This is a genomic window from Anaerostipes sp. CAG:276, assembly GCF_000432215.1.
GTDB lineage: Bacteria > Bacillota > Clostridia > Lachnospirales > Lachnospiraceae > Anaerostipes > Anaerostipes caccae.
Genome location: NZ_FR889177.1, coordinates 3,691 through 61,361, shown reverse-complemented (window position 1 = coordinate 61,361; position 57,671 = coordinate 3,691). Strand labels below are relative to the sequence as shown.

Genomic DNA, 57,671 nt, shown 5'->3' with positions numbered 1-57,671 from the left:
GAAACAGAGCCGGCGGTATCTGGGAAAGATCCGGGTTCTGCTGGACCGTGCGGTCGTCAGCCGGCGATAGAAATGAGGATGGAAAATGAAAAAACAATTAGTAATCGCAGAGAAACCTTCGGTGGCAAGGGATATCGCCAGAGTTTTGGGATGCAGGCAGAAGGGATCTTCCTTTATGGAGGGGGATCAGTACATCGTGACCTGGGCACTGGGTCATCTGGTGACTCTGGCAGATCCGGAACAGTATGGGAATCAGTATAAGCAGTGGAGCATGGATACCCTTCCGATGATGCCAAAACAGTGGAAACTCGTGGTGATCGGGAAGACGTCCAGACAGTTTCAGTCTGTCAAAAAGCTGATCTTCAGGGAGGATGTGTCAGATATTATCATCGCGACAGATGCGGGGCGCGAGGGCGAACTGGTGGCCCGGTGGATTCTCTTAAAAGCAGGGAATAAAAAGCCGGTAAAACGGCTGTGGATTTCATCGGTCACGGACAAAGCTATCCGGGAGGGATTTTCGAGGCTGAAACCGGGAAAAGAATATGAAAACCTTTATCACGCGGCTGTGGCAAGGGCAGAGGCGGACTGGATGGTAGGAATCAATGCAACGAGGGCACTGACCTGCAAGTATAACGCCCAATTATCCTGCGGCAGGGTACAGACTCCTACGCTTGCCATGATCGCGGAAAGAGAAGAGGAGATCCGCAGTTTCCGGCCGAAGAACTTTTACGGACTGAAAGCTGTCAGCCATGGCCTGACATTTACGTGGAAAGAACATAAGTCAGGGAGCAGTCAGAGTTTTGACAGGGAAAGAATAGAAAAAATAAGGAAAGCGGCGGACGGAGCACCTCTACTTGTTCAGAGGGTATCAAAAAAGCCGAAGAAAACCTATGCGCCTGCCCTCTACAATCTGACAGACCTTCAGACTGACGCAAACAAACGATTCGGATTTTCTGCCAAGCAGACGCTGAATCTGATGCAGAGTCTCTATGAGCACCACAAGGTCCTGACTTATCCGAGGACGGATTCCAGATATCTGACTGCCGACATGGCAGATACCATAAAAGAGCGTCTGAAAGCCGTGAGTGTGGGCCCATACAAGCAGTGGACCGCAAAGCTTATGACAAAACCGGTCAAGGCCTCGGCTTCGTTTATCGATGACGGCAGGGTATCGGACCATCATGCTATCATTCCGACAGAACAGCCGGTATTTCTGAGTGATATGAGTTTTGAGGAGCGGAAGATATTTGATCTGGTAGTGAAACGTTTTCTCGCTGTTTTGTCACCGGCCTGTGAATATGAGCAGACGTCTGTTTCCGGAAAAATCCAGGGAGAGACATTTGAGGCAAGAGGAACGGTCATGGTCAAAGCCGGATGGAAAGATCTTTATCGGGAAGAGGACGACAAAGATGATTCCCTGCCTCAGGAAAAACTAAAAATCTTCAAAGAGGGTATGAATGTGAAGGTGAACTCTTTAAAGATCACGGAAGGGAAGACCAGTCCGCCTGCCCGGTATACGGAAGGAACCCTGATTTCCAAAATGGAGCGGCAGGGCCTGGGCACGGTGGCCACCAGAGCGGATATTATTGAAAAGCTGTTTTCCAGTTTCCTTCTTGAAAAGAATGGGAATGAAGTTACGGTTACTGCAAAGGCAAAGCAGCTCTTAAAGCTGGTTCCGGAGGACTTAAGAAAAGCAGAACTGACAGCCCAGTGGGAGCGCAGACTCACGGCGATTGCCGAGGGCAGGGAAGACGACAGAAAGTTCATGGGAGAAATCAGCGGTTATACGAGACAGATCATTGATGAGATCAAACATGCCGACGGAACATTCCGCCATGAAAATCTTACCCGGCAGAAGTGTCCGGAATGCGGAAAATTTATGCTGAAAGTAAAAGGGAAACACGGTACATTTCTCGTGTGTCAGGACCGGGAATGCGGATACAGAAAAACACTTTCAAGGACAACCAACGCCAGATGCCCTGTCTGCCATAAAAAGATGGAGATGGTCGGAGACGGAGATGCCCAGAAGTTTGTCTGTGTGTGCGGGCACAAAGAAAAACTCAGTGCCTTCAAAGAGCGGAAGAAAAAAGAGGGCGCCGGAGTCAGCAAAAAGGAAGTGAACCGGTATCTGAAAAAGCAGCAGAAAGAAGCACAGGAGCCGATCAATAACGCCTTTGCGGATGCATTAGCGAAGCTGAAACTTTAAAAACACAGCAAGGGGAGTGGTATGAAACAGAAGAGAAAAAGATGGAGCCGGTGGCTGAAACTGCTTTTGATCCTTATATTTGCAGGGATTCTGACTGCAGGAGGGATCAACTGGTTTATGATTCACCAGTCTAAAAAAGATATAGAAACAGCCCGTCAGCTGGCCTTGGAACAAAAAGGGAAAAAAGCAGATGCAGTTGTCGTGCTTGGGGCAAAAGTGAGAAAAGACGGCAGCATGTGCCTGATGCTGAAAGAACGTGTTGATTTAGGGATCCAGGCTTACAAACAGGGACTTGCGGACCGGATCATTATGAGCGGTGACCATGGGGCAGAAGGATATGATGAGGTCAGTACCATGAAAGCATATGCCATAAAACAGGGAATCCCGTCCGAACATATCTTTAAGGATCATGCAGGATTTTCTACCTATGAGACAATGTATCGGGCAAGAGACGTTTTTAAGGCGAAAAGTATTGTTGTGGTCACACAAAAGTATCATCTGTATCGTGCCGTCTATGATGCAAAAGCGCTGGGACTTGAGGTGAAAGGAATTTCCTGCGATAAGGCTGTCTATAAAGGAGACAAAGCAAGAAAATTCCGGGAAGCCATTGCAAGGATCAAGGATTTTGGATATACCGCAGTAAAACCGAAACCTAAGTATTTAGGAAAAGCAGTTCCGGTCAGCGGAAATGGAAATACAACGGATTAGAAAACTGCCGGGCAGCTGAAAATATACAGCTGCCCGGCAGTTTTCTAATCATCATTATTTACTTTGTACTGGCAATTAATCAGCAAGTCCCTGGTCTTTTAATGCCCTTACTTTCATTGACAGGCCGAACAGACGGATGAATCCTTCTGCGTCGTGGTGGTCATAAAGGTCACCTGTTGTAAAGCTAGCCAGTGATTCGCTGTAAAGAGTATGAGGAGAGGAAGTACCCGCTTTGATGATATTTCCTTTGTAAAGCTTGAATTTTACTTCTCCGGTCACGTCTTTATCGACGGTCTCGATGAAAGACTGTAAGCCTTCTCTCAGAGGACAGAACCATTTTCCTTCATAGACAAGATCGGCAAATTTACCAGCAACGATTTTCTTGAACGCCATAGTATCACGGTCCAGTACAAGTTCTTCTAACTGCTGATGAGCTTCCATCAAAATTGTTCCGCCTGGAGTCTCATAGACACCGCGGGATTTCATGCCGACTACACGGTTTTCAACGATATCGATGATACCGATGCCGTGTTTTCCGCCTAATTCATTTAATTTACGGATGATATCGGAAGCCTTCATCTTTTCTCCGTTAACGGATACCGGAGCGCCGGATTCAAATCCGATCGTTACATATTCTCCTTCTTCCGGAGCCTGTTCCGGAGAATTTCCCAATACAAGCAAGTGATTGTAGTCGGGCTCTACCGCCGGGTCTTCTAATTCCAGGCCTTCATGGCTGATGTGCCATAAGTTCCGGTCACGGCTGTAACTGTTTTCTGCAGAGAACGGAAGGTCAATACCGTGGTCTTTGCAGTACTGGATCTCATCTTCACGGGAATCCATCTTCCATGTGTCCAGCTCACGCCATGGGGCGATGATCTTGATGTCCGGAGCCAGTGCCATGATGGATAACTCAAAACGGATCTGGTCGTTTCCTTTACCGGTAGCGCCGTGGCAGATCGCAACAGCACCTTCTTTTCTCGCAACTTCCACGAGTTTTTTAGCGATAACCGGACGGGCGAAGGATGTACCTAATAAATATTTGTTTTCGTAAACCGCATCGGCTTTGACCGTTGGGATCACATAGTCGTCAACGAATTCGTCAACAACATCTTCTATATATAACCTTGTGGCTCCGGAAAGCTTTGCCCGCTCTTCCAGACCGTCTAATTCATTTCCCTGTCCGACATCCACGCAGCAGCAGATGACTTCATAATCATAGTTTTCTTTTAACCATGGAATAATCGCGGTGGTGTCCAGCCCGCCGGAGTATGCCAAAACAACTTTTTCTTTCATTCTTGTTCCTCCTCATATAGTTCATACCATCAGATTTTTATCTGTGTTCTATCCAATAATATACGGGATAACAGGAGAAGATGCAAGGACTTTTTCATATAATAATGCATAAAATTTCAAAATAAATGAATATACACAGCAATAAATGAATAAATATTCATAATCCTTTTACGGTGAAAAGATTTAAAAACTCTGATTTATCGGTAAAAAAGGTGTTGCATATTACATTACAGAGATGTATAATTATAAACAATTCGTAAACGCAGGAAAAGAGGAGAATTTTATGATAAAAGCAGGAATTATAGGATCTACGGGTTATGCCGGACAGGAACTGGTCCGTCTGCTGATGCAGCACAAGGATGCAGAGATTGTTTGGTACGGCTCCAGAAGCTACATAGATCAAAAGTATTATGAGGTCTTCCATAATATGTTCGAGATCGTGGATGCCGACTGTATGGATGACAATATGGATGAACTGGCAGAGAAAGCGGATGTGATTTTTACGGCGACCCCGCAGGGATTGTGCAGTTCCCTCGTCTCAGAAGAAGTTTTGTCTAAGACAAAGATCATTGATTTAAGTGCAGACTTCAGAATCAAGGACGCCGACCGATATGAAGAGTGGTATGGGATCAGGCACCCCAGCAGGGAATTTATAAAAGAAGCAGTCTACGGCCTGTGTGAGATCAACAGGGAAGATGTAAAGAAAGCCAGACTGATCGCCAACCCGGGCTGTTATCCGACTTGTTCTATTTTATCCATTTATCCGCTGGCAAAAGAGGGACTGATCGATATGAATACCGTCATCATCGATGCCAAGTCCGGAACCTCCGGGGCGGGAAGGGGCGCAAAGGTCAACAACCTGTACTGTGAAGTCAATGAAAACATCAAAGCCTATGGAGTGGCATCCCACAGGCACACGCCGGAGATCGAGGATCAGCTCGGCTATGCGTGCGGACAGCCGGTGGTACTGAATTTCACTCCGCACCTGGTTCCGATGAACCGGGGAATCCTGGTGACAGCCTACGCTTCCTTAAAAGAAGAAGTTACATATGAACAGGTAAAAGATATTTACGATTCCTATTATAAAGAAGAAACATTTGTCAGAGTGCTTCCCGAGGGCGTATGTCCGGAGACCAGATGGGTAGAGGGCAGCAATTATGTAGATGTGAATTTTAAGATTGATCCGAGAACGAACCGGGTGATCATGATGGGTGCTATGGATAATCTGGTGAAAGGAGCGGCTGGTCAGGCGGTCCAGAATATGAACCTGATGTTCGGACTCGATGAGACAGAGGGGCTTAATCTGGTTCCAATGTTCCCGTAGGAGATGGAAAAGGAGATATATTTATGAAGATATTAGACGGAGGGGTGACATCCCCGAAAGGTTTTTTGGCAGCAGGACTTCGTGCAGGAATTAAGCCCGGAAAAACCAACAAAGACATGGCTATGATTTTAAGTGAAGAGCCCGCGGCTGTGGCAGGGACATTTACGAGAAATGTTGTGAAGGCAGCTCCGGTGCTCTGGGGACAAAAACTGGTGAAGGACCAGGAGACGGTCCGGGCAGTGGTTATCAATACGGGGATCGCAAATGCCTGTACCGGTGAAAAAGGTTATGACAATACGGTCAGGACAGCGGAAATGGCAGCGTCAGAGCTCGGTGTTTTAAAAGAAGAAGTTTTAGTGAGCTCTACCGGAGTGATCGGTCAGCAGCTTCCGATGGAAGCCATCGAAAAGGGAATCAGGCTTTTGGTTCCTGAGTTAAGGCATGACCGGCAGAGCAGCCGGGATGCGGCGGAGGCGATCCTCACCACCGATACGAAGACAAAAGAGGCAGCAGTTTCCGTGGAACTCTCAGGCACGGAGGTGACCGTTGGGGGCATCTGCAAGGGCTCCGGCATGATCCATCCCAACATGGGAACCATGCTCGGTTTTATCACCACAGACACCGCCATCGAAAAGACATTGCTGTTAGAACTCCAGAGAGAACTGATTGAGGATACTTTCAACATGATTTCTGTGGACGGAGATACGTCCACCAATGACACCGTATTTGTGCTGGCAAACGGAATGGCCGGAAACACAAGGATCACAGAGAAAAATGAGGACTATGAGACTTTTAAAAAGGCCCTGCTCTATGTAAACCGGGAGCTTGCCAAAAAGATTGCCGGAGACGGTGAGGGCTGTACAAAGTTATTTGAAGTTCAGGTACACCATGCACCGGATAAGGCTTGTGCCAAAACCCTGAGCAAGGCAGTAGTCACATCCAGCCTCACAAAGGCGGCCATTTACGGAAAAGACGCAAACTGGGGAAGAATCCTCTGTGCCATGGGATATTCGGGAGCGGCGTTTGACCCGCTGAAAGTGGATATCTCATTTGAGAGCAAAAAAGGAAGTCTTGCCATCGTAAAGGATGGGGTTGCCACAGATTATTCGGAAGATGCGGCTACGGAAATTTTATCCGAAGATGCAGTGACAGCGGTGATCGACATCCGCAGCGGAGAAGAGGCGGCCACGGCGTGGGGCTGTGACCTGACCCATGAATATGTATCTATCAACGCAGATTACAGGAGTTAAGGAGAGAAATTATGGACGAAAAGATGTTGGAAGAAGAATCATTAAAAGCAAAGGTGTTGATCGAAGCTCTGCCTTATATCCGTTATTTCAGCGGAAAATATGTGGTTGTCAAATATGGCGGAAGCGCCATGCTGGACGCAGATCTGCAGAAAAATGTGATCCGGGACGTGGCCCTTTTAAAATTGATCGGTATGAAGCCGATCATCGTACACGGCGGCGGCAAAGAGATCAGCAAGTGGGTGAAGCTTTCCGGAAAGGAACCTGAATTTTACAATGGACTCCGTGTCACAGACAAAGATACGATGGAGATCGCTGAGATGGTGCTGTTTAAGGTGAACCAGGAACTGGTTGCCATGATGGCCCAGCAGGGCATTAAGGCCGTCGGACTTTCCGGAAAAGACGCGGAGATGATGAAGGTTGAAAAAAAGGAAGTTCTGGGGAAAGATCTCGGCTATGTGGGAAATGTAACAGAAGTCAATACAGACCTTTTAGAGGCGCTCATTGAGGACGATTTTGTTCCGGTGATCTCTCCCATCGGACTTGGGGAGGATTACGAGGGCTATAACATCAATGCGGATGACACGGCCTGTGCCATTGCTTCTGCTTTGAACGCAGAGAAGCTGGTTTTCCTTACGGATATTGAGGGGGTTTTCATTGACCCTGAAGATAAGAGCACACTGATCTCTGAAATGGATTTGACCCAGGCCCATGAATTCGTAGACAAAGGAGTCGTTGGCGGGGGCATGCTTCCGAAGCTTAAAAACTGTATTGAGGCCATCGAAAACGGTGTTGCAAGAGTGCATATTCTGGACGGACGCCTGGATCACTGTCTGCTGCTTGAGTTCTTTACACAAAAAGGTATCGGAACGGCGATCTTAAAAGATCCGATTTTTTAGGAGGAGAACATGAATCATTTTATAGAAGACGGAGAAGCATACATATTAAAGACTTACAACCGTTTTCCCGTGGTTTTAGACCGCGGGGACGGCGTAAACTTATATGATACCGACGGGAAAGAATATCTGGATTTTGGGGCAGGGATCGCTGTTTTCGCATTGGGGTACGGAAACAGGGAATACAATGATGCTTTGAAAGTCCAGATCGACAAACTGATCCATACGTCGAACCTGTATTACAATGTGCCCTCGATTGAGGCTGCAAAAAAAATCGTGGAAGCCGCGAAGATGAAAAGAGTATTCTTTACCAACAGCGGTACAGAGGCCATCGAGGGAGCGCTGAAAGTCGCAAGGAAATACAAATATCAGGAGGACCCGGACAAGGAATATGAATTCATTGCAATGAAGCAGTCCTTCCACGGCAGAAGCCAGGGGGCCCTGTCTGTGACAGGCAATGAAAAGTATCAGGAAGGCTTTGTGCCGAAGGAATTCCGTGCGGTGTTTGCCGAATTCAATGATCTTTCCGATGTGGCTTCCAAGGTGACGGATAAGACCTGCGGCATCATCTGCGAGGTGGTACAGGGAGAAGGAGGCATTTATCCTGCCGACCCTGAATTTTTAAAGGGTTTAAGGGAACTCTGTGATGAGCATGACCTTCTGCTGATCTTTGACGAGATCCAGTGCGGCATGGGACGGTGCGGTTCTATGTTTGCCCATGATCTCTATGGAGTAAAACCGGACATACTGACCCTTGCCAAGGCCCTTGGATGCGGTATTCCTGTGGGTGCATTTGTCGCAGGTGAAAAAGCAGACGGGGTTTTAGTGCCCGGAGACCACGGAACGACTTATGGGGGGAATCCTCTGGCGGGAGCAGCGGTTAATGCTGTCTTTGACCAGTTTGAAAAGCTTGATCTGGTCGCACATGTCCGGGAAGTGGGCGGCTATCTGTGGGACAAACTCGAAGAACTGAAAAATGAGTTCAGTTTTATCACTGCCCACAGAGGCATCGGACTGATGCAGGGACTGGAGTTTTCGGAAGAGAAACAGGCCGGGCAGATTGTATCGAAGGCTCTGTCCAACGGACTGATTCTTATCTCTGCCGGAAACAATGTTTTGAGGTTTGTACCGCCCCTTGTCATTGAAAAGGAACATGTGGATATGATGACTGAAAAGCTCAGAGCCTCTTTTTAAATGTATAATCAAAAACTTCCAGGGATAAACTATGGGTAACAAATCTTTGGAGGTTTTTTTATGATTGGATTTATAATAGCATTAGTATCAGGTGCCCTGATGAGTATTCAGGGTGTATTTAACACCGAAGTTTCAAAGCAGACCGGATTGTGGACAGCCAGTTCTTTCGTGCAGTTTACCGGACTGCTGACCTGCCTTGCCGTCTGGATCTTTGCGGAAAGGGATCAGAGTTTTTTAAGTCTCATGAAAGTGTCGCCGAAATATGTGCTCCTGGGAGGAGTCATGGGTGCGGGCATTACCTTTACGGTGATCAAGAGCATCGGTTTACTCGGACCGGCAAAATCTGCCATGCTGATTGTGGCTGCACAGCTGATTGTCTCATACCTGATCGAGGTTTTCGGACTGTTTGGGGTCGAAAAAACAGGGTTTCAGTGGATGAAGCTTGCGGGCGTCGTATTGTTTGTTGCAGGCATCTTAATTTTTAAATGGAAATCATAGGGCTCTCCTGAAAGATGTCCTTGTAAAAATGAGGCAGATTAGTTACAATAGCAATAGAGATTTTACGCATGGTTAGATGGCGCTTTGTACAGTTAAGGAGGTCCTTAGATTGTATAGAGCAAAAAAGTTATGTATGACCGGTATTCTGCTTCTGACATTCTGCATCGCGGGATGTGCACAGAAGTCCGGAATGGAGATAAATGATGGGTCCGAGCCCCAAAGAACCGAAAAAGCTTCTGAGAAGGAGAAGATCTGCGTCTATGTCTGCGGCAGCGTGAAGAAACCTGGAGTTTATGAACTTCCGGAGGACGCAAGGATTGTCTCCGCCATCGCTTTGGCAGGAGGATTTACGAAGGATGCCTCAGCCGCAGGTGTCAATCAGGCAGAACGGATCAAAGACGGGCAGCAGATTTACGTGCCTTCGAAAAAGGAAGCCGGGAAGAAGGAAGATACATCTTCACCGACTGGAGGTTCCGGGACTCAGGACAAAAGGGTGAACTTAAACAGTGCATCCAGAGAAGAGCTGATGACCCTTACAGGGATCGGAGAGGCCAAAGCTTCCGACATTATTTCTTACAGAGAAGAAAACGGAGGCTTTGAAAAGCCGGAGGATATCATGAAGATCCGGGGAATCAAACAGGGCATCTACCGTAAAATCAAAGACATGATAACAGTTTAGTTTGAGGTGAAAATATGAAAAAGGTACTGGTTGTTGATGACGAAAAATTGATAGTAAAAGGAATCAAGTTCAGCCTTGAGCAGGATGAGATGGAGGTAGACTGTGCCTATGACGGAGAGGAAGCCCTGGGACTTGCAAAGGAAAATCAATACGATATCATCCTTCTGGATGTGATGCTTCCTAAGCTTACGGGATATGAAGTGTGTCAGGCCATCAGGGAGTTTTCGACCGTACCGATTATCATGCTGACAGCAAAGGGCGACGACATGGATAAGATCCTCGGACTTGAGTACGGCGCGGATGATTACGTAACCAAGCCGTTTAATATTCTGGAAGTGAAGGCGCGGATCAAGGCCATTTTAAGGAGAAGTGTCAGCCACGCTGCTCCGGCAGAGACACCGAAGGTGATCGAGAGCCGCGGATTAAAGATTGATTGTGACAGCCGCAGAGTCCATATCAACGGCAAAGAGGTTAACTTGACGGCGAAAGAGTTTGACTTGCTGGAACTGCTCGTGTTCCATCCGAATAAAGTATACAGCAGAGAAGATTTGCTGAACACTGTTTGGGGGTATGATTATCCGGGTGATGCCAGGACCGTGGATGTCCATATCAGGCGTCTGCGTGAAAAAATCGAAGTAAATCCGGGAGTTCCAGACTATGTACATACTAAATGGGGGGTAGGTTATTATTTCCAAGCATAAGAAGGACAGATTCTCCTACTTTAAGAGCATGCAGTTCCTCATTTTTATGTCAGTGCTGGTGATCACGGTATTCGTGGTGGTGCTGTTCAGCAAGCTTTTAAACGACTCCTACAGCGAGAAGGCAGAACAGCAGAAGATCGATGGAATTGTAAGCCAGTGTCAGTGGCTGGCTGGTCAGGTTGTCGGAGTGGATTTTTTGATTGATGACAGCTCCAACTCTATTTCCAACCAGACCAATGAACTGGCGGCGGGCCTGCATGGACGGATTATTGTCGTAAAGAGTAATTATAAAATAGTAAAAGACACAATGACAGATTATCAGGATAAGTTTTATATCTCTGACGAACTGCTGAACGTCATGAAAGGAAATAAGAAACGCATTGTCTCCGAGGTGGGCAGCAATGTAGAGATCATGATTCCGATCATGAACAAAGGGAACAGGAAAAAGAAGGTACTGGGAAGTGTCATCGCAACGATTCCGAAGAGCGATATTGTCGCTGTGTCCAATGAGATGAAGCAGCAGAGGAATATGCTGGTGGTGGCGTTTATCATCTGCGGTATGTCCGCCGGGGCGCTGCTGAGCTACTGGCTTACAAAAGACTACCGTAAGATTCAAAAGGATCTGGATTTTATTTCTTCCGGACATGAAGATGAGATGATCAGCGTCGTGGGATGCACCGAAGTTAAAAACATGGTTACGGCCATGAATGAGATTCTTGCCAAGGCACAGGTTCTTGAGAATTCACGTCAGGAATTTGTTTCCAACGTTTCTCATGAACTGAAGACGCCTATGACTTCCATGAAAGTTCTGGCCGATTCCCTTCTTCAGCAGGGAGAGACGGTGCCGGCGGAACTCTACCGTGAATTTATGAATGATATTGTGGCTGAGATCGACCGGGAGAATGTAATCATATCGGACCTTTTATCTCTGGTTAAACTGGATAAAAAGGCAGCTAAGCTGGAGATTTCCAGCGTCAATATCAATGAACTGCTGGAGATGATCATGAAGCGGCTGAAACCGATTGCAGGGCAGAGGAACATTGAGCTGATTCTGGAATCTTTCCGTCCGGTAACGGCCGAGATCGATGAGGTAAAGCTGACCCTGGCGCTCTCCAACCTGATTGAGAATGCAATCAAGTATAACCAGGACGACGGATGGGTGAGAGTGTCTTTAAATGCCGACCACAAATATTTTTATGTGAAGGTAGCGGATTCAGGCGTCGGCATCCCGGAAGACTGTCAGGGACAGGTGTTTGAGCGGTTCTACCGGGTAGACAAGGCCAGATCCAGAGAGACCGGAGGAACCGGTCTGGGACTTGCTATTACCAAAAATGCAGTTCTTGTCCATAACGGTGAAATCAAGCTGTACAGCAAAGAGGGAGAGGGCACTACATTTACAGTCCGAATTCCGCTCAAATATCAGGCATAAGGAGGGATACGGCGGTGAGAAAACGAACGATTTTATTATGTATCCTTCTGACGCTTTTCAGTGTGCTCATTTTCTGTGCGGGCTGTTCAAAGAAAGATGATGAGGATACACAGTCAAAAGACGGGACAGGAATTTACTACACGAACAAAACATACACGAAGCTGATCCGAAAGGACAAAGACATCGATGTCCAAATGAACAGTCAGCTGGGAGCAGAGGAACTTTTGGACGAGATGTCCAGGGTCGGCAGGAACAGCAAGTATAAGACAGCCATTCCGGAAGATATCAACATCAGCAATGTGACTGTTTCCAACAATATTGCCTACGTGGATTTTTCGGTTGGATATAAGAAGATTGAACCGAATGAAGATGTCATCTGCAAAGCTGCCATCGTCTATACGCTGACACAGCTGAAAGGGGTCGGATATGTGGAATTTACTGTTTCCGGGCGTCCGATCATTGATACAGACGGCAAACTGATCGGCGCGCTGAACCGGGACAGCTTTATATTCGGAGAACTTCCGATGGAGTAAAAATGAATAACAGACCATTTCTTGCAGTATTTGCAGGCTGTTGGCTTGGAGAAATCACAGCATGTCATGATGTTCGGATGGTTTTCGCAGCGCTTCTCTTTTCAGGGATATTTGTGCTCTTTTTTAAGAAACAAATTTCTGGATGGAGAAGGGCTGTTTTATTTTTCTTTGCAGGCTTTCTTGCGGGAGCACTTATGTTTGTTTATCAGAACAAAAGGTTCACCCGGCAGGAAAATGTGTTAAAAGGCTCTGAACAGGTAAGAGCGGCGGGAACCGCAGAGTGGAAAGGGAGGACAAAGAAGAAAGAATTTCTGCTTTTATCCCATGTATATCTGCCGGACCGGCATCTATATCTGGACGGGGACGTGATGGTCTATGACGATGACTTTGGCCATATACTGCCGGGAAATAAAGTTGTGCTGACGGGAGAGCTTCTGCCTCATGAAGGGCCGTCCAATCTGGGAGAGAACGATATGAGGATCTATTATCTCTCCAGGAATATCGGATTTACGATGTTTCCGGATAAGAAGGAAATTTTGGGGCAGGAGAAAAAGTTTTGGAAGAGCAGGTTGTTCTCTTTACGGAACCGTATGTCAAAAAATCTTTCCTTGCAGTATGACGAAAAGATACGGCCCATGTTTGAGGCTATGATCCTGGGTGACAAGACGGGGATTTCCAAAGATTTGAAAGACACCTTTACCCAAAGCGGGATCGTTCATATCCTGGCTATTTCCGGCCTGCACATTTCGCTGGCAGGCGCAGGGATTTACCGCAGACTGAGAGGGGCCGGGGTTCCTGTCTGTCTGTCCGGTGCAGCCGGGCTGACCTTTGCTTTGTCTTACTGTGTCATGACCGGCATGACCGGTTCATCGAAAAGAGCCCTGTTCATGTTTTTTTTCTTCGTGCTGTCCCAGGTATGCGGACGCTCTTATGATCTGCTGTCATCCGGCGGAGCGGCAGGGCTTCTGCTTTTGCTGGAAAGTCCGTTCAGATGTTTGGATGCAGGTTTTTTGATGTCCATGGGAGCGGTGATGGCCGCCGGTATTTACCGGGAAGTGCTGCCGGCAGGAAAACAGAAAACTTTCAGGGACAGACAGATCAGGCGATTTGTCTTCTGTATCGTGGTCCAGATCATTATGACGCCGGTTCTCTTATATTTTCAGTATGAATGCTATCCTTTATCTTTTATATTTAACTTTTTGATGCTTCCTCTCGTGACAGCGGGTTTTACGGCAGGATTCCTGAGTGCTTTTCTGCCGGTTTTCCTGTTTTCTGTCCCTGCGTCTGCTTTGTTTTCGCTTGTTGTGGCAGGGACAAGTCTGTCCCGCCGCCTGCCGGTTCAGAATCTCGTCCTTGGAAAACCTTCTTTCTTGTGGATCATCGTATTTTATATGGGACTCTGTCTGCTTTATAAGACTTTGAAGAAGAGCTCTTACCATAAATATGCCTGCCTGCTGGCATGCGGCTGCTTTTTGATCTTGGGAGTGCAGAAAAAGCAGGATAAGATTTCTTTTCTGGATGTGGGACAGGGAGACTGCATCGCCCTGTCGTTAAACCGGCAGGATATGATTCTGGTGGACGGCGGAAGTTCCTCCAAACAAGATGTGGGACAGTATATCATAGCACCCTATGTAAAATCACAGGGATATCAGGCGGTCAGCGCAGCAGTCATCACCCACCTGGATTCTGACCATTATTCGGGTATCAGAGAACTTCTGCCGTCGGGGATGATCAGGCGCCTTTATCTGCCCCGGGTAAAAAAAGATCATGCATATATGGAAATAGAAAAGGAAGCCCGACAATATCACGTTTCGGTCAGTTATCTGTCCATGGGGAGTAAGTTTTCAGGGACTGACTGGTCTATGGAATGTCTGCACCCCGGGCCGGATACCGGGCTGGAGAAAAATGCCGCTTCCCTTGTGTTTCGGCTGAAGGTACGGGGTTTGAGTGTTCTTCTGACAGGAGACCTGGAGAACGAGGGGGAAGAGATGCTTGTGCAGAGCGGGATACAGCATGCTGACATATTGAAGGTGGGACATCACGGATCTAAAAACGGCACAGGAGAGGAGCTGCTCCGTCAGCTCAGGCCAAAGATTGCCATCGTTTCCGCGGGGAAAAAGAACCGATACGGGCATCCCCACCGGGAGACGGTCAGAAGGCTGAACGATTCGGGGTGCAGTATCTATGAGACTTCCAGATCAGGAATGCTCTGGTTTTCCATGGAAAGAAAGCGGTGGTATTTAAATCCCAAACTTGATATAATGAAACAATGATGAAAAAGAAGAAAATAGCAGGTATTGTCCCATGTGCAGGGCTATCGAGGAGGATGGGGGCGTTTAAGCCGCTGCTTCCGTTTGGTGACGGAACCATCATAAGCGGTACGGTCAAAAGCCTTTTGAATGCCGGTGTCAGCAAGGTCATCGTGGTGGCAGGATACCGCGCAGATGAAATTGAAGAAGAACTGGCTTCTATGAGCGGGACAGAGATCATACATAATGACAATTTTGAGCACGGAGATATGATGGAATCCGTTCAGGTGGGGATAGCCAGGGCTCTGGCCTTTGACGGCATCACGGTGGTGCCGGGGGATATGCCGATGATTGCACAAAACACATATCAGAAGCTTTTTACATGGCTCGAAGCCTCAGAGGCCTCGGTCGTTATTCCGTCCAGAAACGGTCAGAGAATTCATCCTCCGGTGATTTCGAAGGAGTGTTTTCCATATCTTTTAAGATTCAGAGAAGGAGGAGGTCTCAGGCGGGCACTGCTCCATTTCCTGGAATCTACGGTTTTGGTTACGGTGGATGACGATCCCGGGTGCATGATGGATACGGATACACCGCAGGATTATGTGAGACTGATGGAATATTACGGCAGAGTGAGGAAAAGGCATGGAATTTCGGCAGATTGAAGCTTTTATAAATGTAGTAAAGTATCAGAGTTTTTCTAAGGCGGCAAAGATTATGTTTCTTTCCCAGCCCACAGTCAGTGCCCATGTGGTTTCGCTGGAACAGGAATTATCCTGCCGTCTGTTTAACCGGACGACGAAACGGGTGGAAGTCACGGCAGATGGGGAGAGATTATATGAGTATGCCAGGAAAATGCTGGAGTTAAGAGATCAAGTATATGATGAATTCATCCGGCCGAAAGGAGAGAGGCCTTCTCTCGTACTTGCCGGGGATTCGATTGCTCTCCAGTATGTCCTGCCTGATATCTTAAAGGATTTTAAGCAGCTCCACAGGGAGGCTGACATATCTCTTGTCCAGAAGAACAGTGTGGATACGGTCAAGATGTTACTTAAAAAAGAAGCTGATCTCGGATTTCTGGGGAAACATGAAAATGTGCCGGAACTTACCTTTATCCCTTACGGGACCGATCAGCAGGTGGTAATTGCGCCAAATCAGGAAAAGTACAGGAATCTGCTGGAAAATGGCTATTCGTTTCAGGAACTGCTCAGTGAACCTTTTATTTTAAGAGAACTCACAGATGATACGGAGGAAGATGAAGACCGATTTTTAGAAGAACAAGGTGTTGATTTGAGTAAGCTTCATGTGGCTGCAAAAATCCATGATAAGGAGATCATGAAACGTTCCGTCAGTATGGGAATGGGCATCGCCGTCATGCCGCTGAAAGCGGTGGAAGAAGAGGCAAAAAGGGGAAAGCTGCTGATGTTTCATCTGGACCCCGGGAAAGCCGGGAGAACCCTTTACCTGGCTTTCCGCAAAGAAGATGAAGAGCAGACCATGATTTTAGATTTTACGGCTCTGTGCAGAAAATATAATGGAAGAGAAAGGCTTTGATGATGAAAAGAGTTTTACAGCATATAAAAGAACAGAAGTATCAGAATCTATATTTATTTTATGGAAAAGAAAAATATCTGGTGGCCCAGACGCGGGATAAGTTAAAAGAGGCGCTGATTCCATCCGGGGATACGATGAATTACTCCTATTTTGAGGGAAAAAAGACGGACATTCCGGAAATTTTAGAACTGATACAAACCATGCCATTTTTTAATGATTACCGTCTTTTGGTGCTGGATCAGACAGAACTTGGGAAGAAAAGCAATGATGATTTTTTAAATGCGCTCAAGGAAATGCCGGAGACCACCATCCTTTTGATCATTGAAGATGATGTGGACAAAAGGTCAAAAATCTACAAATACATTAACAAAGAAGGATGTGCGGTGTCTTTTGAGACGCCGAAGGAAAAGGACCTGGTCCTGTGGGTTGCGCAGATGCTGAAAAAGGAACAAAAAAAAATGACCCAGAAAGATATTCAGCTGTTTCTCTATAAGACCGGGCAGGATATGTTTACAATCAAAAATGAGCTGGAGAAATTGATTTCCTATACGAAGGGCAGAGAGGTTATTGGGGCGGAAGATCTGGAGGCCCTGACCACAGCACAGACGACGAATCAGATTTTTGTCATGCTGGAAGCCATCGCAAAAAAGCAGCGGGATACCGTTTTAAAGCTCTATTATGATCTGATCGAGCTGAAGGAATCACCTTTCGGGATACTGGCTCTGCTGGTGAGACAGTGCAATCAGCTTTTACAGACACAGTCGCTTCTGAAAGCCGGAAAATCCCAGGGAGAAATGGCGAAAGAACTGAAAGTGCCCCCATTTGTAGCGGGAAAACTGAAGCAGCAGGTGCGGTTATTTAAGAGAGAAGAACTATATGAGATGATAAAAAAATGCGCAGCCACAGACGAAGGAATCAAGACCGGAAAAATTACGGACAGGATCGGAGTGGAACTGCTGCTCGTAGAATTCAGTAAGTAAGATTAAAGCGGGAAAGCCCGCTTCAAGATTTTAAGTAATAAAAAAAGAGCTGACGGTTAGCTCTTTTTTTATAGATTCATTTTGAAAATTAAGCTACAGAATTGACTGCTTTTGTCAGGCGGGAAACCTTTCTTGCAGCAGTGTTCTTGTGGAAAATTCCTTTGGATGCTGCTTTGTTGATCTCTGAGATACAAGCTGTTAATGCTTCGTTTGCAGCAGTTTTGTCTCCTGCGGCAACAGCTGCTTCTACATTTTTGATATATGTTTTTACTTTCGTTTTGATCGCTTTGTTTCTTTCAGTCTTTGTGTTGATTACAAGAATTCTCTTCTTTGCAGATTTGATATTTGCCAATGTGGGCACCTCCATATAATAATTGTACTTATCTTTTCGTTCGGTGTTTACTTCGAAGCGAGACACGGTTATAGCTTCTATAAACATACTCCTCTATTTTATAGAAGTCTGTCCGATCTGTCAATGCAAAAGTTCCTGTTTTTACATATTTTTTTGGATTCTTTTCATACTAAGGACAGGAAGAAAGGAGAATCAGGATGCAGAACAGAACAGACTTAGCGTTAGAACTAAAAGAAGAAGCGGAGGAGCAATCCAGTCTGAAGGGAGTTTCTATGAAGACGAGGATCGATGCCTCCAATGATATAAAAGAGACAAGAATTACGATTAAGGACAAAGAAGGAGAACAGATTCTTGGAAAGCCCATGGGACAGTATATTACTATTGAGACAAGAGATCTGTCATCAAATGACGGCAGCTATCATAAAGAAATGAGTGAGGCTTTGTATTTGAACTTAAAAGAAATGATTCCGCGGAATGCGAAAGTGTTTGTGGCAGGTCTTGGGAATTCTGAGGTTACGGCCGATTCCCTGGGGCCTAAGGTTGTCAATAATCTCTGGATTACCCGCCACCTGAAAAGAGAGGGTTATTTAAAGGATGCCATGGAACTCAGCGCTATCGCGCCGGGAGTCATGGCACAGACTGGAATTGAAACGTCAGAAGTGCTGGAAGCATTGGCCGAAAAGATCCAGCCGGATCTTTTGATTGCTGTGGATGCCCTGGCGGCAAGAAGTTCTTCCAGGCTTAACAAGACGATTCAGATCAGTGATACCGGAATCGCACCGGGATCCGGTGTGGGAAACCACAGAAATGAGATCACAGAAAGAACGATCGGAATCCCGGTCCTTGCCATAGGAGTTCCTACGGTCATTTCTGTTTCCGCCATCATCAGTGATATTGTGGGAAATGAGTCGGATAACGAAGATATTCTGGAAATGCTTGACGAGGACTTTACTTCTATGCATGTGACACCGAAAAATATTGACGAATCCATTAAAAGAATCAGTTACACAATTTCAGAGGGAATTAATCATTTACTGCATAATCATATAAAAGCTGAATAAAATGATGATATGGGAAAAAAGAGAAGAGCAGCGGGATGTGTCTTGCTTGCCGTCTTTCTTATCATGGGAATCCGTTATTTTTCCGGGCATCCGGACATGGTGTCCACGGCTGTCCAGAATTATTATCTTAAAGCAGTAAATGAGCTGATTCCGTCCTATCACAGCGGCGGACAGCCGATTTACGGATCAGTGCTGAATAAGATCATAACGACCTACCGGAATGACATTGTGCCGTCTATCTGTTACAGTGAAAATTATTCCGAGGTTAAAAGTTCTGATTTAGTAAAAAATCAGTTCTATGATCTGGAGGATAATGAACAGAGCGGAGTCCGGGTAGATGAAGTACCGGCAAAGAAGACCGTGTTCAACAGTAAAAAGTGGAACGATCCGAATTATTTAAGAAAATATATTTATCAGGTAGACAGCACTACGATGGTGACGAACAGTGAGATCAACGGAAAGGTTCTTTTAAATAAGGACCTTTCTCTGAAGAAATCAAAGCAGCCCCAGATTTTGATCTTTCACACTCACGGCAGTGAAGCTTATAAAGACAGCAGGAAAGGAGAAAAGTCAGACACTGTCATAGGAGCCGGAGATGTTCTTACAAAACTTCTTAGGGAACAATATGGGATCAATGTGATACATGACAGAGGGATCTATGATGTTAAAAACGGAAAGGAAGACCGGTCAAAAGCATATTATTATGCTGCGGCCTCTGTTGAGAGATATCTGAAAAAATATCCGAGTATCCAGGTGGTGATTGATCTGCACAGAGACGGAGTGAAGGAGAGTACAAAGCTTGTCTCTAAACAAAATGGAGTGGAAATGGCCCAGTTTATGTTTTTTAACGGCATCAGCCGGACTGCCAAAAATGGAGATATCAAATACCTTAAAAATCCAAACAAAAAGACGAATCTGGCATTCAGCCTGCAGCTTCAGGCGGAGGCAATGAAAAAATATCCGGGTCTTACCAGGAAGATTTACATCAAGGGATACCGTTACAATCTGCATTACAGAGGACGCAGTCTTCTGATCGAATTGGGCGCTCAAAACAACACGGTAAAGCAGGCTAAAAATGCAATGAAACCGCTGGCGGAAATTTTAAATGATGTGTTATACCCTTAGAGGACCTACATAAATATAAACAAAGAAAAAGGTTGAAATAGACTTTCAGCCTTTTTTTTGCTATACTAAATCGAATATGTTTATTTGCAACAGGAGGAAACTATGACAATCGATCAGAGTAAAATCCGCAATTTTTGTATTATTGCGCATATAGATCACGGTAAGTCCACATTGGCAGACCGTATCATTCAAAAAACAGGCACCCTGACTGACAGAGAGATGCAGGAACAGGTGCTGGACAATATGGATCTGGAGAGGGAACGCGGGATCACGATTAAATCACAGGCAGTCCGTATTGTATACAAGGCAGAGAACGGCGAGGAGTATATTTTCAATCTGATAGACACGCCGGGACATGTGGATTTCAACTATGAAGTTTCCAGGAGCCTGGCGGCATGCGAGGGAGCTGTCCTTGTGGTAGATGCCGCACAGGGCATTGAGGCGCAGACTTTGGCAAACGTTTATCTTGCTCTGGACCATGACCTGGAGATTATGCCGGTCATCAATAAGATCGATCTTCCGAGCGCAGATCCGGAAAGAGTAAAGACAGAAATTGAAGATGTCATCGGTATTGAAGCGGAGGATGCCCCCCTGATTTCGGCAAAAAACGGAATCAACATCGAGGACGTGCTGGAGCAGATCGTAATGAAGATTCCTGCGCCGTCCGGAGATCCTGAGGGACCGCTGCAGGGCTTGATCTTTGATAGTATTTATGATGCTTACAAGGGAGTCATTATCTTTGCAAGGATCAAAGAGGGCACGATCCGGCCGGGAACAAAGATGAAGATGATGGCATCCGATGCCGTGGCTGAGGTAGTGGAAGTCGGCATCTTCGGCGCGGGACAGTTCATTCCGTCGGAAGAACTCAGCGCCGGTATGGTAGGATATGTGACGGCCAGTCTTAAAAATGTCCAGGATACCACGGTCGGAGACACGATTACAGATGCAGACAATCCATGCAGCGAGCCGCTTCCGGGTTATAAAAAAGTAAACCCAATGGTATTCTGCGGGCTTTATCCGACCGACGGAGCAAAATATCCTGATCTTCGGGATGCCCTGGAAAAGTTACAGCTGAATGATGCTTCACTGCAGTTTGAGCCGGAGACATCAGTGGCGCTTGGATTCGGATTCCGCTGTGGATTCTTAGGGCTTTTGCACCTGGAGATCATCCAGGAGCGTTTGGAAAGGGAATACAATCTGGATCTGGTGACCACTGCACCGGGCGTTGTATACCGGGTATATAAGACTGACGGTACGATGATTGAGCTGACCAATCCGTCCAATCTTCCGGATCCATCCCAGATTGATTATATGGAAGAACCGATTGTTTCAGCAGAGATTATGGTCACATCCGACTATGTGGGAGCGATCATGGGACTGTGCCAGGAGCGCAGAGGCGTTTATATCGGAATGGAATATATCGAGGAAGGACGGGCTGTTTTAAGGTATGAACTTCCGCTCAATGAAATCATTTATGACTTTTTCGATGCCCTGAAATCACGCTCCAGAGGGTATGCATCTCTGGATTATGAGATGAAGGGATATCAGAGATCAGAGCTCGTGAAACTGGATATCCTGATCAACAAAGAAGAAGTAGATGCACTGTCCTTCATCGTTCATGCCGAGACGGCTTACGAGAGGGGAAGAAAAATGTGTTCCAAGCTGAAGGAAGAAATTCCAAGGCATTTATTTGAAATCCCTATACAGGCGGCAGTGGGCAGCAAGATCATTGCCAGGGAGACCGTAAAGGCTATGCGGAAAGATGTGCTGGCCAAGTGCTACGGCGGCGATATCTCCAGGAAAAGAAAACTTCTGGAGAAACAGAAACAGGGAAAGAAGCGGATGCGTCAGGTAGGCAATGTAGAAATTCCTCAGGAAGCATTCATGAGTGTGCTGAAATTAGATGAAGACTAGAGAACTTGAACTGTACCTTCATATACCGTTCTGCAAAAAAAAATGCAGTTACTGTGATTTCTGTTCGTTTCCGGCCGGAGATGATGAGATCAGCAGCTATATACGAAAGCTTCGGCAGGAAATTCTGCACTGGGGAAGGCTTCTTAAACGCCCGTCAGTGAGCACGGTATTTATCGGAGGAGGAACTCCTTCCCTGATTCCGGGAGCACAGATAGAATCTTTGATGAATACGGTCAGAGATTCTTTTTCCTGTGCAGAAAACATGGAGTGCACGATCGAAGCCAATCCCGGCACTGTCACAAGAGAAAAACTTTCGGCCTATCAAAACTGCGGGATCAACAGGATCAGTTTCGGACTTCAGAGCGCGAGGGAAGAAGAACTGAAGATTTTAGGCCGGATTCACACATTTGAGGACTTTGTCTCGGGATTTTATATGGCCCGGGACTGCGGATTCCAAAACATCAATGTAGATCTGATGAATGCGGTTCCTATGCAGACGATGGAGTCGATGGAACAGACCCTGTTAAAAACTGCAGAACTTGAGCCGGAACATCTCTCAGTTTACAGCCTGATCATCGAAGAAGGGACACCTTTTTATGATATGAAAGGGCTGGATGATCTCCTGCCGACGGAAGATGAGGACGCGGCCATGTATGAAAGGACGGAAAAGATCCTTCATACCTTAGGCTATGAAAGGTATGAGCTGTCAAACTATGCCAGACCGGGATATGAATGCAGACATAACTGCGGATATTGGACAGGGAAACCATACCTGGGATTTGGTTTGGCGGCGTCTTCTTATTTTAGGGGAAAACGCTTTACAAATCCGGCAGATATGGAAAAATACCTGTCAATAACAGATTTTAGCGGCATATTTGAAAAAGAAACAGAACTGACCAAAAAAGAAGAGATGGAAGAGTATATGTTTTTGGGGCTACGGATGACAAAAGGGATCTCAAAAACGGAATTTTCCAAGCGGTTCGGGACAGGTATCCTGGATGTTTACCGGGAACCTATCCAAGAACTCTCTGGAAAAGGCTTGTTAGAACAGGATGCCGAAAGAATCTGGATCCCGCAGCAGGCCTTGTTTTTAAGCAATCAGGTAATGATGGAGTTTCTTTTATAGATCCAGAAGTTTCTGAACGTTGATCTGTCCCCATCCCTGATGATTTCTCGGAGTGGAAAGCTTGTCACAATTGTACCGAAGTTTCATTTTTACATCTTTGTTCGTATAATACGGGTAACGCTCCAAAAGCAGGGCGATGGCCCCGGAAACTGCCGGTGTTGCCATGGAAGTGCCGCTCTTGATGCTGTGCCCTCCGTTCAGGCCGCAGGAATATATATTTGTTCCGGGAGCCACAACGTCCGGCTTCATGACGCAGGAAGAGGTAGGCCCTCTGCTGGAATAATTTTTTGCAAAGCGCTGAGAACCCATGGGACGGCTGGCATCGTCGCTGGAGCCTACGGTAATGATCTTGCGGCTGTTGCCCGGCGCTGTGATGGAATGATCTCTGGGGCCGTTATTTCCGCTGGCGATGCAGACGACCAGTCCGTCATCCCACAGCTGGTTGACCTGCTTCACAATCGCATTGGCAGCTTCGTCATTTCCGGAAGCAGGAGTGCCGATAGAAATATTTACAATCCGGATTCCATACTGTTTGTGAAAATGGTGGATCCAGGACAGGCCGTTTAAGAACGTGCGCTGATTCCCGTTTCCAAGCGCATCCAGAACCTTGAGGGAAATAATATGTGCTGCAGGTGCAATGCCGCAGCTTGCAGATGCGGCAATCCCCGCGATATGGGTCCCGTGTCCATTGTCATCATAAGGATATGATCTGTGGTGTACATAATCTATGAATCCGGCGATCCGCTGATCGGCCGGATAAAATTCTTTATGGGGATAGATACCGGTATCCAGGAAGGCAATCCCTATATTCTTCCCCAGGAAGCCATGTTTATGGGCGATATCCGCATGGATGATCTGTGATATTAGCTTCATAAAATATTGTCTCCTAATAAGTGTTATAGTATAGAATACGCCGGAAACACAGAAAAGCCAGAACATTTTGCGCAGGCTATTCCCACTGAAAGAATTTGGGGGATGCGAAGGTACAGATTACTGCGATGCAGACAATGGTCACAGCCGGAACAATCACACTGCCAAGCTCCTCTCCCAGAGAAGCGGCTTTCAGTAGCTTGATTCCCTGAGTCAGCGGCATGATATCTGCAGTTTTCTGCAGCACTTTGGGCATGACTTCATAGGGCAGCGTTGCGCCTGAAAAAATCAGCATCGGAAAGTACAGCAGACTTGCGGCGACACTCGCTATCTTAGTATTCGGAGCAATACCGCCTACCAGCATGCCGATGCTGAACATAGACACAATGACCAGGAGATAACATCCCAGAAAACTCAAAAAAGATCCGCGGAACTGATATCCAAAGAAAAGAACGGCTTCGGCATAGAGCAGGATCAGAGAAACAGCCGCATATAAAGTATAAATTGTCACCTGTACCGCTAAGATCATGGAAGGGCTGACCGGCGTAACCTTGTAGCGCTTTAAAATACCCTTGCTCCGATAATCAGAGACAACCAGCGGCAATCCCATCACACCTCCTGCACAGATGGATATGGTGGTGACGGCTCCGAACGACTGTTCCAGAAATGAGTATCCGGCACCGCCGAATGCGGGTCTGTCTCCATAAATAATTCCCATGACTGCCAGTACCGCAAGAGGCACACAGATTGCAAAAATAAACATATCCATTCCTCTCAGAGATAATTTTAATTCTGTTTTCAGCATTGTCTTAAAAGTTTTCATCAATTCATTCCTCCTCGTCTGTATACCAAAGATAAGCGTCTTCAAAATGATCAAAAGGACTCGATGCAACTGCCTCCGCCGCCGTACCGTAAAATATGATGTTTCCCTTTTTTAAAATACAGATGCAGTCACACAGGTTCTCGATCTCATCCATAAAATGGGACGTCAGGAAAATCGTCAGTCCATCTTCCTTGAGTGAGGAGAGTATATTCCACACTTGGCGTCTGGCCCTGGCGTCCAGACCGGTCGTCAGCTCGTCCAAAAAGACAACTTCAGGATTGGGTATGAGTGCGAGGATAATAAATAGTCTTTGTTTCTCGCCGCCGGATAAATCTTTGATCTGGCTTTTGGCTTTTTCGGAAATTCCAAACTTTTGCAGTAGTTTTTTCGGATCTGCGGATTCCTGATAGAGAGCAGCGGTAACTTCACAAAGTTCTGAGACGGTAATATTATCCTGATAAGCTGCCTCCTGAAATTGGACACCTACCTTTTGAAACAGCTGCTTTCTGGATGTCTGCGGATTCATTCCCAGAATGGATATGGTTCCGCTGTCTGCCGTCTTTGTACCTAAAATGCATTCAATCGTTGTGCTCTTGCCTGCGCCATTGGCCCCGATCAGGCCGAAAACTGTTCCGCGCTTTACGGATAAACTGATATTGTCTGCCGCAGGCGTTTTGTTGTAGGTTTTACATAATTTTTCTGCTTTGATCACTTCATTCATGAAGGATACCTCCTTGTTTTATTGTAAAAAAAGAATACCACCAACGAAAACATTGGTGGTAAAGTGGAGGGTTTAAGAAAATTGTTTTTTCATTCTTTTTAAGCTGCATATCATTTTCAAAACATTATTCTCGGCAGTCAGCAGAGAAGTAACCAGTTTGTCGCACACCGCAATAATTTCGTCATCTTTATTGGGAGTATCCAAAACTTCTTTGATATCAATCCCGGGATTTTTTGACAGGTGCCCAAGCAGACGCAGAATGGATTCCAAAGAATAATTTGCACACCTCAGGGAGCGAATGATTTTGAGCCTCTGTATATCCTGACTCGTATATATGCGGTATCCATTCTGCCTGCGTTTTACAGTCAAAAGGCCGTTCATTTCCCAATTTCTCAGAGCATCCATAGAAATGCCGAGATACCGGGAGACTTCCCTGCGTTTCATGGGATGGGTATGTTCCTGTGATCCGCCGGATAAAATCTCTGTTACGATTTCGACTGCCTCTTCGGCATTGGCTTGTTCCTTTCTGATCTGTGCCAGGTATTCTTCTGCCAATACCAGAGCCCTGGGAAAATCACAGGATGCCGCTGTTTTTACAATCCGGACAGCCTTTTTTCTCAGTCCGTTCTGCAGTACCTCCATTTGAAAAGCCAGCCGGGCCAGCCGGAACTGCTCAATATTAAGATCAGTAAAAATGCGGTATCCATTGCTCTGCCGTTCCGGTTTTGAGATCAGCCCTGCGTTTTCGTACAGCCGGACAGTATTGGGATGAATTCCTATGAGCTTTGCAACCTCAGATGTTTTATAAGTATTCATGTAAAAACCTCCATTCATGGCTCCAGCATAACACAGATCAGAAATATGGTGATATAGTGGAGGGTTTTGGACTCCGCGTTACAATTTTCTTACAGAATAAAAAATGACATTGGTTTGATGGTTCCCAATGTCATTTTTCGACTGATTTAATTAAATCCAATGAACTTCCGTGCTGCTTTGTAAGCTGCGATGACAACTTTCCGGCCTCCGTAGCCCGGGAGGTTTACGGCATTTCCAACAAGAGATCCCCGGATCTGACGGTATAGTTTTGTGTTTTTCGATTTCAGGTACTTCCAGAGTTCCTTCTTCATCTGAAGATGCTCCGGTATGCCGGATTTGATGGCAATGACAGATGATACCGTCATGATGATGCTCAGATAGTGTTTCATGTAGCGGTATAACGGCTTGTTTACCAGCTCAAAGCTGCTCATATAATCGATCATGGCTTTGGTGACAAAAAACTGCTGGTCGATCCGTTTGATCATATTGGCTTCATTGACAGACTGATCGTCCCTTCCGATGAAGTAGCGGTAAAAATTTACATCCAGATAGTAAATCGTCTTCACATATGGAAGCGGTTTGAAAACGTAAAGGTTGTCTACATAAAAAGTATGTTCCGGCAGGCACAGACGGCACTCATGGAGAAGAGAAGTACGGTAAATGACGGAATGCATGAGAATGTACTGACTCAGAGGAAAACGCTTTACATCATCCCAGGTAAAAATCTGTTCAACCGGGATCGTATGGCGGTAATGAATCACGGTTTTTCTCTTCACACCCTGTTTCTCATAGACATAGTTTGACATAAACATGTCTATAATGGTTCCCTGGCGGTAAAAGGTCTCTAATTGATTGAAGATTTCCTCATAGGCATGTTCGTTTACCCAGTCGTCACTGTCCACCACCTTAAAATAAATCCCTTTGGCATGAGCGATACCAGTGTTTACTGCACCGCCGTGGCCTTTGTTCTTTTGATGGATCGCCCGGCAGATACCGGGATATTTGTTTTCATATTCATCGGCGATCATGCCGGTATTGTCCGTGGAACCATCGTCTATGATGAGGATCTCAACTTTGTCTCCTCCGGTCAGCAATGTATCTATGCAGTGTCTCATATATTCCTGGGAATTATAACACGGCACAGCAAACGATATTAATTTCATTTTGTAACCTCCTAAAAATGGTACTTAGTCTATTATAACAAATTTTTGTAAAAATACCATGGCATTTTCACTCAGTTTCTTCTGACAGGGTCTCCCATTCTTCATAAAGGGTTTCCAGATGTTCCTCATTCCGGACTTTGGCAGCGGAGAGTTCCAGCAGTTTCTTTGTGTTGACTGCGTTCTCCGGCAGACACATTTCTTCGTCAAGCTTTGTGCTTTCCGCTTCCAGTTCCTCGATTTCCTGTTCTATTTTTTTCAGGCGGTTTTCTCTTTTCCGACGCTTTGCGTCTTCTTCCTTTTGCTTCTGCCAGCTCAGCTTCGTATCGGATACAGACTCAGTTTCAGCGTTCTGTACCTCTTTCGTGCCTTCCTTCTCCTTTTCGATAAGATAGTGCTGGTAGTCGCCCGGATAAGAGTGCAGACCGTCTTTCGGAGAGAGTTCCAAAATTCTTGTGGCTGTCTTGTTGATAAAATAGCGGTCGTGAGACACGTAAAGAACCGTGCCTGTGTACTGGGACAGGGCGGATTCCAGGATTTCTTTGGAGTGAATGTCCAGGTGGTTGGTAGGCTCATCAAGAATCAGAAAATTGGCATGGGAAAGCATAAGTTTCGCAAGAGATACCCGTCCCTTTTCACCGCCGCTTAAGGAAGAAACAAGTTTAAAGACATCTTCTCCTTTAAAAAGGAAAGCAGCCAGTGTATTTCTGATTTTTGTGTTGGTCAGTTCCGGAAAGGAATCAGATATCTCCTCGAAGATTGTCTTATCCGGATGCAGGTTGTCCTGTGCCTGATCGTAATATCCGATGGAAACTTGGGAACCGAGCTTAATCAGTCCTTTGTTTTTGGCAATTTGTTTGCAGATGATTTTTAACATCGTAGTCTTGCCGGTTCCGTTGGCGCCGATCAATGCCACGCGCTCACCGCGAAATATTTCAAAATTTATATCGGAAAACAGCATATGCGGCCCGAAACTTTTTTCCAGATGTTCCACCGTTAAGACATCGTTTCCGCTGATCACCGACGGTTCGATGGCAAAGCGCATTTTTCCGTCGACTTCCACAGGCTTTTCGATCACATCAATTTTGTTCAGCATCTTTTCACGGCTCTCGGCCCGGCGGATGGATTTTTCCCGGTTAAATTGTTTTAGTTTTTCAATGACCGCCTTCTGGTGACGGATCTCCTGCTGCTGGTTTTCGTACTCCTTCAAGCGGATTGCCTTTACCTGATCCCTTTTTTTAATAAAAGAAGTGTAGTTGCCGTCAAAGAGCATCGCGTGACCCGACTCAATCTCCATGACTTTGTTGACGATCTTGTCCAGGAAATACCGGTCATGGGAGACCAGGATGACAGCGCCCTCATAGTGGCTTAAATAGGTTTCCAGCCACTGGATCGAATCTACATCCAAATGGTTGGTAGGCTCATCCAGGAGAAGGATCTCTGGCTTCATCAGCAGGAGTTTTCCGAGAGCGACCCTTGTCTTTTGTCCTCCGGACAGAGTCTCGATTTTTTTTTGAAAATCTTCCTCTTGAAACCCGAGTCCTTTTAAGATTCCTGTGATCTCACTTTTATAAGCAAAACCGTTTTTCTGTTCAAATAAATGAGTGGCCCTGGTGTATTCCTCCATCTTTTCTTCGAGCTCTGTGCCGCTTAAATGCTTCATCATATGCTCCAGAGAGCGGAGTTTTTTGTCCAGTTCGATCACATCCTGTTTTATGGTCAAAAGCTCTTCATAAATGGTGCGGGAAGAAGTATGGTCCTGATGCTGTGCGAGATAGCCGATATCGGCGTCCTTCTTTTTGTGGATCTCCCCGTCATCGGGTGTCATCTGATCCATGATGATCTTGAGCAGGGTGGACTTTCCGGCACCGTTTAAGCCGATGACGGCAAGCCGGTCCTTTTCATTGATATGAAAGGAAATTCCTTTCAGGACTTCCTGGTCGACAAATGTTTTATGTATATTCTGACAAGATAAAACCATAGTGCACTCCTTCAAAATTTCTAAGCTGTAAAAATTCTTTATAAGCATAACATAATTTCTGAAAAAACGCACTGAAAAGTTTGACAGATATTAGACAATCTTATATAATTTATTTAATTTGAGTAGTTAATAAAATAAGTGGGAGGGTAATAATGTCATCAATGGATAAGAATATATCACCGGCAGTTATAAAGAGATTACCTAGATATTACCGTTATTTGGGGGCTTTGAAAGCAAAAAATATTACGAGGATCTCATCCAAAGAGCTGAGCGAGAGGATGAAAGTAACTGCATCCCAGATCCGGCAGGACCTGAATAATTTTGGAGGTTTCGGGCAGCAAGGATACGGCTACAATGTAGAAAATCTTTACGTGGAGATCGGAAAGATTCTGGGACTTGACAAAAGCAATCAGATGATCATCGTTGGTGCCGGCAATCTGGGGCAGGCATTGGCTAATTATCAGGATTTTAACAATAACAGCATTGGTTTTCAGGTGATTGCGCTGTTCGATGTGAATCCGAAGCTGATCGGCATCACGGTGCACGGAGTGGAAGTGCACGATATTGACGATATGGAAGAGTTTATAAAGAATCATGAGATCAAGATTGCAGCCCTCACGCTTCCGCAGGACCAGGCGCCGAAGATTGCCAAAGATCTTGTGTCGTGGGGCATCAAAGGATTTTGGAACTTTGCCCCTGTGGATCTCACGCTGCCGGACAGTGTGACCGTGGAGAATGTCCATTTGGCAGAAAGCCTCATGACGCTGACTTACAATATTCACAGCAGGGAAGACAGCGAAGGCGCGGAGTAAAGACGGGAGGAACGCCATGATTGTCGGTATAGGAACTGACCTGATAGAAATCGGGCGGGTACAGAAGATGGTGGAGAGAAAGAACCGCCTGAGCCGGATTTTTTCAGAAGAGGAACTGGCATGCGCAGGTTTAAACAGTACGACTCTTGCTGGTAATTTTGCAGTTAAAGAAGCCGTTTCCAAGGTATTTGGAACCGGCTTCTTCGGATTGGAGCCCTATGAGATCGGAGTGTTTCGGAATTCAAAAGGAGCACCTTATGTGAAACTCACAGGCAGAGCCGAAAAAATGGCATCAGATAGGAAGATTACGAAATTTCATGTGTCGGTTACGAACACAGGGGGGCTGGCACAGGCTTTTGTCATAGGAGAGTGTCTATGAAATATGTTTTAAAAAATCAGGAAATGCAGGATGTTGATAAGGAGACCATACAGAAGATAGGGATTCCTGGCCTGGTGCTGATGGAGAGGGCCAGCGAAAAAATTGCCCGAAGGCTCATGGAAACAGTCAGAAAAAATAACAGGATTCTTTCTGTGGCAGGATGCGGAAATAACGGGGGAGATGCGCTGGCTGCGGCCAGAATCCTTCTGGAAGAAGGGTATTCAGTGGATTTTACAGTCGTAGGGGATCTGTCTCAGGCATCCGCAGACTTAAAGACGCAGTACGATATCCTTGCACGGCTTGGATATGAGCAAAAAGAAGAGATAGATTATAAGGATTATGACTGGATTTTGGAAGGACTGTTTGGCGTAGGCCTTTCCAGAGAGGTATCGGGGACATACCGTACTGCTGTGGAAAGGATTAATGGAAGCGGAGCTAAAGTCATGTCAGTCGATATTTCCTCCGGAATCAGCGGGGATACGGGAAAAGTCCTTGGATGCGCCGTAAAATCAGACGCTACGGTGACCTTCGGCGGTCCCAAGGCAGGACATCTGCTCTATCCGGGAAAAGAATATGCGGGCCGGCTGTATGTAGAAAAGATCGGTTTCTTTGATTCTGTTTTGAAGAAACATGCAGGGGGCTTCACATACGATAGGAAAGATTTAGAAAGACTTCCGGGCCGTTTTGCGGATTCTCACAAGGGCACCTACGGAAAAGTCCTGATCATAGCAGGAAATGAGACGATGTCTGGGGCTGCTTATTTTTCGGCAAAGAGTGCCCTGCGCATGGGCAGCGGACTGGTAAAGGTGATTTCCTGCGAAGCCAACCGTCCGATTCTGCAGTCCATGCTTCCGGAAGTGCTGTTCGGGACATATGAGGATGTAAAAGATGCCCTCGAATGGTGTGACTGTATCTTATTCGGACCCGGAATGGGAGTCTCAGAGCGGACCAAAGAATTATTAGAAGAAGTTTTACAGCGCGGAACAAAGCCTCTTTTGCTGGATGCGGACGGCCTGAATACGGTCAGCCGTTATGGAATGGAGATCGATCATCCGGGAGGGTGCGTTTTCACACCGCATCTTCTGGAAGCTGCAAGGCTCCTTGGAATATCCGCAGAGCAGGTGAAAGAAACTCTGACGGATGCGGGACAGAAGCTTTCGGACAGATTCCGCGCCACTGTTGTGCTGAAAGATGCGGCAACGCTTGTAGTGTCAGGCAGCCGGCCTGTTTATTATAACAGCAGCGGAAACAATGGAATGGCCACAGGGGGGAGCGGCGATGTCTTAAGCGGCATGATCGCAAGCCTCCTAGGGAGAGGCATGGAATGTTCTGAGGCTGCCGCCCTTGGTGTCTATATCCATGGGCTTGCAGGAGACCATGCCGCAGAAATTTTTGGACACAACAGCATGCTGGCATCAGACATCATTGAGTCAATCAGCAGTATTTTAGGAGGAATCAGCGATGAATCAGTATTATAGGGTATACGCAGCCATTGATCTGGATGCGGTCTGCCATAATATCAGTGAGATAAAAAAACTTGTGGGGCCGGATACAAAGATTATGCCGGTGATCAAAGCCGACGGCTACGGACACGGGGCGGTCCCGGTGGCGAAGGCATTGAATAAGATCGGCGTCGACGGTTTTGCGGTGGCGATCATTGAGGAAGGGATCGCTCTGAGAAAACAGGGAATCACAAAACCGATCCTAATTCTCGGATATACTTCGGAATATCAGTATGCTTCATTGATCCAGCATGAAATTGAACAGACGGTATTTTCTTATGAGATGGCGGAGGCGATCTCTAAATTTGCAGTTACAATGAAGAAGGACGCCAGGATACATATCAAAGTGGATACCGGAATGAACCGGATTGGTTTTAAGCCCACGGAGGAATCGGTCGGGCAGGTACAGCGTATTCAAAAACTTCCTAATATTAAAATTCAGGGAATTTTTACACACTTTGCATGTGCGGACGAGAAGGACAAGACATCGGCCAGACATCAGAAGGAACTGTTTGATCAGTTTGTCTCAAAGATTGAGGAAAAAGGGATCGAGATCCCGGTCAAGCACGTCTCCAACAGCGCAGCCATTATGGACCTCCGTGAATGCCGTATGGATATGGTCCGTTCCGGCATCATCACCTATGGGCTGTATCCCTCCGAGGAAGTGGATAAATCAGCCATTGATTTAAAGCCGGCACTTTCCCTGATCAGTCATGTGATCCATGTAAAAGAAGTGGGGCCGGGAGAAGGAGTCAGCTATGGCTCCACGTTCGTTACGGACAGAAAGACCAGAATCGCGACGATACCGGTAGGTTACGCTGACGGCTATCCGAGGGCCTTGTCTTCCAGGGGAAGGGTCATAATCCGGGGACAGTATGCGCCGATCATAGGAAGGATCTGTATGGATCAGTTCATGGTGGACGTGACCGATATTGAAGGAGTCAGCGTCATGGACCGGGTTACCCTGGTAGGGACAGAGGGAGATAAAAACATTTCGGTGGAAGAGGCGGCAGATCTGGCAGGTTCCTTTAACTATGAATTTGTCTGCGGGATCGGAAAAAGAGTTCCAAGAGTATACTTTCAGGACGGGAAGGCAAAAGAGGCAGTGGACTATCTGGAAGACTGAGAAATTCTAAAGCCGGACGAAAATCGTCTGGAAAATAGGATTAAGTTGAATACTTCTGAAAGAAATGTCAATACTCTTCATAAACTATTATGAAAGAGATGGAGAGTGATTAGGCTTATGGTAATTAAGCGAGGAGATATTTTTTATGCAGACTTGAGGCCTGTTGTCGGCTCAGAGCAGGGAGGCGTCCGCCCGGTCATTATTTTGCAGAACGACGCGGGCAACCGATACAGTCCCACGGTCATCTGCGCAGCGATCACGAGCAAGATGAACAAGGCAAAACTTCCGACCCATGTGCCGGTGGACTGCAGGAAATGCCAGTTGGAAAAAGATTCGGTCATTTTGCTGGAACAGATCAGGACGATCGATAAAAGCCGGCTGAGAGAAAAGGTCTGTCATCTGAACAGTTCTATATTGGAGAAAGTTGACAAGGCATTAAAGATCAGTTTAAGTCTTGATACATAGATGGACAGATTGACCTTTTCTTCGTAAAATGGTATATTTTATTACGACTGATGAATAAAGGAGATGTATATGGAAGATTTAAGTGCCGCGATGATCCTGATACCGCTGCTTACATTGGTATTAGGTGCCGTCTTCGGCTACATAATTGGAACGAAACGCAAAAATAAGCCCAAGGGTAAGCAGACCGACCAGACAGAGCGGGAAGCGGATGACGATAATGACAATGAATATGAGGAAGAGATCATGAACATTGTCAACCAGGGGCATGAGCAGGGGGCTATTTTGGAAGATGAAGCCAAGATGATCACCAATATTTTTGAGTTCGGAGACAAAGATGTAACCGATGTCATGACTTCCAGAAAGAAGATCGATGGGATCGACTGCACCATGTCTTTGGAAGAAGCCCTTCATTTTATGCTGGATGAGCCATATTCAAGATTTCCTCTCTATGAGGAGGATATCGATCATATCATTGGTGTTCTGTATCTCAAGGATGTGATTGACGCCTATATAAATAATAAAGACCTGGAACTCTATGAGATTGCCAGGGAGCCGTTCTATGTTCACCAGACCATGAATCTGTCTGTGCTGTTTCAGGAAATGCAGACAAAAAAGATCCATATGGCGATCGTTGTGGACGAATACAGTCAGACAGAAGGTATTGTCTCCATGGAAGATATGCTGGAAGTGATCGTTGGAAATATCCTCGATGAGTATGATGTGGAAGACAGGGAGATCACAAAGCTTGGCTGGGCCGATATTTTCCTGATGCGGGGAAGCACGAGACTGGAAAAGATCGAAGAAGTATTAGACATCGAGTTTGATGTAGAAGAGATTGAAACGCTGAGCGGATTTTTGGTAGACCAGCTGGGTCATCTTCCGGAACAGGGAGAAGAAGTAGAGATTATTTATGAAGGATGGTCTTTTAAATCCGTGGATATTCACGACAATGTGATCAAACAGGTAAAAGTGGAGAAAAAGCGTACAAAAAAAGAAGAAAATGATTCAGAGAAGGAGTAAATACAGTTATGTCAGGACATAGTAAATTTGCGAATATTAAACACAAAAAAGAAAAAAATGACGCGAAAAAAGGCAAGATCTTTACCAAACTCGGAAGAGAGATTGCTGTGGCGGTAAAAGAAGGCGGGGCGGACCCGGAAAATAACAGCCGGCTCCGCGATATTGTCGCTAAGGCAAAGGCCAACAATATGCCCAATGACACCATTGACCGAAGCATTAAAAAAGCTGCAGGCGATGCAAATGCCGTCAACTACGAGTCTATTACATATGAAGGATACGGCCCGAGCGGAGTCGCGATTATTGTAGAAGCTCTGACAGACAACAAAAACAGGACGGCTTCCAATGTCCGGAGTGCTTTTACAAAGGGAAGCGGAAGCATTGGAACACCTGGATGTGTCTCCTACAATTTTGAGAAAAAGGGACAGATCATTATCGCAAAAGAGGACTGTCAGATGGATGAGGATGATCTTATGATGACTGCGCTGGATGCGGGAGCAGAGGATTTTGCGGCAGAGGAAGACAGCTATGAGATCGTTACGGACCCGGATGATTTTTCTAAAGTCAGGGAGGCCCTGGAAGCGGAATCCATCGAGATGGCCAGTGCAGAAGTTACCATGATTCCGAACACTATGGTAGAGCTTGCTTCTGAGGATGATATCAAGAATCTGCAGAAGACGCTGGATTTGCTGGAAGAAGACGATGACGTCCAGGATGTCTGGCATAACTGGGACGAATAGACTGTACAGACCAAATAGAGACCCTTCATCATGTATTTATGCCATGATGAAGGGTCTTTTTATGATATAATGAAACAATAATAAAAGAACAATATATCATGCAGATACTGTCTGTTTACAGACAGAAAGGAGAGAGGATTTATGCGGAAAAATGGACATTTTCTGATTCTGGCAGCAATGATACTTATGATGGGTACCTCGCTGCACAATCCAGGAAATTTTTATGAAAGAACGAACAGAAGTGATTGTTTTACCAATGATACGGAGATTTCCAGTGTCAGGTATAAGTCTAATAAGCATAAATATCACAGTATTTTTCAGATGGGACTGGCCGGACCGGGGCTGACGGCATGGAATTATGCAACCGGAAAGGGAGTGAATGTTGCGGTCATGGACGGCGGTTTTGACGTGAATGATAAAGAATTGAAAGGAAATATAAAAGGCTGCTACAATGCAGTTACAAAACGGGAAGGAAAAGGACAGATTACGAAATACAGCCATGGAACTTCTGTGGCAAAAATATTGGGAGCCGCAGGCAACAATCGGTATGCCGGCGCTGGAGTTGCATATAATGTGAATCTGTATCTGATACAGGTAGATGCAAATGGTTCACAGTCATCCTATTCAAAATCAGTGATGGAAGGTATTCGTTATGCTGCTAATAAAAAATGCAGGGTAATCAGCATGAGTCTTAGTGATACTATATATGATGCTAAGATGGAAGCAGCGATAAATGAAGCATATTCCAAATCTAAAAATAGTATATTATTTGCTGCCTCAGCAGGCAACAAAGGAAAAGAGGAATACCGCTATCCGTCGTCCTATCGGAATGTACTGTCTGTCTCTGCCCTGAACTATTCTTCCAATACCCGGAAATACACGGCTGCCGCATCAACCTATAATAACCGGGTTGACATTTCTGCACCGGGAGGTACGACCAGTGCGGCGACACCGTATGCAGCAGGGGTGGCGGCGCTGATCTTTCAAGCCAATCCGTCCCTGACGGCAAAAGAATGTGCAGATATTATTACATCCACGGCAATGGACGCAGGAAGCAAAGGGTATGATAAGCACTACGGATATGGAATTATTCAGCCTCTGACGGCTGTGCAGAAAGCAAAGTACGGAAGAAGTTATATCCCACGGAAGATTTCAGGGACGTCATCTTACAAGAAGTCCTATGGGACGAAGCCGTTTACCCTTAATGCTAAAATTGCGGGCTCCGGGAGTTTGTCTTATAAATCTGGCAATGCCAAAGTGGCTTCTGTCAACGGCAGCGGAAAGGTGACCATCAGGGGAACCGGCAGGGCTGTGATCAAAGCATCTGTTCCTAAATCAGGTATTTACAGCAGTGCTTCTAAAAATATCACGATCAATGTTTCTCTGAAGCGCCCTTCACTCAGCATTAAGAATATAAAAAAGAAGAAATTAAGTCTCAGCTGGAAAAAGGAAAAAAGAGCAAGCGGTTATGAGATCTATATAGCGCCCAATTCAAAATTTAAGAAATATAAAAAATATATGATAAAGAAAAGCCAGATAAAGAAAACGGTTTCCAGGCTGAAAAAGAACAAAAAATATTGGGTCCGCATGCGGTCTTATAAGACAGCCGGAGGCAGGAAAATTTACAGCAGTTACAGCAAAGTGAAGACAATAAAAATCAGAAAGTAAACTTTGTATGGATTTTGATCTCCTATGAGATACTAATAACCTTAATCCTTTGGGATTCAATGAAAGAAGACAGGACAAAATTCCTTTGTGAACATCCTGTGATTTTTTCTAAAATAACTATAAAATCTATTGATTTTATAACTGCTTAAAGATATAATGCATGATATTGTAAAGAAAAGATAAACTTTTTGAAGAGGAAGGGATGACTTATGTTTCCGATGTATGGATTTTTTGATCCGACTTATATTTTGATCATAATAGGTGTTATTATTACGCTTGCGGCATCTGCTAAGATGAATTCGGCTTTTAGGAGGTACTCAAAGGTACGCAGCCATTCAGGGCTGACTGGGGCACAGGCGGCTGCGAAAATTTTGAATTATGCAGGAATCTATGATGTAGTAGTAGAGCGTGTATCCGGCAATTTGACCGATCACTACGATCCAAGAAGCAAGGTATTGAGACTGTCTGACGCTACTTATAATGCCACATCAGTAGCAGCTATCGGCGTAGCGGCCCACGAGTGCGGTCATGCTATGCAGGACAAAGAAGCTTATGCACCGCTCAAACTCCGCGGAAGTCTTGTACCGGTAGCGAATATCGGTTCTAATCTTTCCTGGATTTTCATTATTTTGGGTATCATTATGGGGGCCAATCAGACACTCCTGAATATTGGGATACTCCTGTTTTCATTGGCCGTAATTTTCCAGTTAGTAACTCTCCCGGTAGAGTTCAATGCATCCAGTCGTGCGCTGAGAGTATTGAAAGACTCTGCGATGATGTATGAAGATGAAGTGGAAGACACAAGAAAGGTATTGTCTGCGGCAGCATTGACCTATGTAGCTTCTGCGGCAGCAGCTATTTTGAGTTTGTTGCGTCTGGTGATTTTATTTGGCGGCGGCAGGGACGATTAAAAATTTAGTGAGCTTTTTTAAATAGGCGGGGATCTGAAATAAGTACTTATTTCAGATCCTTATTTTTGTTTTTGGGAAATGACGTATGAGTTTTTCTCCATTATCTCCAGTCGGCTCTTAACAGGTCTCCTTCCGACAATAGAGAAAAACTATCGCAGGTGGCACCTTTGGAGTGGACAGCCGGGAGAAATAAACCCGGCTGTTTTCTTTTGTTTCGGAAAAAGGCCGGGTGCACGGATCACGAAAAGCAAAACTTGTCAACCGGATAAAGAAAGCTTAAAATAGTGAAGAATGAGTATTCAGGAAGAGAAAGGATGAGTGACATGTCTGTAACAGAGGTCAGAAATTATTTAAATGAATTTAATAGGGCTGACAGAGTGAGAGAGTTTGAAGCTTCCAGCGCTACGGTAGAACTGGCGGCAAAAGCCCTGGGTGTGGAAGAAGCGAGAATCGCCAAGACGTTATCCTTCTACGGGCCGGACGGGAGCTGTATCCTTGTGGTAACCGCCGGAGACGTAAAGATCGACAATAAAAAATATAAAACGATGTTCGGATTAAAGGCAAAGATGCTGAGAGGAGATGATGTAAAAACGCTTACCGGACATGAGAGGGGCGGCGTCTGCCCGTTTGCAAATCCGGAGGGGACAAAAGTATATTTAGATGAGTCACTGAAGCGCTTTGAGACAGTTTTTCCGGCATGCGGCAGCTCAAATTCTGCGATTGAGCTCAAACCCGAAGAACTCTTTGAATATGCAAAGGCCGTAAAGTGGGTGGATGTGACAAAGGCCGAGGGAGACGGGAAATGAACGTAAAGGTTATCTGTGTAGGAAAGATAAAAGAGCCATATGTAAGAAAACTGATTGAGCGCTGTGTAAAAGTACTGAACAGGAGCTGCCGTCTGGAGATTATTGAGCTGAAAGATGAAAAAACACCTGACGGCGCCAGTGAGAAAGAGGAGGATCGCATCCGGAAAATCGAGGGCGAGAGGATCTTAAAGCGGATTCCAGCAGGAAGTATTGTGATTCCGCTTTGTATTGACGGAAAACAAATGACTTCCGATGAACTCAGGCATAAGTGGGAAAAATGGAACAGGCAGAGGGATACGGAGGTTGCGTTTGTCATCGGAGGATCTCTGGGTCTCTGCAGTGCGGTCCAGAGGAAGGGGGCTTTTAAGCTGAGCTTCAGTGCAATGACATTTCCGCATCAGCTGATGCGGCTGATCCTTCTGGAGCAGCTCGTATACGCGGCAGGGAGGAAGGAGGAGTGATGGAGTCAATATTGATCATAGAGGACAATCAGGATGTCAGCCGGATGCTGTCAGAATTTCTCTCGGAGTCCGGCTATCAGCCGGAGGCAGCTTTTTCAGGAACGGACGGGCTTATAAAGCTGAGAGAAAAGAGCTATGACCTGGTACTCCTGGATCTGATGCTGCCCTATAAAAGCGGAGATCAGGTTTTGAGGGAACTGAGAGGATTTTCGAATATTCCGGTGATCGTTATTTCGGCAAAGGACATAGTAGGAACAAAGATCGATCTCTTAAAGCTGGGGGCCGACGACTATATTACGAAGCCTTTTGACCTGGGAGAGGTAGAGGCCAGGGTCCTGTCGAATTTAAGGCGGCAGAGTTCTTCCAAAGTCAAAGAACAGACACTTCAGTATAGAGACCTGGTACTGTCAAAAGATGCAAAGAGTGTACTGCTGGGAGGACAGGATCTGGAACTTACCGCAAAGGAATACGCGATCCTTCAGCTGCTGATGGAGCACCCGAAGAAGGTCTACACAAAAGCAAATTTATACGAGACGGTATGGGAAGATGAATATTTGGGGGATGACAACGCAGTAAAAACTCATATAAGCAATCTAAGAAATAAATTAAAAAAGGCCAGTCCCTTAGAACAGTATATTGAAACGGTGTGGGGCATTGGATATCGGATGTACAAGGAATAAACCCACAAATTCTTTACCATTGATCGTATGAACTTAACCTTTTCTTTACGATTGACAGATATACTGTACTTACAAAAGGAAAGGACAGGTGAGAAACATGAATTATGTATTGGAGACAGAAAATCTGACGAAAGATTTCGGCAGTTTTCGTGCACTTGACCGGGTCTCAGTAAAACTTGAGTCTGGGAAAATTTATGGGCTGATCGGCCGGAACGGAGCCGGAAAGACCACACTGATGCGGCTTGTGGCAGGGCTCAGCTTCCCATCAGGAGGAAGTATCTCTTTGTTTGGACGCGGGGGCGAAAAAGCCCTGCAGGAGGAGCGGAAGCGGATCGGCTGTATGATCGAATATCCGGGTATTATCGGAAACATGAATGCAAAAGAGAACCTGAGAGTACGCAGAGTTTTAAAGGGAATACCAAACGAGGAAACTGAAGATGAACTGCTTAAACTGGCAGGTCTTTCTAAGGCAGGAAAGAAAAAAGCAAAGGATTTTTCTCTGGGTATGAAGCAGAGACTGGGTATCGCAGATGCACTGATCGGCACTCCGGAACTGCTCATCTTAGATGAACCCGTTAATGGTCTGGACCCGCTCGGCGTAGTGGAAATCCGCCGCCTTCTGATAAAACTGTGCCGGGAAAATCATATAACGATCCTGATTTCCAGCCATAATCTGCCGGAACTCTACCAGACGGTTACAGATTATATTATCATCCACGAAGGAAGAGTAGTAAAAACTCTGAACCAGGAAGAACTGGAAGAAAAATGTAAGCGTCATATCAGGGTCCGGTGTGCGGACACATCTAAGCTGGCTGCGGTTTTGGAAGAGAGCCTTCATACCTCAAACTATAAGGTGATGCCGGACGGTTCTGTAAAGCTGTATGATTACCTGGACCGGCAGGAAAAGGTCGCGGAAACATTATATCAGAACGGATTGACAGTGAAGGGATTTTCCGTAGAAGGTGATAGTTTGGAAAATTATTTTGTATCTGTGATAGGGGGCGGTCAGGATGATGAATGTTTTAAGGGCTGATATGCTAAAGTTTAAAAAATCAATGGCTTTAAAAGTAATATTTTTGATTTCTGGGGCAGGAGCAGTCCTCATGGTGATCGTGGCCCGTCTGTTCAGGGACGGTACTCTTGGCATGAACGCCGCCGGCAATGCCTCTTTTCTGGCAGATCCTCAGATGGTGGCCCTATTGGGAACCGTGGCCGCGGGAATGTTTCTCTGCGGAGATTTTGAAAATAAGACCGTTCAGGATGCAGTGTCCGGAGGCATCGGAAGGAGTCAGCTGGTTCTGGGGAAAGCATTTTCTTTTTTTTTGATTATTTTTCTATTGATTCTTCCGTACTTCGCTGTTACGGCCGCGTCATTTTTTATAGACAGCCAGTATCAGCTGTATATCCCGTCTGTGTTTCTCACGTTGATTTGCAGAGAATCGGGAACTGCACTCACACTGTATTCTGCACTTAAAATTCTTGGGATCACGGCGTCGGTATGTGTGGTCTACGCGGGACAGCTGAGCATCTGCCTTCCTCTGGCGTTTATTTTCCGCAGGCCGGTGCCGGTCATCGGGATCGGATATCTGGTCTCAATGGCCTGTGGAATGCTTCAGGCAGGAGGAAACAAAGTATTTGAAAAAATGATTAGTCTGACGCCGTTTCATCTTGAAAATTTAACCCGGCTTTCTATGGACGCAGAACCGGAAATGTTTTTGAAGAGTGTCGGAACCGGAGCCGGCTTTGCCATCCTGATGATCCTGGCGGCCATGTTCATTTTCAGGAGAGCCGAGATAAAATAAACAAACAGGAGATATACAGATGGTTTTTATATTGTCAGCGGTGATTTTGTTTCTGGCTGGATATGTGATTTTACTCCGGAAACAGATCAATCAAATAACCCGTCAGCTGGAAAAACGCAGAGAAGAGAATACGAGACAGCCAATAAGCCTGGAATTCATAGACTCCGGGCTTACAAGACTTGCGGGAAATATGAACCGGTGTTTAAAAAGTGAGGAAAAACTGCGGGAGGAAACTGTGAGCAGGGAAAAAGAGCAGAAGGAAATGATAGCCGACTTATCCCATGATCTCAGAACACCTTTGACGGCAATCAAGGGATACCAGCAGCTGCTCATGGCAACACTAGCGGAGGAAGGACAGAGACAAAGACTCCGGACCGCCCAGAAACATGCGGATGAACTGGGAAAGATGATCGAACAATTTTTTGAGTATTCTCTTTATTCTTATAAGCAGTCAGAGCCAAAATATGAACGGATCAACCTGGGAGCCCTGATTGCCGAATGCGTTGCGGAAATGGTTCCGCTGCTGGAAGAACATGAACTTTCCATCCGAATGGAGGAGACAGATCCGGTTTATGCAAAAGCGGATAGGGAAATGCTCATCAGAATTATTCAGAATTTGATCCGTAATTGTCTTGCTTATGCAGATTCCAATGCTGTGGTCAGAGTTGAAAAAACGAAAAGAGCGGTTTTTTCCTTTGGAAACCAAACAACGGCAACAGCAGACCCGGATCGTCTGTTTGACCGGTTTTACAGGGAAGACCGATCAACAAGCCGGCCTGGAGGTATGGGCCTTGCTATTGTAAAACTTTTGGCTGAACAGATGGGGGGAACTGCCAGGGCAGGAAAAAAGGAAGGCTGGCTGTGGATCTATGTCGAACTTCCTTCTGACGGATGATACTTGTTCCATTCATCCAGGATATAACGATTCCACAGTTTATAAAATTGAAAGCCGCGTGCAGCAAACCCGGCGAAAAATATAAGGACTGCAGTGGCGGATGCGTACCGGAATCCTGCAAATGACAAGGCATACCACATAAAAACCGTCGACAGCAATGCCGATACGGTGTAAAGAAAAGCAGCGTATGTCTTGATCTGTTTTTTCGACAGACCGAAAATAAACCAGATCCATCTGCTTGGAGCAAAGCATAAAGCTCTGTCTTTCATCAAAAAGATCAAAAAAAGAAGTCCCAGTGCGGCCGCTTTTGTGATTAAGGATTTCACGCCTATAATGATAAGAAATAGAATTAATTTCATGTCTTACTCCTCTTCATTTTCTGCCTGTATCATGATCTGTGTAATGTATTCGTCTGCACTGGAAATCACAAAATCATTGAGCCCGGTTTCATATGCGTATCCCGTTAGTGTTAAATGGTGTTTTTCTGCAAATGCTATGATTTCCTCATAGAATTCCGGAAGGCCGTCCCAATCACCCGTAAAAAATCCGCATATATAAGTTCCGCCCGGTTTTTTAAATATATCGTTGCTACTGTTCTTTGGTGCCGGAGTAAAAAGACCGTCATAGGAATCGAACTTCCTTTGCTTAATCTTTTCAGTGGAGATAAAACTTCCAATGCCCATAATAAAGTCTTTCGTGTCCCAGAAATTTTTAATCTGAGCGTATATTTGTTCAATATCCTCATCACCAAAAGCAAAAGAGATCCTTTGGTGATATTCTTCTTCACACTCTATGATCCTGATTTCTCTGTTTTTTATCTGACTGCATAATTCCAGCTGTTTCTTTTTCATAAGAAGAATTTGTCTGCTTTTTTTCAGCCGCCTGATCTCACAGCCGATCTCTTTTAGTTTTGTGTCTGCAATACGTAAAAAATCTGCTTGGTTCGGATGGTTCAGATATTCTTTTATTTCTTTAATGCTCATATTTAATTCTTTCAGCATACGGATATATTCTAATTGAATACTCTGTGAGTCATCATAGTATCTGTAATTGTTATCTCCTTTATAGTGCGGTGAGAACAGACCGATCGTATCATAATAGTGCAGAGTCCGTTTGTTGAGTCCGTGGATTTTTGCAAACTGTGAAGTTGTCAGCTTTATTGAGCGGCGATTCATGATAGTTCCTCCTTGACATTACACTTACTGAATACTTTAAGGTAATTATATACCAATCAGTTTTATTAGAATAGGAGGAATCAGATGAAAAAGCAAATCAGGGTAAGGGAATATCGGGACAGAGACAGCAGAGCGTTGGAGAACATTATCAGAGAAGCATGGAAATACGATGAACTTACAGGGCCTGCGACAGCATCTAAATTGGCAAAAGTTTTTCTTTACAGCTGCCTCTGCAGCCAGACTTTTGCACAAGTAGCCCTGGCAGATGGAATGCCGGTCGGGGTAATTATGGGGAAAAATCTGAATAAACACAAATGTCCGTTTAAATACCGTGTGAAGCAGATTACATCCATACTCTCTCTGCTGTTATCCGGAGAGGGAAGACAGGTGATTAAGATGTTTGGATGTATAAGCGGGATAGATAAAAAATTATTAAAGGACAGTGGGAAGAATTATCAGGGAGAGATTACGTTTTTTGCTGTTGATTCTGAATTTCGGGGCCGTGGAGTCGGAAAAGTATTGTTCCAAAATATAAAAACCTATATGAAACATGAAGAAATTCAAAATTATTATTTGTTTACAGACACAAGCTGTAATTTCGGATTTTATGAACATCAGGGTATGAACCGGTGCAGGGAACATACCCATATTTTCACTGTCCGCAGCAGGCCTGCCAAAATGAAATTCTTTTTATTTGAACAGGAAGACAAACGCATGGTCTGAACTCTAATTGTCCATACATTCCTCAAACATCCGGTAGATTTTTGGATGTTCTTTCTTTACATTGACCGGCACCAGGTCTTTGCTGACCATCCCGTGAGAAGTGGTGCCGGTGGCGATCAGGACACGGGGATTTTCCCGGATGACTTCATAGGAGAATTCCAGGCGCACCGGTGTAAGCCTTGTCAGTTTTATATGGATGGAAAGTTCGTCTTCATAAAAAGCGGCCTGTTTATACCTGACCGTAAGGCCGGTAAGTGGAGTGATAATGCCGGCTTTTTCCACGTCTGAATAGCTGATTCCTGAGGCCTTAATAAAATCAGTTCTTGCTACCTCAAACCAGACAGGATAGTTGCTGTGATGGGCAATCCCCATCTGATCAGTTTCCGCGTATCTTACAACGATTTTTGATGTGTACATAAAATCATCCTTTCTTAGCTTTGTCAATTCTATCAGTATATAATAAAACATCCTGACATGTCTAACCCATCTTTGCGGGAATCGTTGAATTTCTTAGATTTATATTGTATCATAAAAGAAACAGAAAGCAGGGAGAGCTTCTATGAAAAACAGGCTGAGAGACAACAGAGGATACACATTGGTAGAGCTGATGGCGGTGCTGGTTATTTTCGCCATTCTTCTGGCTATCGCCGGAGGAGGGATTGCAGCCTATCAGAAGCACTCTGCGTTTAAAAAGAACAATGAATATGCACAGACGATCTTCACGGCACTTCAGTCTTCCATGGCCCATGCAAAAGCAGGCGGAAGTCTGGATGAACTGTCCAAAGAACTTTCGGGTTCAGAGTATAAAGATAACCGCCTGAATGGGAAAATGATCGACGAAGGCGCTCCGGTTCCCGACGATGCTGAGGGCATGTATTATTTTTTCTTTCAAAAAGGCGAAAAAAGGACGGATTACGAAGGGGCTAAAAAGACGGTATATGAGATGATTGCGCCGTATATATATGACGCAGATGTATTGAATGCGTCTTTTTGCGTCGAGTTTGACCCCGACGAAGGGACGGCTCTGGGAGTCTGTTATTCAGACAAAGCAAAGAGTTTTTACTACGGAAATACCCAGTCCAAAGGCGGTGAGGGAAGCGCGGATATCAGCGGCAGGAGCAGAAATGACCGTTATGACCGGCTCGTAGGCTACTACGGAGTGGATTCTGTCTCTTCCACGCCGGAGCCGATGGAGGGGTCAGTTTTCAAAAGCCTTGAGCTGGTCAACAAAGAGACGCTTTCTATCCGATGGGAGTTGGAAGACGCATATCAGGCTTCTGCACTGGGCCTTGCATATGACATAAAACTTTACGATGCAGCGGACAACCGGCTTGTGTGTTCCTTCAAAATCAACGATCTCGATAAGGCGGAGACCATTCTGAAGGAAGAAGGCAGTGATAAAGAGCTTACATTGACCAGTGATGTTTTATTTTATGATGAAGACGAGAAGGTTACAGAGACAAAAAAAGATTTGAAATTTATGGGTTATATCTCAAAGGAAGGGAAGATGATCCTCGTTCTGGATGCAGCAGATTTAGAAGCCGCATCTCAGGTAAACGAGAAATCGCCGGATTATGACGGCACTTACAGCATACGCAGACTGGGATTTTCAGCGGGTCCCATGTATGCAAGAATGCAGGCCTCAGGAACCGGATACCGGCCCAGCCAGTGGGAGCAGACCAATACAGAACACTCATATTTTGCCAAAGAAGAGGCAAAGAAGGACGGCACAAAAATTTATGACCTTAAAAACCCAAGGCATCTCTTCGATCTTAGGTTTGAGGAGAAAGACGCGCCGGATGATACGGTTTTATACCGCCAGGCAGGCGACATTTTCTGGAACGGAGAGAAAGGCATGGCGGCAGGAGGTTTCCTTTTTGAGAAGACGAAACAGCTGTCAGAGACGGAGGAGGGGATCCCTTTTCCTTCGGCAAGTAAACTGAATAAGAAACATACCTTGCAGGGGATGGATGAAAATGACCAGTCCTATGCTGTTCAGTTATTTAAATTCGGAGCGAAGGACCAGAAAACTCCGGCCGGATTATTTGAAGTCAATGAAGGTACGATAAGGAATATGTTACTGAAACAGATATCTTCCCAGGGAACTGACTATGTGGGAACAGTCTGCGGAGTCAACTACGGGACACTGAAAAATATTTCTGTGGATAAAAAGAGCACGGTCAAAGGGAAAAAATTTGTAGGGGGCATCACAGGAAGTGATATCACAGGGAAACCCCTGGATACAGGAACGGAGAAGCTGATCTTAGTAGGTACCATGAGGACTTACGATTCTCTGAAAAACAGCGCCAGGGTTGAAGGAGAAAAGTTTGTGGGAGGCGTTGTCGGATATTTAAACGGCATCTGTATAGAAGATCCGTCTAAACCGGAGGACGTGCAGAGTATTTCTGTCAAAGAGTGCGAAAATTATGGCTATGTGACGGGAACCGGACAGTGTATCGGCGGAATTGTCGGATACAACAGGCTGTCATCCATTGAGAAGTGCTTAAGTGTTCCTGTTTTGACAAAAGAGGAGGAAGAAAAGCTTAGAGAAGCGGCGAAAAATTATCAGCTGAAGGGCGACTTCGTAGGAGGAATCGTCGGTCTCAATGATGACGGCATCATCACGAAATGCAGCACCGGAAAAGAGGATGAAAAGTCCTTTGTGGCAGGCAGGAGATACGTGGGAGGCATCTCCGGATTCCATATGAAGATCGAGAATTCAGGTGCCATAGATACAGAGCTTGTTATGGACGGAGACGGCTCTGCAAACTTCGCAAATGTGATCGGAAGCCAGTATGTGGGAGGAATCACAGGGGTGAACGGCAGCGTGCAGGGGAAAATCTCGGATATACTCAATCAGGATGTTAATCTTAACAATTTTATTGTCAATAAAGAAGAATACACGTCAAAAGCGGTTCTCAAAAACTGGACGAACAAGGGACTTGTGACGGCGAATGAGCTCTTTGCAGGAGGAATTACCGGTCTGAATACCGGGAAAATACAAAACTGTACGTCTCAGATGCAGACAGAGGAAAAAGACAAAGAGAAGATACAAAAACTTCTGCTGGAATATGGAGCATTAGGTATCCAGATCGGCGGTATTGCAGGCTACAATAACGGGCTGATTGAAAATGACAAGAGGACAGAAGTTACGGCATATGTAGCCGGGGATACCTATATCGGTGGGATTACAGGCTACAATGAACAGAAAGGAAAGATCCGAAATTTCTCTGAAATCAAAGGATTTATTTATGGAAAAGACTGTGTCGGAGGAGTTGCCGGAGCCCAGAAAGGCGGGGAAGATCTGAAAGGATTTGAAAACCAGGCGGATATTACGGCAGACTTCGGGGATGCCGGAGGAATCTGCGGACAGATGTCAGAAGGAACAACGGTTATAGACAGCGGCAACACTGGCAACATCAGTTCCGAATACGGAAATGCCGGAGGAATCTGCGGCAGTGGTGAAGATTTGGTCATCGAGGGAGCTTATGTAAAAGACTGCACAATTACTTCTGAGAGAAATACAGCAGGGGGAGTCATCGGCAGGATTTCAAAAGAGGGGCTGATCAGAATTTCATCTGTGAGGCCCGGAGTTGTGATTCAAAGCCCGAAAGAGACGGCAGGAGGCATGATCGGACTGGCAGAAAAGACCAAAGAAAATGGAAAGCTGGAGATTTTCGGGTGTAACAGCGCCGCCGCATTGGAGTCAGGCAGGGCAGGAGGCATAATAGGAGAGTCAGACCTTACATCGGGCAGCATGGAAATAATACAGTGCAGAAACTATGGCTTTCCGATCGGCAAAACGAAAATGTCCGGACTGATCGGCTCTAAGAAGGGTTCGGCTGAGAATTTAAAACTTTATCAATGCTTCGGTGTTTCTGATTTGGAATATCCTCTGGCCGGCGAACCGTTTGAACAGGCAGAAATATCCAAATGTTATTATTTTATTGCTGGGGATCAGACAGAAGGCAATGTGGGAATCGGTATTCCTCTGATGGTGGAAAAACAAGGAACCCAGTATTACAGGGCATCGGGAACCGAAGAAGGCAAAAAGGTTACGATCAGCAACTTTACCGTAGATCCGACGCTGCTTTCGGAAGCAAATCTAAAAGATTTTTATGCTAAGATCGAGCGCACAATCAATGGTTATTATAACGGCTTGAACTAAGAGGATGAAGAACTATGGAAAGACTCAGAAAAAGAAATGAAGGAAGTGCATTGATCTTTGTCATGTGTATCCTCTGTGTATTTATGGCGGCGGCATTGATTATGATTCTCGTGTCTTATCAGGTACTGACAAATGCCCAGCAGTCGGCAGTCAAAGACCAATGCAGGATTTCCGCGGTTTCGTTTAATAAACTGCTGGAAAAAGAGATTACTGCCCCGGAAGGACAGGGAATCAGAGATGACAACATCCGGTATTTTCTTTACGACCAGATAAAAAACGATAAGTGGGTCTACTACAATGAGAAAGAGGAAGGTCATGGCGAAAATGAAGCTTTCCGCACTCTGGACATTGAGATGATCCAGTCGGCGAAAGATACACTGGGAGACATCAAGGTTACGGTTTACTGGGAATCCCAAAAAGATGATCCCCTTGACAAGGCTGTACTTGTGACTAAAGTAAGCGCGGGTTCCAGAAAACAGGAATATCATATAACGACCAGGTATTCTTTAAAGGTAAACACAGGCGAGCCGGAACAGTGGATCTGGGCTACAAATTGGCAGGAGTGATTACATGAGAAAAATACGGATCAAGCATATTTTAAAAGGGCGAGACGGAATGACTCTGGTGGAAGTCCTGGCTGCATTTGCCATTCTGCTGATGGGCATCGCTTTTCTCTACAAAAGTACGGTGATGTCGTTAAACCAGATCAGGAAAGCGAGGGAAGTGCAGGAGCAGGCAGACCGGGCGGTTTCTGAATTTTATGAGAAGAAGGCAGAGGAGTCTTCGGAGAAACAGACCGTCGTGCTCACCGTAAAAAAACAGGACTCCGACACTGCTGTGTCCCAATGGGGTATGGAAGTGAAGGTTGGAGAAGCCAAGAGCAGCGATGGATATTTTATCTATTTCTTCGGGCAGGAAGGAAGTGAGAAATGATACGCCGGCGGATCAGGAGTAAATTACAAAAAGTACTTTTGCATGACAAGTCAGGAATGACCCTTGTGGAATTGATGGTTACCTTTCTGCTGCTGGGCATATTGATGGCAGCGGCCATCGCCACACTGTCTCCGGCGATGAATGTCATGGCGAGGATATCGAACATGAGCCGGGCCCAGGGTGTGGCAGATATTCTGATGGAAAAAGTCTGCGGGGAAGTGGGAAGCTCCACGGGCCAGGTACAGATCGACAGCGGAAATGAAAAGATTTCTTATACCGACAAGAAGGGGCGCTCGGTCATCATGTACGCAAAGGAGACAGACGGAGAAAAGAGGCTGGTGCTTCACTATCAGGCATCTTCGATAGCCGAGGGAGGAGCGGCAGCGACAAAGGGAGTTGACTGGACCTTTTCCAAGAAGATGTATATGAACCAGGAAATTAAGGAACTGAAGTTTGAACGGAAGGAAGATACCAATCTTGTAAAGATCACGCTGACGGTCCGGAATGTAAAGACAGGGCAGACGTATAGACGGACAAAAATCGTGGAGTGCTACAAGCTGGACGACAGGGGATTTATCGCTGATACGGAATTTCCGCAGGAGGTTTAAATAAGGCAGAAAATGCCGCTGTTTTAAATCTCGATATTGTTTGACAAGTATAGGGATTCAGCATATAATTTAAATATGCACTTTGGTAAATCAAAGGATAGGAAGGGAAAATTATGAAGAAAAAATTAAGTGATTTCAGACAAAAAATGAGGGAGGATAAAAAAGGGTTTACTCTTGTAGAATTGATCGTTGTATTGGTTATTCTGGCAATCTTGATTGCATTGTTGGTTCCTACTTTGACTGGATATATTGATAATGCGAATAAGAAAAAAGTAGCATCAGAGGGAAGGCAGATTCTAATGGCAGCTAAAACTATTGCGGCGGATGATTATAACAGTGATGAAGCTACAAAAAACTTGTGCGGCAAAACAATTAATACTTTAAAGATTTCTGCTGCAGGTGCAGCTGCGGATGATCCCACGATTGAGAAACTTTCCGAGGTAAAGGACAGCAAATATACAAATGTTTCTATTACATTTGATGCTGATGGAACGGTATCAAAGTTGGTTTACACAGGTAAAAAATTTACGGCAACATTCGATGGATCTGCATGGAGTACAACTAAGAACTAAGAATCGCTGAGATAGCATTTTTTGGAAAGCGGACGGTATAACTTGGTCACAAGAAGAAGGTTTAAAAATCACAAGTTTATAGAATATACAGAATGGATTTTGCTTCTGGTGCTGTTGTCTGTATTGTTCCTTGGAGTCATTCCTCGTGTCAAGACATCATTCCAGCGCCAAAAGGCCCGTGAAATCTTAAGAAACGCCAAAGATGTCCGTGTCTCAGCACAGATTTATTTCTACGATACATATGCAAAAGGAGAAGAAGTCCCTGTCGCAGGAAAACGCCAGGTGCTTTCCGGGGATGTGGAGAAGGACATTTTAAAGACAGCCAGGAGTCATGGAAGGATTGACACCATTGCCTATGACAGACGGGATGTAAAAGTGACGGACCTTGTTTATATTGAGGATGGCTACATCGTAAGCTACAAAGAAGTGAAGGGAAAACCAGTCTGGAAAGTGTACCGATTGAGTCGGATGATAGGGGATTCATAAGAGATTTAAGTAAAAGGGTGTCCCAAAAGTATTTTTACTTCTGGGGTATCCTTTTCTTTCGCAAAAGGGGGAAACATGGGACTTATCTATTTTATATTCTTCTGGATCGGAGCATCCGTCTTTTCCTTTGTGAATGTCTTAATTTACAGGGTGCCGAAGAAGATTTCTTTTGTCGGCGGCAGAAGCTTTTGTCCGTCCTGTAAAACCAGTCTAAAACCATACGATATGATACCGGTCTTCAGCTACATTCTCCTGAAAGGCAGATGCAGAAAGTGCAGCTCAAAGATCCCGGTCCGCTACCTCTTTGTAGAATTATTTGGAGGAATTTTAGCTGTCCAGTGTGCGGCATCTGTTCCTCTGGATGAGTCGGGAGCGGGCATCTATCTTTTAAAAACAGTATTTTTATTAATAACAGGGGCTCTTTTGACTGCAGTGACATTTGTAGATATTGACACAATGGAAATTCCCAATGGCTTTGTACTGGCGTTAGCGTGTCTTGGAGCCGTGTCTCTTTTTTTGTTTCCGGAAGTATCTCTGCCTATGAGAGTGATCGGCTGCTTTGCGGTCAGTGTTCCGATGCTGCTGCTTACGGTGCTGATCCCCGGGGCTTTCGGAGGCGGTGATATTAAGCTGATGGCCGCAGCGGGAATTCTGCTGGGGGCAAAGCTTACCGGAACCGCATTTTTCTTTTCTGTGTTAGCCGGAGGTGTGTACGGAATCTATCTGCTGGCCGGAAAGAAAAAAGGAGGCAAAGACCATTTTGCATTTGGACCGTTTTTATGTTTGGGCATCTGGGCGGCCATTTGCTGGGGAAATGAGATCATCGGCTGGTATCTTGGCCTTTTGCCGTGAGATGATGCCTGAGGGGGGAATCAAATATGCCGAAATATAAATATAAAGCGAAAGACAGTAGTGGAAAGTTGTCAAAGGGTGTCCTGGAGGCTGCCGATGAGCTGGCCTTATACCAGGCTCTGAGAACAGACGGAAAATATCTGGTTTCCAGCAAAGACTTAGAGGAAGGAAAATTAAAGTCCAAAAGAAAGATGAAGGCATCTGTGCTTGCAGATTTTTGCAGACAGCTGGGGACGCTCTTAAAAGCAGGCGTTTCCTTGGTCCGCTCCCTGAATATCATCGCCAACGAGATCGGAGTCAGAAGCACCGACAAAGAGACGTATCAGAATCTTTTAAATTCCATCCGCCAGGGAATTCCTCTCTCAGAAGCTATGGACGAACAGGGCAGGACGTTTCCGGTGCTTTTGGTCAGTATGATGCGCTCTGCGGAGGCCAACGGAAACCTGGACCAGACCTCACTGCGCATGGCGGAGCATTATGAGAAAGAAAACAGGCTCAACGGAAAAGTCAGGAACGCTATGATTTATCCGATCGTTCTGTCTGTACTGCTCGTAGGTGTGATCATTTTCATACTGTCATATCTTGTACCGCAGTTTCAGGATATTTTTGATACGATGGTATCCCTGCCGCTGCCCACTGTGATTTTGCTGGGACTGAGCGGAGGAATCCGGAAGTACTGGCCGTTTATTCTGCTGATTTTGGCGGCTGTGATCTTCGGAATCCGTCTCATACTCCGCATCCCAAAGGTGCGCTGGAAGAAAGACCAGCTGAAACTGAGGCTTCCGGTGATCGGAAAGCTCTTAAGAAAGATTTACACCGCAAGGTTCGCAAGAACGCTGTGTTCCCTGTATTCCAGCGGGATACCGATCATACAGGCAATGCAGATCGGAAGCTCAACGGTGGGAAACCGTTATATAGAAGAACAGTTCGGTCAGGCTGTCGACTCTATCCGCAGAGGAGAGTCCTTATCAGTTTCCCTGATGGAAATTGACGGGTTTCAAAAGAAACTTTCTTCGGCTATTCAGGTAGGGGAAGAAACAGGAAGTCTGGACGAAATGCTGGATTCCATAGCAGAAAGCCTTGAATTTGAGGCGGAGAGAGCTTTAGAGCGTCTTGTGACACTTTTGGAGCCGGTTTTGATTATCCTGATGGCAGTGATCATAGGATTTGTAGTGGTGGCAGTCATACTGCCGATTTATGAATCTTACTCTACGATTGACCAGGGATATTAAGGGGGAGCTTTTATGAAGACAACAGTATATTTATCGAATCACAGAGTGCAGATCGCTGTGGGGGAGGCAAAGAAGAGCAAAATAAAGATTCAGAACCTGGTTCAGTTTGATCTCCGGGAAGGAAGTCTGATCAACGGAGTCATCACATCGGAAGACGGGCTGAAACATCAGCTGGAAAAAGCCTGGGAGAGCCACGGCATATCAATGAAGATCAGTCTCGTCATAGACAGCACGCAGATTGCCGCAAAGCTCATGACGATTCCAAAGATGAATAAAAAAAAGACACTGGAAACAGTAAGAAAAGAATTGTCAAGCATTGAGAATCCGGAAAAGTATGTTTACGATTACCGCGTCTGCGGCATGGATAAAAAAAGCGGTATGGCAACAGTGCTTGGAGCGGCAGTACAGGAATCAATGTTAAAGAGTTATCTGGATGTATTTGCGGCTATGGGCGTGGAAGTAGAATCGGTGGATATTGCCCTGAATGCTCAGCTGAAAGCTTTTGACCGCATACAATCTTTGAAAAACGAGACCTTTATATTCTCGAAGCTCGACGCTGAGATTCTGATCAGCACCCTGTTTGTGCAGGGTGTCTATAAATATCTGAACCGCACAAGGATTTTTGCAGAGCATGGAACCGACGGGATCGCCACAGAAGTCGGGAATACGACAAGTTCTATGATCCAGTTCCTTGCCACAGAGCAAAAAGGAGAAAAAATTAAAAGCATTTATCTGGGAGGCTTCCCGGAAGAAGACAGAAGAATCCTTGCAGCGCCTCTAAAGGATCTGGGTCTTCAGGTTGGACAGTCTTTTCCACTGACGGGATTTGACATGCCCGACCAAAAGGAATTTTCAAATTATATTTTTCCAATCGGTGCTTTTCTTTCAAAGAAAGGTCAGGACATCGACTTTGCCCAGAAGATCAGGGCCAGGGAGGATAACAAAACGTCTTCCAAAGTATATCCGGGTGTGTTTGCAGCGGCGGGCGCTCTGGTTTTGTGTATTGCCGTGTCAGCCGTCCTATTTGCTATGAATACGATCAACAAATCAAAGATCAGTGGAATGGACACTTATATTGAGGACTCAAAAAATGAGGCAGACTACACCAATGCCAAAAATCTGGATCTGGAATTGGCAAACAAGCAGACAGGAAAAGAGCAGTTTGCAGTCGTAAAACAAGTTTTGGAATCTTATCCCCAGGCGAATTCAAGGGTGGAGAAGATGGTCAGAAACAGCGCCGGGACAACGGTTTCCATCACTATAGACCGGTACGATTCCTCCACGGGAATGTACGAATTTGTTGCCATGGCTCCGAAAGTTACGAGTATTTATGATTTTATCAACCGTCTGAAAAAGTCTGAACTGTTTGCGGATCTAAAATACTCGGGCTACAATTATACAGAAGAAACAAGGCAGTACGATATTCATATCAGCACTTATCTAAGTGAGAATGCAGGAAAGTAGGTGGAGCAGCAATGGAAATAACGAGTCGTGACAAAAAAATATTAAGTGTGCTTTCCGTCGTGCTGATCCTAGTGGTCTTCGGAAACTTTGTGATCCGCCCGCTCCTTGCACAGCGCAGTGAGCTGGCTGAGGAATTCAAGGAAAAGCAGCAGACAAAAGAGACAATGGAGATGGCCATAGCCTCCATTCCCCAGAAGGAGGCCCGGCTGAAAGCTTCCAGGGCAGACTTTGAAAAGGAGACAAAGGATATTTATCCGATGATGGAGTCCCATAAAGTGGAGCGTATGATCACGAAGCTGATCTTGAACTGCGGACTTTCTTCCAGAGATTTTGAGATTTCTGCAAGGCCGTCTGTCAGCGTTCTCACTCCTTACATCGAGTCTTCTCTGGCAAAAAGCCTGGGAGTGAAAAGCAGCGGCGACAGTACAGCGGAGGACAGCAGCAAGACCGCCATTTCTCAAAATGTACTCTATTCCTATCCTGTATCTGTCAATATTCTCGGTACAAAGGCGAATGCCAAAAAGTTGATCGATAAAATATATGCGGATTATCCTTCCATTCGTATTGTGAGTTATGGAATGAGTTCAGAGACGGCGTTGACCACATCTAATAAAGTGATCGATGCGTCGACTCTGTCCTTGGTGCTGGAAGTCTATATGTGCAGGAAGTAATATCTGGAAAGCAGGGGGGGAGATTATGAAGAATATTCCAATTGGAGAAGTTTTGCTGCAGTATGGATATATAACCAAAGAGCAGATTGACCAGGCGCTGGATTATCAGAAGGAACATCCGGGCAAGCGGCTGGGCACCATTTTGATGGAACTTCAGTTTATTACAGAACAGCAGATGCTGGAGGCTTTGGGGCAGAGGCTGTCACTCAGCCACATCAGTCTGGGAAGCTACCCGGTGAACAGCGAGGCGGTGGAAAAAATACCGAGACAGCTGGCTTTTAAATACAACATTCTGGCTGTAGATATGAAGGATCATCAATTATATATTGCCGTGAATGACCCGCTGAATTTTTATGCTATGGAGGATATCCGCCAGCTGACCGGCATGCAGCTGAAAGTATTTCTGGCAGAACTCAGCCCTCTGAAAAAGGCCCTGGAATATTTTTACGCGGAAGTATCCGCAAGGCAGGCGGCCAGACAGGCTAATGAGACGACCCAGGAGGCAGAGGACATCTCCTTTTTGGACGACATGGATGAGGAGGCTGACAGCGATGCGCCAATCATCAAACTGTTGAATACTCTGGTGCTCCGGGCGTACAATACCAATGCCAGCGATATTCACATCGAGCCTTTTGAGAAAGAAACTGTGGTCAGGATGAGGATTGACGGAACCATCGTAGATTATGTGACGCTGAAGCGTTCCCTTCACGCATCTTTGACGGCCAGAATCAAGATCATGGGCGGCATGGACATAGCGGAGAAAAGGATTCCCCAGGACGGACATTTTAAAATGCGTCTGGAGGAAGACAACATCAACATGCGTGTATCCGTTATACCAACGGTTTACGGAGAAAAATCAGTGCTGCGGCTCCTGAGCAACCGGACGCCGATCGATCATAAAGAGCATTTCGGCATGAACAGCGAAAATTATGAGAAATTCCAGTCGCTTCTGAAATCTCCCAACGGTATTTTATATATAACAGGACCGACGGGAAGCGGAAAATCTACGACCCTTTATATGGTTTTAGAATATCTGTCCAAGAGAAATGCAAATATTTCCACGATCGAAGACCCGGTGGAAAAAAATATCGCAAGGGTCAATCAGATGCAGGTAAATAACACTTCCGGATTGACATTTGAAACGGGGCTTCGGGCGTTGCTCAGACAGGACCCGGATATTATCATGGTAGGGGAGACAAGGGATGCGGAGACTGCTTCGATTTCTGTCAGAGCCGCTATTACAGGACATTTCGTCCTTTCTTCCCTGCATACGAATAATGCAGTATCCTCTATTGTCCGTCTGGTCGACATGGGAGTGGAGCCGTATCTGGTTGCCAATTCCCTGATTGGATTGGTGGCTCAGAGACTGGTCCGGAAAGTGTGTCCGGACTGTGCCAAAAAAGTGAGGACCACAGAAGAGGATAGGAAGATTCTCGGAGAGGACATTGAGTATGTGAAAGAGGCAGTGGGATGTTCTAAATGCAGCCATACCGGATATCAGGGCCGTATCGCAGTCCACGAGATCGCGGTGATCGATCAGGGCATACGAAAAATGATTTCTGAGGGCAGACAGGTGGATGAAATCCAGGACTATGTGACGAGGGAGCAGGGCATGAAGACGCTGAAGGAAAGTGCCGCAGATCTCGTAAAAGAGGGGATCACTACAATGGAAGAATTCTGGAAGATTGCTTATTATGTATAGGAGGCGTTTATGACAATAGAAGAAATGATCGGCATGGCCAGACAAAGGGATGTATCGGATATTCATTTGTCTGAAGGGATGCCCGTTGCTTTTCGCAGCTGCGGACGCCTTGTGGACAGCAGAATCGAACTATCTGACGATGAGATCAGACAGATGATCTTAGGACTCCTGCCGGTGGGACAGAGAGAATTATTTGACCAGGGGGAGGATGCGGACTTTGCGCTCCAGACCCCTGATAAAAACCGGCAGAGGATCAATGTTTTCCGCCAGCAGGGAAAGATTGCGGCGACGATCCGTCTGCTCAATGATCATATTCCCACACTCAGTGAGCTGAAGCTTCCGAAGTGCTTAAAAGATCTGGCTGACCAGCCGAGAGGCCTGATT

General features: G+C 45.6%; 58 protein-coding genes and 1 pseudogene (1 of these 59 running past the window's edge). 48 read left to right on the top strand and 11 right to left on the bottom strand.

Going from position 1 to position 57,671, the window contains the following annotated elements:
* The 3 genes in view from QVP35_RS02895 to QVP35_RS02885 are tightly spaced (at most 21 nt apart) and all read left to right on the top strand, a layout consistent with a single transcriptional unit that may run on beyond the window.
* Nucleotides 1–70, top strand: partial view of an ankyrin repeat domain-containing protein gene (locus QVP35_RS02895; RefSeq protein WP_006566730.1) — the final stretch only. It extends 665 nt beyond the left edge of the window; 70 of the gene's 735 nt are visible here — the last part of the coding sequence; its start codon lies off the left edge, out of view; its stop codon occupies nt 68–70.
* A gap of 15 nt (nt 71–85) precedes the next feature.
* Nucleotides 86–2,206 carry a DNA topoisomerase III gene (locus QVP35_RS02890; RefSeq protein WP_006566731.1) on the top strand — a complete coding sequence of 707 codons (2,121 nt, stop codon included), beginning with the start codon at nt 86–88 and terminating at the stop codon, nt 2,204–2,206.
* A gap of 21 nt (nt 2,207–2,227) precedes the next feature.
* Complete coding sequence (locus tag QVP35_RS02885) at nt 2,228–2,914, top strand: SanA/YdcF family protein (protein WP_006566732.1); 687 nt, start codon at nt 2,228–2,230, stop codon at nt 2,912–2,914.
* A 75-nt stretch (nt 2,915–2,989) separates the two neighbouring features.
* Here QVP35_RS02885 and QVP35_RS02880 read toward each other — a convergent pair whose 3' ends face one another.
* Nucleotides 2,990–4,207, bottom strand: coding sequence for an argininosuccinate synthase (locus tag QVP35_RS02880; protein ID WP_006566733.1), 1,218 nt, complete (start codon nt 4,205–4,207; stop codon nt 2,990–2,992).
* Between the two features lie 283 nt (nt 4,208–4,490).
* Here QVP35_RS02880 and argC point away from each other — a divergent pair, with 283 nt between their 5' ends.
* The 13 genes from argC (at nt 4,491) to holA (ending at nt 17,488) form a co-directional block, all read left to right on the top strand.
* On the top strand, nt 4,491–5,531 hold the full coding sequence (argC, locus tag QVP35_RS02875; RefSeq protein WP_022260774.1) for an N-acetyl-gamma-glutamyl-phosphate reductase: 1,041 nt from the start codon (nt 4,491–4,493) through the stop codon (nt 5,529–5,531).
* 23 nt (nt 5,532–5,554) lie between these two features.
* Nucleotides 5,555–6,781 carry a bifunctional ornithine acetyltransferase/N-acetylglutamate synthase gene (gene argJ, locus QVP35_RS02870; RefSeq protein ID WP_006566735.1) on the top strand — a complete coding sequence of 409 codons (1,227 nt, stop codon included), beginning with the start codon at nt 5,555–5,557 and terminating at the stop codon, nt 6,779–6,781.
* Nucleotides 6,782–6,792: 11 nt separating this feature from the next.
* Nucleotides 6,793–7,677 carry an acetylglutamate kinase gene (gene argB, locus QVP35_RS02865; RefSeq protein WP_006566736.1) on the top strand — a complete coding sequence of 295 codons (885 nt, stop codon included), beginning with the start codon at nt 6,793–6,795 and terminating at the stop codon, nt 7,675–7,677.
* Between the two features lie 9 nt (nt 7,678–7,686).
* Entirely contained in the window at nt 7,687–8,868 is a 1,182-nt protein-coding gene (locus tag QVP35_RS02860; protein WP_006566737.1) for an aspartate aminotransferase family protein, read from the top strand.
* Nucleotides 8,869–8,928: 60 nt separating this feature from the next.
* Nucleotides 8,929–9,366 (top strand): DMT family transporter, encoded by a 438-nt coding sequence (locus QVP35_RS02855; RefSeq protein WP_006566738.1) that lies wholly within the window; start codon nt 8,929–8,931, stop codon nt 9,364–9,366.
* A gap of 109 nt (nt 9,367–9,475) precedes the next feature.
* Nucleotides 9,476–10,045: a helix-hairpin-helix domain-containing protein gene (locus tag QVP35_RS02850; protein ID WP_009289492.1), complete on the top strand. Its 570-nt coding sequence runs from the start codon at nt 9,476–9,478 to the stop codon at nt 10,043–10,045.
* A gap of 14 nt (nt 10,046–10,059) precedes the next feature.
* On the top strand, nt 10,060–10,746 hold the full coding sequence (locus QVP35_RS02845) for a response regulator transcription factor (protein WP_006566740.1): 687 nt from the start codon (nt 10,060–10,062) through the stop codon (nt 10,744–10,746).
* Nucleotides 10,747–10,774: 28 nt separating this feature from the next.
* The gene (locus tag QVP35_RS02840; protein ID WP_006566741.1) at nt 10,775–12,175 is read left to right on the top strand and encodes a sensor histidine kinase; all 1,401 of its coding nucleotides are present in this window, start codon (nt 10,775–10,777) and stop codon (nt 12,173–12,175) included.
* A 14-nt stretch (nt 12,176–12,189) separates the two neighbouring features.
* The gene (locus tag QVP35_RS02835) at nt 12,190–12,708 is read left to right on the top strand and encodes a GerMN domain-containing protein (RefSeq protein WP_009289495.1); all 519 of its coding nucleotides are present in this window, start codon (nt 12,190–12,192) and stop codon (nt 12,706–12,708) included.
* A gap of 2 nt (nt 12,709–12,710) precedes the next feature.
* Nucleotides 12,711–14,981, top strand: coding sequence for a DNA internalization-related competence protein ComEC/Rec2 (locus QVP35_RS02830; protein WP_022260773.1), 2,271 nt, complete (start codon nt 12,711–12,713; stop codon nt 14,979–14,981).
* Nucleotides 14,978–15,619 (top strand): nucleotidyltransferase family protein, encoded by a 642-nt coding sequence (locus tag QVP35_RS02825; RefSeq protein WP_006566744.1) that lies wholly within the window; start codon nt 14,978–14,980, stop codon nt 15,617–15,619. Before QVP35_RS02830 ends, QVP35_RS02825 begins: the two co-directional genes overlap by 4 nt.
* Nucleotides 15,600–16,508, top strand: coding sequence for a selenium metabolism-associated LysR family transcriptional regulator (locus tag QVP35_RS02820; RefSeq protein WP_006566745.1), 909 nt, complete (start codon nt 15,600–15,602; stop codon nt 16,506–16,508). Before QVP35_RS02825 ends, QVP35_RS02820 begins: the two co-directional genes overlap by 20 nt.
* On the top strand, nt 16,508–17,488 hold the full coding sequence (holA, locus tag QVP35_RS02815; protein WP_006566746.1) for a DNA polymerase III subunit delta: 981 nt from the start codon (nt 16,508–16,510) through the stop codon (nt 17,486–17,488). The genes QVP35_RS02820 and holA overlap by 1 nt, the downstream gene beginning before the upstream one ends.
* Before the next feature lie 88 nt (nt 17,489–17,576).
* On the opposite strand, the gene rpsT is transcribed toward holA, so the two are convergent.
* Entirely contained in the window at nt 17,577–17,840 is a 264-nt protein-coding gene (rpsT, locus tag QVP35_RS02810) for a 30S ribosomal protein S20 (RefSeq protein ID WP_009289501.1), read from the bottom strand.
* Nucleotides 17,841–18,037: 197 nt separating this feature from the next.
* On the opposite strand from rpsT, the gene gpr reads away from it, so the two are divergent.
* The 4 genes from gpr (at nt 18,038) to hemW (ending at nt 23,066) form a co-directional block, all read left to right on the top strand.
* Nucleotides 18,038–18,901: a GPR endopeptidase gene (gene gpr / locus QVP35_RS02805; RefSeq protein WP_009289502.1), complete on the top strand. Its 864-nt coding sequence runs from the start codon at nt 18,038–18,040 to the stop codon at nt 18,899–18,901.
* Between the two features lie 9 nt (nt 18,902–18,910).
* Nucleotides 18,911–20,026: a stage II sporulation protein P gene (gene spoIIP, locus QVP35_RS02800; protein WP_006566749.1), complete on the top strand. Its 1,116-nt coding sequence runs from the start codon at nt 18,911–18,913 to the stop codon at nt 20,024–20,026.
* Nucleotides 20,027–20,128: 102 nt separating this feature from the next.
* Nucleotides 20,129–21,940 (top strand): translation elongation factor 4, encoded by a 1,812-nt coding sequence (gene lepA / locus QVP35_RS02795; protein ID WP_009289503.1) that lies wholly within the window; start codon nt 20,129–20,131, stop codon nt 21,938–21,940.
* Nucleotides 21,930–23,066 carry a radical SAM family heme chaperone HemW gene (gene hemW, locus QVP35_RS02790; RefSeq protein WP_022260772.1) on the top strand — a complete coding sequence of 379 codons (1,137 nt, stop codon included), beginning with the start codon at nt 21,930–21,932 and terminating at the stop codon, nt 23,064–23,066. The genes lepA and hemW overlap by 11 nt, the downstream gene beginning before the upstream one ends.
* On the opposite strand, the gene QVP35_RS02785 is transcribed toward hemW, so the two are convergent.
* The 6 genes from QVP35_RS02785 to QVP35_RS02760 all read right to left on the bottom strand — a co-directional run bounded on the left by QVP35_RS02785 (nt 23,061) and on the right by QVP35_RS02760 (nt 29,437).
* On the bottom strand, nt 23,061–23,939 hold the full coding sequence (locus QVP35_RS02785) for a S8 family peptidase (RefSeq protein WP_009289506.1): 879 nt from the start codon (nt 23,937–23,939) through the stop codon (nt 23,061–23,063). The genes hemW and QVP35_RS02785 overlap by 6 nt on opposite strands.
* 76 nt (nt 23,940–24,015) lie before the next feature.
* Nucleotides 24,016–24,759 carry an ABC transporter permease gene (locus tag QVP35_RS02780; protein WP_009289507.1) on the bottom strand — a complete coding sequence of 248 codons (744 nt, stop codon included), beginning with the start codon at nt 24,757–24,759 and terminating at the stop codon, nt 24,016–24,018.
* Between the two features lie 4 nt (nt 24,760–24,763).
* Nucleotides 24,764–25,480: an ABC transporter ATP-binding protein gene (locus QVP35_RS02775; RefSeq protein WP_009289508.1), complete on the bottom strand. Its 717-nt coding sequence runs from the start codon at nt 25,478–25,480 to the stop codon at nt 24,764–24,766.
* Between the two features lie 72 nt (nt 25,481–25,552).
* The gene (locus QVP35_RS02770; protein ID WP_009289509.1) at nt 25,553–26,296 is read right to left on the bottom strand and encodes a MerR family transcriptional regulator; all 744 of its coding nucleotides are present in this window, start codon (nt 26,294–26,296) and stop codon (nt 25,553–25,555) included.
* A gap of 146 nt (nt 26,297–26,442) precedes the next feature.
* The gene (locus QVP35_RS02765) at nt 26,443–27,459 is read right to left on the bottom strand and encodes a glycosyltransferase family 2 protein (RefSeq protein ID WP_006566756.1); all 1,017 of its coding nucleotides are present in this window, start codon (nt 27,457–27,459) and stop codon (nt 26,443–26,445) included.
* A gap of 67 nt (nt 27,460–27,526) precedes the next feature.
* The gene (locus QVP35_RS02760) at nt 27,527–29,437 is read right to left on the bottom strand and encodes an ABC-F family ATP-binding cassette domain-containing protein (protein WP_009289510.1); all 1,911 of its coding nucleotides are present in this window, start codon (nt 29,435–29,437) and stop codon (nt 27,527–27,529) included.
* A gap of 152 nt (nt 29,438–29,589) precedes the next feature.
* On the opposite strand from QVP35_RS02760, the gene QVP35_RS02755 reads away from it, so the two are divergent.
* The 15 genes from QVP35_RS02755 (at nt 29,590) to QVP35_RS02685 (ending at nt 42,701) form a co-directional block, all read left to right on the top strand.
* Nucleotides 29,590–30,249 (top strand): redox-sensing transcriptional repressor Rex, encoded by a 660-nt coding sequence (locus QVP35_RS02755; protein WP_009289511.1) that lies wholly within the window; start codon nt 29,590–29,592, stop codon nt 30,247–30,249.
* Nucleotides 30,250–30,265: 16 nt separating this feature from the next.
* On the top strand, nt 30,266–30,628 hold the full coding sequence (gene acpS / locus QVP35_RS02750; protein ID WP_006566759.1) for a holo-ACP synthase: 363 nt from the start codon (nt 30,266–30,268) through the stop codon (nt 30,626–30,628).
* Nucleotides 30,625–32,106, top strand: coding sequence for a bifunctional ADP-dependent NAD(P)H-hydrate dehydratase/NAD(P)H-hydrate epimerase (locus QVP35_RS02745; RefSeq protein WP_009289513.1), 1,482 nt, complete (start codon nt 30,625–30,627; stop codon nt 32,104–32,106). Before acpS ends, QVP35_RS02745 begins: the two co-directional genes overlap by 4 nt.
* On the top strand, nt 32,090–33,256 hold the full coding sequence (gene alr / locus QVP35_RS02740; protein WP_022260771.1) for an alanine racemase: 1,167 nt from the start codon (nt 32,090–32,092) through the stop codon (nt 33,254–33,256). The genes QVP35_RS02745 and alr overlap by 17 nt, the downstream gene beginning before the upstream one ends.
* A gap of 117 nt (nt 33,257–33,373) precedes the next feature.
* Complete coding sequence (locus tag QVP35_RS02735; protein ID WP_006566762.1) at nt 33,374–33,721, top strand: type II toxin-antitoxin system PemK/MazF family toxin; 348 nt, start codon at nt 33,374–33,376, stop codon at nt 33,719–33,721.
* Nucleotides 33,722–33,790: 69 nt separating this feature from the next.
* Entirely contained in the window at nt 33,791–34,741 is a 951-nt protein-coding gene (locus tag QVP35_RS02730; protein ID WP_009289516.1) for a hemolysin family protein, read from the top strand.
* An 8-nt stretch (nt 34,742–34,749) separates the two neighbouring features.
* Nucleotides 34,750–35,478 (top strand): YebC/PmpR family DNA-binding transcriptional regulator, encoded by a 729-nt coding sequence (locus QVP35_RS02725; protein WP_006566764.1) that lies wholly within the window; start codon nt 34,750–34,752, stop codon nt 35,476–35,478.
* Nucleotides 35,479–35,619: 141 nt separating this feature from the next.
* Nucleotides 35,620–37,146 (top strand): S8 family peptidase, encoded by a 1,527-nt coding sequence (locus QVP35_RS02720; RefSeq protein WP_022260770.1) that lies wholly within the window; start codon nt 35,620–35,622, stop codon nt 37,144–37,146.
* 209 nt (nt 37,147–37,355) lie between these two features.
* Nucleotides 37,356–38,057: a zinc metallopeptidase gene (locus QVP35_RS02715; RefSeq protein WP_006566767.1), complete on the top strand. Its 702-nt coding sequence runs from the start codon at nt 37,356–37,358 to the stop codon at nt 38,055–38,057.
* A 314-nt stretch (nt 38,058–38,371) separates the two neighbouring features.
* Nucleotides 38,372–38,863, top strand: coding sequence for a YbaK/EbsC family protein (locus QVP35_RS02710; RefSeq protein ID WP_006566769.1), 492 nt, complete (start codon nt 38,372–38,374; stop codon nt 38,861–38,863).
* Nucleotides 38,860–39,324, top strand: a complete 465-nt coding sequence (rlmH, locus tag QVP35_RS02705) for a 23S rRNA (pseudouridine(1915)-N(3))-methyltransferase RlmH (RefSeq protein WP_022260769.1) — start codon at nt 38,860–38,862, stop codon at nt 39,322–39,324. Before QVP35_RS02710 ends, rlmH begins: the two co-directional genes overlap by 4 nt.
* On the top strand, nt 39,324–40,004 hold the full coding sequence (locus QVP35_RS02700; protein ID WP_009289520.1) for a response regulator transcription factor: 681 nt from the start codon (nt 39,324–39,326) through the stop codon (nt 40,002–40,004). The genes rlmH and QVP35_RS02700 overlap by 1 nt, the downstream gene beginning before the upstream one ends.
* Before the next feature lie 97 nt (nt 40,005–40,101).
* The gene (locus tag QVP35_RS02695; protein ID WP_009289521.1) at nt 40,102–41,037 is read left to right on the top strand and encodes an ABC transporter ATP-binding protein; all 936 of its coding nucleotides are present in this window, start codon (nt 40,102–40,104) and stop codon (nt 41,035–41,037) included.
* Nucleotides 41,015–41,806, top strand: coding sequence for an ABC transporter permease (locus tag QVP35_RS02690; protein ID WP_022260768.1), 792 nt, complete (start codon nt 41,015–41,017; stop codon nt 41,804–41,806). The genes QVP35_RS02695 and QVP35_RS02690 overlap by 23 nt, the downstream gene beginning before the upstream one ends.
* A gap of 19 nt (nt 41,807–41,825) precedes the next feature.
* Nucleotides 41,826–42,701 (top strand): sensor histidine kinase, encoded by an 876-nt coding sequence (locus QVP35_RS02685; protein ID WP_022260767.1) that lies wholly within the window; start codon nt 41,826–41,828, stop codon nt 42,699–42,701.
* On the opposite strand, the gene QVP35_RS02680 is transcribed toward QVP35_RS02685, so the two are convergent.
* Nucleotides 42,674–43,060 carry a hypothetical protein gene (locus QVP35_RS02680; protein ID WP_009289525.1) on the bottom strand — a complete coding sequence of 129 codons (387 nt, stop codon included), beginning with the start codon at nt 43,058–43,060 and terminating at the stop codon, nt 42,674–42,676. The genes QVP35_RS02685 and QVP35_RS02680 overlap by 28 nt on opposite strands.
* Before the next feature lie 3 nt (nt 43,061–43,063).
* Nucleotides 43,064–43,876 carry a MerR family transcriptional regulator gene (locus QVP35_RS02675; RefSeq protein WP_006566776.1) on the bottom strand — a complete coding sequence of 271 codons (813 nt, stop codon included), beginning with the start codon at nt 43,874–43,876 and terminating at the stop codon, nt 43,064–43,066.
* Between the two features lie 84 nt (nt 43,877–43,960).
* On the opposite strand from QVP35_RS02675, the gene QVP35_RS02670 reads away from it, so the two are divergent.
* Nucleotides 43,961–44,599, top strand: a complete 639-nt coding sequence (locus QVP35_RS02670; RefSeq protein WP_022260766.1) for a GNAT family N-acetyltransferase — start codon at nt 43,961–43,963, stop codon at nt 44,597–44,599.
* Between the two features lie 3 nt (nt 44,600–44,602).
* Here the strand turns inward: QVP35_RS02670 and QVP35_RS02665 are convergent, their stop codons facing one another.
* Complete coding sequence (locus QVP35_RS02665; protein ID WP_009289530.1) at nt 44,603–45,016, bottom strand: acyl-CoA thioesterase; 414 nt, start codon at nt 45,014–45,016, stop codon at nt 44,603–44,605.
* A 142-nt stretch (nt 45,017–45,158) separates the two neighbouring features.
* On the opposite strand from QVP35_RS02665, the gene QVP35_RS02660 reads away from it, so the two are divergent.
* From QVP35_RS02660 to QVP35_RS02605, 12 genes and pseudogenes are all read left to right on the top strand, one after another.
* Nucleotides 45,159–48,767 carry a pilus assembly FimT family protein gene (locus tag QVP35_RS02660; protein WP_009289531.1) on the top strand — a complete coding sequence of 1,203 codons (3,609 nt, stop codon included), beginning with the start codon at nt 45,159–45,161 and terminating at the stop codon, nt 48,765–48,767.
* Nucleotides 48,768–48,781: 14 nt separating this feature from the next.
* Nucleotides 48,782–49,333, top strand: coding sequence for a hypothetical protein (locus QVP35_RS02655; protein ID WP_006566780.1), 552 nt, complete (start codon nt 48,782–48,784; stop codon nt 49,331–49,333).
* 4 nt (nt 49,334–49,337) lie between these two features.
* Nucleotides 49,338–49,700, top strand: a complete 363-nt coding sequence (locus QVP35_RS02650) for a type II secretion system protein (protein ID WP_006566781.1) — start codon at nt 49,338–49,340, stop codon at nt 49,698–49,700.
* A complete protein-coding gene (locus QVP35_RS02645; RefSeq protein WP_009289532.1) occupies nt 49,697–50,308 on the top strand; it encodes a type II secretion system protein in 612 nt (203 codons plus the stop codon). The genes QVP35_RS02650 and QVP35_RS02645 overlap by 4 nt, the downstream gene beginning before the upstream one ends.
* Before the next feature lie 113 nt (nt 50,309–50,421).
* A complete protein-coding gene (locus QVP35_RS02640; protein WP_009289533.1) occupies nt 50,422–50,880 on the top strand; it encodes a prepilin-type N-terminal cleavage/methylation domain-containing protein in 459 nt (152 codons plus the stop codon).
* 42 nt (nt 50,881–50,922) lie between these two features.
* Nucleotides 50,923–51,366 carry a hypothetical protein gene (locus QVP35_RS02635; RefSeq protein ID WP_006566784.1) on the top strand — a complete coding sequence of 148 codons (444 nt, stop codon included), beginning with the start codon at nt 50,923–50,925 and terminating at the stop codon, nt 51,364–51,366.
* Nucleotides 51,367–51,441: 75 nt separating this feature from the next.
* Nucleotides 51,442–52,218 (top strand): prepilin peptidase, encoded by a 777-nt coding sequence (locus QVP35_RS02630; protein WP_009289534.1) that lies wholly within the window; start codon nt 51,442–51,444, stop codon nt 52,216–52,218.
* 26 nt (nt 52,219–52,244) lie between these two features.
* Entirely contained in the window at nt 52,245–53,450 is a 1,206-nt protein-coding gene (locus tag QVP35_RS02625) for a type II secretion system F family protein (RefSeq protein ID WP_009289535.1), read from the top strand.
* Nucleotides 53,451–53,462: 12 nt separating this feature from the next.
* Nucleotides 53,463–54,914 carry a pilus assembly protein PilM gene (locus QVP35_RS02620; protein ID WP_022260765.1) on the top strand — a complete coding sequence of 484 codons (1,452 nt, stop codon included), beginning with the start codon at nt 53,463–53,465 and terminating at the stop codon, nt 54,912–54,914.
* An 11-nt stretch (nt 54,915–54,925) separates the two neighbouring features.
* Nucleotides 54,926–55,585: a type II secretion system protein GspM gene (gene gspM, locus QVP35_RS02615; RefSeq protein ID WP_009289538.1), complete on the top strand. Its 660-nt coding sequence runs from the start codon at nt 54,926–54,928 to the stop codon at nt 55,583–55,585.
* A gap of 25 nt (nt 55,586–55,610) precedes the next feature.
* Entirely contained in the window at nt 55,611–57,287 is a 1,677-nt protein-coding gene (locus QVP35_RS02610) for a GspE/PulE family protein (RefSeq protein ID WP_006566789.1), read from the top strand.
* 9 nt (nt 57,288–57,296) lie between these two features.
* Nucleotides 57,297–57,671, top strand: a pseudogene (locus QVP35_RS02605) (type IV pili twitching motility protein PilT); the annotation flags it as partial.

Coding starts and splice junctions, on each gene's coding strand:
- argJ (WP_006566735.1), top strand. CDS start 5,555: ATGAAGATATTAGACGGAGGGGTGACATCCCCGAAAGGTTTTTTGGCA.
- lepA (WP_009289503.1), top strand. CDS start 20,129: ATGACAATCGATCAGAGTAAAATCCGCAATTTTTGTATTATTGCGCAT.
- QVP35_RS02660 (WP_009289531.1), top strand. CDS start 45,159: ATGAAAAACAGGCTGAGAGACAACAGAGGATACACATTGGTAGAGCTG.
- QVP35_RS02840 (WP_006566741.1), top strand. CDS start 10,775: ATGCAGTTCCTCATTTTTATGTCAGTGCTGGTGATCACGGTATTCGTG.
- gpr (WP_009289502.1), top strand. CDS start 18,038: ATGCAGAACAGAACAGACTTAGCGTTAGAACTAAAAGAAGAAGCGGAG.
- QVP35_RS02880 (WP_006566733.1), bottom strand. CDS start 4,207: ATGAAAGAAAAAGTTGTTTTGGCATACTCCGGCGGGCTGGACACCACC.
- QVP35_RS02620 (WP_022260765.1), top strand. CDS start 53,463: ATGAAGACAACAGTATATTTATCGAATCACAGAGTGCAGATCGCTGTG.
- argC (WP_022260774.1), top strand. CDS start 4,491: ATGATAAAAGCAGGAATTATAGGATCTACGGGTTATGCCGGACAGGAA.
- QVP35_RS02765 (WP_006566756.1), bottom strand. CDS start 27,459: ATGAAATTAATATCGTTTGCTGTGCCGTGTTATAATTCCCAGGAATAT.
- QVP35_RS02830 (WP_022260773.1), top strand. CDS start 12,711: ATGAATAACAGACCATTTCTTGCAGTATTTGCAGGCTGTTGGCTTGGA.
- QVP35_RS02610 (WP_006566789.1), top strand. CDS start 55,611: ATGAAGAATATTCCAATTGGAGAAGTTTTGCTGCAGTATGGATATATA.
- QVP35_RS02690 (WP_022260768.1), top strand. CDS start 41,015: ATGATGAATGTTTTAAGGGCTGATATGCTAAAGTTTAAAAAATCAATG.
- QVP35_RS02680 (WP_009289525.1), bottom strand. CDS start 43,060: ATGAAATTAATTCTATTTCTTATCATTATAGGCGTGAAATCCTTAATC.
- QVP35_RS02710 (WP_006566769.1), top strand. CDS start 38,372: ATGAGTGACATGTCTGTAACAGAGGTCAGAAATTATTTAAATGAATTT.
- QVP35_RS02770 (WP_009289509.1), bottom strand. CDS start 26,296: ATGAATACTTATAAAACATCTGAGGTTGCAAAGCTCATAGGAATTCAT.
- QVP35_RS02630 (WP_009289534.1), top strand. CDS start 51,442: ATGGGACTTATCTATTTTATATTCTTCTGGATCGGAGCATCCGTCTTT.
- QVP35_RS02755 (WP_009289511.1), top strand. CDS start 29,590: ATGTCATCAATGGATAAGAATATATCACCGGCAGTTATAAAGAGATTA.
- QVP35_RS02760 (WP_009289510.1), bottom strand. CDS start 29,437: ATGGTTTTATCTTGTCAGAATATACATAAAACATTTGTCGACCAGGAA.
- QVP35_RS02780 (WP_009289507.1), bottom strand. CDS start 24,759: ATGAAAACTTTTAAGACAATGCTGAAAACAGAATTAAAATTATCTCTG.
- QVP35_RS02665 (WP_009289530.1), bottom strand. CDS start 45,016: ATGTACACATCAAAAATCGTTGTAAGATACGCGGAAACTGATCAGATG.
- QVP35_RS02685 (WP_022260767.1), top strand. CDS start 41,826: ATGGTTTTTATATTGTCAGCGGTGATTTTGTTTCTGGCTGGATATGTG.
- acpS (WP_006566759.1), top strand. CDS start 30,266: ATGATTGTCGGTATAGGAACTGACCTGATAGAAATCGGGCGGGTACAG.
- QVP35_RS02820 (WP_006566745.1), top strand. CDS start 15,600: ATGGAATTTCGGCAGATTGAAGCTTTTATAAATGTAGTAAAGTATCAG.
- rlmH (WP_022260769.1), top strand. CDS start 38,860: ATGAACGTAAAGGTTATCTGTGTAGGAAAGATAAAAGAGCCATATGTA.
- QVP35_RS02655 (WP_006566780.1), top strand. CDS start 48,782: ATGGAAAGACTCAGAAAAAGAAATGAAGGAAGTGCATTGATCTTTGTC.
- alr (WP_022260771.1), top strand. CDS start 32,090: ATGAATCAGTATTATAGGGTATACGCAGCCATTGATCTGGATGCGGTC.
- QVP35_RS02715 (WP_006566767.1), top strand. CDS start 37,356: ATGTTTCCGATGTATGGATTTTTTGATCCGACTTATATTTTGATCATA.
- gspM (WP_009289538.1), top strand. CDS start 54,926: ATGGAAATAACGAGTCGTGACAAAAAAATATTAAGTGTGCTTTCCGTC.
- QVP35_RS02785 (WP_009289506.1), bottom strand. CDS start 23,939: ATGAAGCTAATATCACAGATCATCCATGCGGATATCGCCCATAAACAT.
- QVP35_RS02725 (WP_006566764.1), top strand. CDS start 34,750: ATGTCAGGACATAGTAAATTTGCGAATATTAAACACAAAAAAGAAAAA.
- argB (WP_006566736.1), top strand. CDS start 6,793: ATGGACGAAAAGATGTTGGAAGAAGAATCATTAAAAGCAAAGGTGTTG.
- QVP35_RS02700 (WP_009289520.1), top strand. CDS start 39,324: ATGGAGTCAATATTGATCATAGAGGACAATCAGGATGTCAGCCGGATG.
- QVP35_RS02860 (WP_006566737.1), top strand. CDS start 7,687: ATGAATCATTTTATAGAAGACGGAGAAGCATACATATTAAAGACTTAC.
- holA (WP_006566746.1), top strand. CDS start 16,508: ATGATGAAAAGAGTTTTACAGCATATAAAAGAACAGAAGTATCAGAAT.
- QVP35_RS02645 (WP_009289532.1), top strand. CDS start 49,697: ATGATACGCCGGCGGATCAGGAGTAAATTACAAAAAGTACTTTTGCAT.
- QVP35_RS02720 (WP_022260770.1), top strand. CDS start 35,620: ATGCGGAAAAATGGACATTTTCTGATTCTGGCAGCAATGATACTTATG.
- QVP35_RS02735 (WP_006566762.1), top strand. CDS start 33,374: ATGGTAATTAAGCGAGGAGATATTTTTTATGCAGACTTGAGGCCTGTT.
- QVP35_RS02855 (WP_006566738.1), top strand. CDS start 8,929: ATGATTGGATTTATAATAGCATTAGTATCAGGTGCCCTGATGAGTATT.
- QVP35_RS02745 (WP_009289513.1), top strand. CDS start 30,625: ATGAAATATGTTTTAAAAAATCAGGAAATGCAGGATGTTGATAAGGAG.
- QVP35_RS02845 (WP_006566740.1), top strand. CDS start 10,060: ATGAAAAAGGTACTGGTTGTTGATGACGAAAAATTGATAGTAAAAGGA.
- QVP35_RS02695 (WP_009289521.1), top strand. CDS start 40,102: ATGAATTATGTATTGGAGACAGAAAATCTGACGAAAGATTTCGGCAGT.
- QVP35_RS02675 (WP_006566776.1), bottom strand. CDS start 43,876: ATGAATCGCCGCTCAATAAAGCTGACAACTTCACAGTTTGCAAAAATC.
- QVP35_RS02640 (WP_009289533.1), top strand. CDS start 50,422: ATGAAGAAAAAATTAAGTGATTTCAGACAAAAAATGAGGGAGGATAAA.
- hemW (WP_022260772.1), top strand. CDS start 21,930: ATGAAGACTAGAGAACTTGAACTGTACCTTCATATACCGTTCTGCAAA.
- QVP35_RS02730 (WP_009289516.1), top strand. CDS start 33,791: ATGGAAGATTTAAGTGCCGCGATGATCCTGATACCGCTGCTTACATTG.
- QVP35_RS02775 (WP_009289508.1), bottom strand. CDS start 25,480: ATGAATGAAGTGATCAAAGCAGAAAAATTATGTAAAACCTACAACAAA.
- QVP35_RS02650 (WP_006566781.1), top strand. CDS start 49,338: ATGAGAAAAATACGGATCAAGCATATTTTAAAAGGGCGAGACGGAATG.
- QVP35_RS02670 (WP_022260766.1), top strand. CDS start 43,961: ATGAAAAAGCAAATCAGGGTAAGGGAATATCGGGACAGAGACAGCAGA.
- QVP35_RS02825 (WP_006566744.1), top strand. CDS start 14,978: ATGATGAAAAAGAAGAAAATAGCAGGTATTGTCCCATGTGCAGGGCTA.
- QVP35_RS02890 (WP_006566731.1), top strand. CDS start 86: ATGAAAAAACAATTAGTAATCGCAGAGAAACCTTCGGTGGCAAGGGAT.
- QVP35_RS02625 (WP_009289535.1), top strand. CDS start 52,245: ATGCCGAAATATAAATATAAAGCGAAAGACAGTAGTGGAAAGTTGTCA.
- spoIIP (WP_006566749.1), top strand. CDS start 18,911: ATGGGAAAAAAGAGAAGAGCAGCGGGATGTGTCTTGCTTGCCGTCTTT.
- QVP35_RS02885 (WP_006566732.1), top strand. CDS start 2,228: ATGAAACAGAAGAGAAAAAGATGGAGCCGGTGGCTGAAACTGCTTTTG.